Raw genomic sequence first — 56,640 nt, 5'->3', positions numbered from 1 at the left:
CGCCACGACGCTCCAGGGCCAGGGAGCGGGTGTAGCCGCCGATTTCCAGCGGCACCACGAGCCGGGCACCTTGGGCGAGTTGCTCCCGCCAGGCGGGGGCGATGTCGGAGGCGTTGTGGGTGATCATGATGCCGTCGAATCCGCGGGCGGGAACGTGGTCCGGGGCGCCGAGGCCGCCGTCACCCAGGATCGCCGTGACGCGGCCGCTGCCGGCCTCGGCCCCCAGGCGCCGGGTGCGGTGGACCACGTACGGGTCCACGTCCACCGTGACCACGCGCCCCCGGGGGCCCAAGACGTGGGCGATGAGTTCCGCGTTGTAGCCGCCCGACCCGACTTCCAGCACCGTCGTCCGGCTCCCGGCCGGGGCCGTTGGCGTCTGCTGGAGGCGGAGTCGTTCGATCATGTCGGCCTGCAGCCAGGCCGCAGAGACGGAGCTGACCGCGGTCCGGGACTCCTCGCGGACCGTGACCACGGCCAAGTCGGCGTGGTACGCGGTGGCCGGGGGCACCTCGGGCAGGAACCGGTGGCGCGGTACCTCCCGCAGCGCGGCCCGCACCTGCGGGGAGTGGGTCCAGCCCTGCGCGATCACGGTGTCGGCCATCCGCTCGCGCAGCCGCACCGCCTCGGCCGGCTCACCGGCAACCGGCCCGGCAAGGTCCGCACCCGGGTAGGAGTGGACCGGCGCGAGGTCCGGCAGGACCCCCGGCCATACCGCGACCAGGGCGGCAGCCGTCGGAGCGAAGACGGTCCCGAGGCTGGCCAGTTGGTGCAGGTCATGGAACTCCCAGCGGACGAAGCGGTCGGGTTCGGGGAGGCCGAGTTCACCGTCCCAGGAGGTGATGCGGACAACGGCGGTGACGCGGCGCACGTCCGCGCGGTCGTCGTGGAGGATGGTGAGGAGGTGGGCGTCCTCCACCCGTGCCGTGAGCCCGCTTTCCTCCTCGAGCTCGCGCACGGCCGCGGCGGGTGCGGATTCGCCGCTGTCGATCCGGCCTCCGGGTAGCTCCCACATACCGCGTGTGGAGCGGCCCAGCAGCACCCGGCCCGACGGGTCGGTGACCACCGCCGCCGCCCCGAACACGGCCTGCGGCTCCGGCCGACCCTTCTCCTCCGACCGGAACACCCCCGGCCCGCGCAGCACCACCACTGCGAGACCCTCCGTGTCGGAACGCGTCACCTCCTCGAACCCGGCGGTGAGCGCGTCGAGCTCGGCGTCGTCCAGGGCGACGTGGCGCCGCTCGACACCGGAGTGCTCGGCGTGCGGGGTGATCACGATGAGCCGCCCGCCCTCGCGCAGGCGCGCGCACAGCAGACGAAGGACCCGGGCCCGGTCCCGGATGAAGGCGATCGACAGACGCAGCACGACCAGGTCGTAGCCGTCCTCGGCCAGGTCGGCGAGGTCGTCGTGCTCGACGTCCAGGCACAGCCAGCGCACCTTCTTCGCATCGGGGTGCTCCGCACGGGCCCGCTCCAGCGCACCCTCGGCGTAGTCCACCGCGTCGACGGCGTATCCGAGGCCGGTGAGGTGGACGGCCATCTCGCCGGTGCCGCAGCCGACGTCGAGCGCGCGTCCGCCGTCGGGTGCCGGGGCGTGTTCGGCTAGCAGGACCTTCTCCTCCTCCCCGAGTCGCCGGAAGTTCTGTCCGCCGCCGTAGTGCTCGGACCAGTCGGTCCGGGTGAATCCCACAGATCGCTCCTCGTTCGTGAAAGGCCGGGTGGCCGGTGTTCAGGTCAGTTCGACGGGTCGGTACAGGTCGGCCGGCTGCCCGGTCTGCAGCGCCCAGGAGCGATCCCCGTGAGACCGGTGCCACCACTCGGTCCCGGAGTCGATCAAGCCCGCTGCGGACGGGGCGCCGCTGAAGGTGGCGCGGTTCGTGCGGGCTCGGTCGCCGAGGTCGGGTGCATCGGTGTAACGGGCGCCGCCGGATTCCTCGGGGCTGGCGTCGACACGGGTGCCCATGTCGAGCTCGTGGCCGAGGCGGTCGATCGGTGTCACGTCGACGGCCGCGCCGGCGGAGTGGCCTCGCCGCACTCGTGGACGGGGATCGCGGCGACCCTCCGGTCGGACGACAAGACGATGCTGCTGGCGGTCATGCGTCCCCCCAGGTGTCGACGTACGCGGCCACCCCGGTCCGGCGGGCCTCCGCCACGGCGCTCAGCCGTACGAAATCGCGGGCCGGCATCAGCGCCCGCCACTGCGCAAGCGGCAGGACGCGGGCCTCGTCGTGCTCGTGCGGGTTGAGGGTGAGGCCGCGGATCTGGGCGCCGGTGAGGCGCCCCCCGTCGAAGACGAGCTGCAGGGTGCTGTACGGACGCTGGGCCCGGGGCTGCCCGTACACCGTGGCCAGCAGCCGGGGCGGACCCGCGGCGGTCATCCCGGTCTCCTCCCGGCACTCGCGCAGCAGGCCGTCCCAGGGACGCTCGCCGAACTCCAGAGCGCCGCCGATCATGTGCCAGGGGTGGCTCGGGGAGTAAACGGAGTGCAGTTGCAGCGGCTGGTCGTCCTCGTCGGTGACGTAGAGGCACACGTAGGCGGTCGCCCGCGGCAGCGAGTCGGCGTACTGCCGCGGCGGCACCCACGTCGAATCGGGCTGCGCACCGGCCGCTGCGGTGGATCGGCCGTGGCGGGTCATCCGCATGAGCGCCGGACTGCCGGCGAAGCCGAACTCCCGGTACAGGGGTGCGGCCTGCGAGCTGGTGTGCAGCTCGAACAGGGTGACTTCCTCGGTGTCGGCGAGGTGGTCGAGCAGGGCGCCGACCACGGCCCGGGCGTAGCCACGGCGCCGGTGGTCCGGGTGGGTGGCGACCACGTGGACGCGGGCGGCCAGGCCGTGGGGGTACGACGGTGCCGGGAGCACGGGGGCGATCAGGCCGAGGGCGCAGGCGGCCATCGTGCCGTCCGGCGCATCGATGACGAACGCGCGTGCGTCTCCCGCAGGCGTCAGCCGGGGAACCAGCTCGTCCGTGGTCCGTCGGACCCACTCCTCGGTCAGTGGCCGCGACAGGACGTGCTCGGAGCGCATTCGGGTGATCGCTTCGGCGTCGGCGGGTGTGGCCGCGCGGACCGCCGGCCGTGCGGCGGTGTCGGGCGGTTCGGCGATTCGGGTCGGTGTGGTGTCGGGGTTCACCGGGCTTCTCCTGTCGATGAGGGGAGCGCGTCGTGCTCGGCGCGCAGCCGGGCCGGCGTCCGCAGGCCGTGTTCGACCAGTACCAACGTGTCTTTCCGATCGACAGGGCGTGCGGAATGCGGGGGCGGACGCTGCCGGGCCGGGTGTCAGCGGGTGCGGGTGTCGGTGCGGGTGCCGGTGTCGGGCACGCAGGGCAGCCAGGGCACCGCGCTCTCGCGGTAGCTCTGGTTGACAGGGATCAGGTCGGCCGGATTCCCCAGGGCCGACAGGGTGATCGCGATGCTGTCCGCCCCGTCGTCCAGCGCGCACAGCTGGCTCCCGCATTTCGGACAGAAGCCCCGGCGGGAGTCCGGCCACGTGTAGTGCCAGCGCGGCTCGCCTCCGGCGCCCGTCCACCTCAACGTGTCCAGGGGGAAGGAGACCCAGGACATCACCGGGCCGCCGGACAAAGCCTGGCAGTGCCCACAGCTGCACAGATGGGGGTAGTCGGCTTCGCCACTGACCTCGAACCGGGCCTCCCCGCACTGACAGCGTCCCGTACGTGACGTGGTGCTGGATGACGTGGCCATGGGGCAACTCCTCGTGTCGAGCGCTGGGCTGATCGGGCGGGGGCCGGCGTGGTCGGGTGGCCGGGCCGGCGAGAAGCAGGCGGAGGCGGGGCGGCGTCGCGCTGGAGCTGGTCCTCGTCCTTCACGGCCTTCGTCGAGGACCGTGAAGGGGAGGGGTTCGCCCGGGGCCGATTCGGCTCCCGCCTCCGCCGAGCGAACACGTGGCTGTGCAGGTTCGGGATCTTGTTGCCCAAAGTCAGGTAGTTGATCTTCACGGGCTGGTAATGGGCCTCACCAGCCGAACGGATGCGCCGGGTGTGGTGGCCGCCCTCACCAGCCCATCTCCGTATACGGACGCTCGGCCGCGATCCCCTCGATGGCTGCCCGGGCGTAGGCGGCGATCGGCTCAGGAAGCTCGTCCGGATGCCACCACTGCCAGGCCAGGCACTTCTCGGGCTCGCGGACCTCCGGGACGCCCGTCCACCGGCGAGCCCGGAACACGAGGCCGATGCGCGGCCCGGCACCGGGCGGATCGACCAGGTGGACCGTATGCGCGTACTCGACGTCCACGGGGTCGATGACCAGACCGGTCTCTTCGAGGGTCTCCCGGAGGAGGCACGCGATCGCCGGCTCCTGCGCACAATGGCTTGCGGGAAAGTGCCATGTGTCCCCGGCGAAGGCGGAGCCCGGATGGCGCAGCCCGAGCAGGACGCGGCCCTGATCGTCCTCCAGGTAGAGATGGACGCCCAGGACGATCGGAACAGCCCCGTGCGAAGCGGGCGCCGGGCACGGGCCGGCGGCTGCCTCGCGGGCCGCGTGGCGGAGGATGAGCGCGCTCGTGGACGGGCTCAGCCGCAGCCGGGGTAGTTCGTCCGGGCTGAACCAGCGGAGCAGGACGCCTTCCTGGAGATCGAGGACGTCAGGGTCGCCGCGCCACTGGCCGGCGAAGACCTGGACGGGGACGGCGAGTCCGTCGACTCCGGTCGCGACCTCCACCGCGTACGGCTCCAGCTCCCCGAACTTCAGGCCGGGTGCCTGTTCGGCGAGCTCGCGGCGGACGGTGTCCTCAAGTGACCGGTCACCGGGTTCGCGGCCCCCTCCCAAGAGCGCGAACGATCCCGGCTCCCAGGTATCCGGATCGTTGTCGCGCAAATGCAGCAGGTACCGACCCGCGCCGTCGTGCAGCAGTGCGGACGCGTTCACCGGCTCGGGCCGGCCGTCGAGAGCGGACGCCAGGAGCTTGGCGCGCAGAGTGGGCGAGGTGACCTGCTCGAAGGGGAGCCATTGCGCACCGGAGACCTCGTCGTCCTGCAAGACGATCGGGGCAACGCCGTGGGCAAGGTTGAAGACGAATTGGACATCGTAGTGCTGATGTTCCGTTTCGCCCTTGGCCGGCCGGGCAGCGATGTCGTGGATGCCGATGTCGATCGGGCCGTCGAGGAGCTGGTGGGTCAGACACAGGTTGCCGGGCGCGATTCCCACCTCCTCGTGGACTTCGCGCAGCGCTGCGGCGAGCAGCGTGCGATCGGCTGCGTCGACGTGGCCGCCAGGAGGGAGGGCCAGGCCGCTGGCCCTGTGGTGAACGTGGAGAACACGCCGGTGGCGGTCGATCACGACGGCGCTGCACGTGATGTGTCCGGGTACGGTCGTGCGGCTCGTCGGCTCGTCGGGTTCGTCAAGGGCCTTCGACAGGGGCTCCAGGTGACCGTGCTCAGTGGGATGCCGTTCCAGGTATGCGGCCAGGAGGTGGCGGATCTCGGAGCGGGCGGGCGGCATGTCTGTCATGTCTGTACCTCTCGACGTGGGAACGGGCGTTGGTGGGACCGGCCGCTTCGGCCGCAGGTGATCGGTGGCAGACCGCTGCTGCTTGTGGGGCGTTCTGCGAGGCCCGCTGAGGTGAACTCCCCTTCTCGCGAGTCGGGTTGCGCTCAGTCGGCGCTGTCGGGATCAACGAGACGGAGGCGTGGTCGAACACACGTGTTTGAGACGAAGCGGATTCCGTACAGGGGCACGGAAGGCTCCTCGTGCAGGGTGCATCCACCCTTCAGGGGCGCGGCTTCCTCTTCGGGGTGGGGTGGCCGAAACGCCGGTGTTGATACACGTGTGACGGACGAGGTTCCGATGATCTGTCAACATCCCGTTTGGTATTGGGTGGTTGACCCCGGGCGTACGGGAGGACGAGGATCGCGCCATGACGGCAGCGCGGGCACTGCGGGCAGTGCGGGACAACACGGTCGACGGACTGGTGCGCGACAGTGCGCGGCGGGTCCCCGACCGCCCGGCCGTGCGCTACGGCGAGCGGAGCTGGACGTACGCGGAACTCGACGCGGCCGTCACCACCGGCGCCGCCGTGCTGCGGGAGCGGTACGGGCTGGCCGCCGGGGACCGGGTCGCCACCTTCGCCCACAACTGCGACGCCTACCTCCTTGCCTACCTGGCCTGTGCCCGGGCCGGACTCACCCACGTCCCGGTCAACCAGAACCTCACCGGCGAGGACCTCGCGCACATCCTGGACGACTCCGCGAGCGCCCTGGTCCTCGCCGATCCCGACCTGTCCGGACGGATTCCCGACGGGTACCCGGTACGGGCGCTGCGCGATGCTCCCGACTCCTTCCTGGCGGAGCTGGCCGAGCCGCTGCCCTTTGAGGCCGACCGGGAGCCGGGCACGCTGGCGCAGCTCCTCTACACCTCGGGGACCACCGCGCTGCCCAAGGGCGCGATGATGACCCACCGGGCCCTCGCCCACGAGTACGAGAGCGCGATCGAGGCGCTGGACCTGGCCGAGGACGACCGGCCCGTGCACTCACTGCCCCTCTACCACTCGGCCCAGATGCACGTCTTCCTGCTGCCGTACCTGGCGGTGGGAGCACGGAACACGATCGTGGACGCGCCGGTCGCGGAGCAGATCTTCGACCTGGTCGAGGCCGGGCAGGCCGACAGCCTCTTCGCCCCGCCGACGGTGTGGATCGGCCTGGCGAACCACCCGGATTTCGTGGCGCGTGAACTGGGCGCGCTGCGCAAGGCGTACTACGGGGCCTCGATCATGCCGGTCCCGGTCCTGGAACGCCTGCGCGAGCGGCTGCCGGGGCTCGGCTTCTACAACTGCTTCGGACAGAGCGAGATCGGCCCGTTGGCCACCGTCCTCGGACCGCTGGAGCACGAGGGGCGGATGGACTCCTGCGGGCGGCCGGTGCGCCACGTGGAGGCGAAGGTCGTCGACGAGGACGGCAAGGACGTGCCGGACGGAACGGCGGGCGAGGTGGTCTACCGCTCGCCACAGCTCTGCCTGGGGTACTGGAACGACCCGGACGCCACGGAGAAGGCCTTCCGCGACGGCTGGTTCCGCTCGGGCGACCTCGCGGTGCGCGACGCACAGGGGTACTTCACGGTCGTGGACCGGGTGAAGGACGTCATCAACTCGGGCGGGGTGCTGGTCGCCTCGCGGCAGGTGGAGGACGTTCTCTACGCCCATCCGGGCGTGGCGGAGGCGGCGGTGGTGGGGCTGCCCGACGAGCGCTGGATCGAGGCGGTCACCGCAGTGGTGGTTCCGCGCGGGGAGGCGGGGGAGGTGACGGAGGCGGAGCTGATGGCCTACGCGAGGGAGAAGCTCGCCCATTTCAAGGCCCCGAAGCGGGTGCTCTTCGTGGACGCCCTCCCGCGCAACGCCAGCGGCAAGATCCTCAAGCGCGAACTGCGCGACCGCTTCGCGAACCCCGGCCACTGACGCCCTACCGGGGGAGCCCGGTCAGTCCGGGCGCGGCGGGGGCGCGGCGGGGTCCTCGGGAGCGTAGAGCCCACCGCGCCGCAGTCGCCGCCGGGTGAGGTGCTCGTGCACGAGCCGGCCGACGAGCGCGCCGCCGTAGACCACGAAGCCGACGCCGACCAGCCAGGACTGGACGACGAGCAGGGTGCCGAAGGGGCCGTAGATCACCGCGTTGGAGGCGATGAGCGGGGAGAACACCAGCTGCGAGAAAATCCGCAGCCCCAGCAGCCCCAGGCTGGTCGCGACCGCTCCCGGCACCAGGGCGCGCCAGCGGACCCGGCCGCCGAGCAGCAGGCGCTGGGAGACGATGAAGAACAGACAGGTGCCGACGAGGTCCCCCAGGGCGCCGAGCACCGTGCCGATGGCGTTGTTCGACGGAGACGGGATCCCCACGAGCAGGGCGAGGTAGCAGACCAGCAGGGCGAGCCAGACGACGTGCAGCCACATGGTGTGCCAGCGCGCGTTCGGCAGGTCCCAGACCTTTTCGTAGCCGGTCTGCACGGCCGACCCGAAGGTCAGGCCGAACACCGCGAGGGCGGCCAGACCGAACGCGGTGGTCCGCTCCAGCGCCAGGTCCGCGGCGCCGAACAGCATCTCGACCCGGACCCGCGAGGCCTCGGTCACTCCCAGGGCCTGCCCGAGCCACCGGCCGAAGCCCGAGCCGCTCCCGGGTGCGGCGGCCGCTACGACCACCAGCAGCGGCACCAGGGTGAGGAAGCCTAGGGCCGCGAAGCCCATCGCCCGGTGCATCAGCTCCATCTCCCGGCCGCGGCTCCAGGCCAGCCCGATCTGGGAGCCCTGGAGCCGGTCGTAGAGCTGCCGGAGGGTGGAGATCACACCTCATGCACTACCCCCGAGCGCCGCCCCGCTCCCGGGAGCCACCCCGAAGTGAGTCCGAAGGGGTGGTTTCAGCCGCCCGGGCGCGTGTCCCTGACCTCCTCGGCTCCGCGGAGGTCGACCAGTCTCTTGATCTTCCCCACCGAACGTTCCAGCGTCTCCGGGTCGACCACCTCGACCCGGACGGAGACCCCTACCCCCTCCTTGACGGCCCGGACCACGGCGGCGGCAGCGTCCTGCCGCCGCTCGGCGTCCGTCTCCCGACGTGCCTCCACCCGTACCGTCAGGGCGTCCATCCGGCCCTCCCGGGTCAGTCGCAGCTGGAAGTGGGGAGCCAGGCCCGGCGTCCGCAGCAGAACCTCTTCGATCTGGGTCGGGTACACGTTCACCCCGCGCAGGATGATCATGTCGTCACTACGCCCGGTGATCTTCTCCATCCGGCGGAAGGCCGGCCGGGCCGTTCCGGGCAGTAGCCGCGTCAAGTCCCGGGTGCGGTAGCGGATGACGGGCATGGCCTCCTTGGTGAGGGAGGTGAACACCAGCTCGCCCGGCTCACCCTCCGGCAGCACCGCGCCGGTCAGCGGATCGACCACCTCGGGGTAGAAGTGGTCCTCCCAGATGTGCAGGCCGTCCTTGGTCTCCGCGAACTCCTGCGCCACGCCCGGTCCGATGACCTCGGACAGGCCGTATATGTCCACCGCGTCGATGTCGAGCCGTTCCTCGATCTCCCGGCGCATCTCCTCGGTCCACGGCTCCGCGCCGAAGATCCCCGTCCGCAGCGAGGTGGCGCGCGGGTCGATCCCCTGGCGCTCCATCTCGTCCAGCAGGGTCAGCATGTAGGAAGGGGTCACCATGATGACCTCCGGCCGGAAGTCCTCGATGAGCCGGACCTGCCGGTCCGTCATCCCGCCCGACGCGGGCACGACCGTACAGCCGAGGCGCTCGGCCCCGTAGTGCGCGCCCAGGCCGCCGGTGAACAGCCCGTACCCGTAGGCGATGTGGATGATCTGGCCGGGCCGTCCGCCCGCCGCGCGTATGGACCGGGCGACGACGTCCGCCCAGGTGGCGAGGTCCCCGTCGGTGTATCCGACGACGGTCGGCCGCCCGGTGGTGCCGCTGGAGGCGTGGATGCGGCGCACCTGCGAGCGCGGCACGGCGAACATCCCGAAGGGGTACTGGTCCCGCAGATCGGCCTTGGTGGTCAAGGGGAACAGGGAGAGGTCGGCGAGTGACCTGCAGTCGTCGGGATGTACGCCGGCCTTGTCGAAGGCCTGCCGGTAGAAGGGAACCTTCTCGTAGGCGCGGTGCAGGGTCGCGCGCAGCCGGGTGAGCTGGAGGGCGGCCAGCTCGTCGCGGCCCAGCCGCTCGCCCGTGTCGTGGAGATCCGTGTACACCGCCATGCCGTCACCTCATCGTGAGAACCGACCGATCATTCGGTAGATTGCCAGGAATTCGCAGGCTAAATCAATGACTCGAACGAGTGATCGCCCGTTCTGGTGGCCCGCACACCCACCTCCACCCCATACGCCGAGCGCCGTCCCATCCTGTGCGATCCGCGCGGCACGGGCGACTCCGGGAGACCGGCGGACGAGTCGACACCGCCCACGGGGAGGAGGACCGGGACCCGGCCGCGGAACCGGACGGCACCTCCCGCCCCGCCCCGGCGGCCCGGTACGCCCTGCGCCTGCACGGACCGGCGATGTCAGTGCGGGCGCCCACGGCGGGTGCGTGACCACGCGATGCGGCGGGGCCGGGACCCGGCGGGCGGTGGACCTTCAAGATCGGCGGGGTGGCAGACTGGCGGGCCCCACCGCGAACCGAGAGGACCGGGATCATCGTGCGACAGGCACGGGCGCGCACAGCCCTGGCGGCCATGGCGTTGGCGGCACTGACGGCGGCGGCGGCGACCGGCTGCGCGTTCCCACTGCGGGACCTCGGCCCGCTGCCCCGCGGTTCTCGGGTCCGCCGCTGCCTGCCGACGCGGTGGTGTCGGAGATGACCTCCATCCTGGCGGCGGAAGGCATAACGGTGGAGAGGGAACCCTCGGGGGTTCGGCGCACGTGCCACGAACGGCTCTCAGGACGGCATGCGCCGGAGAAGGTGGAGGCCGCCCTGAAAGCGGCCGTCGTGCGGGCCCGCTCCGAGTACGGCTGGCAGCCGGGCCCCGACCTGGGCGGGGAGTTCGTGACCCTGACGAAGAGCAACTGGACGGTCACGACCAGCTTCGCGGGTGACCCGGTACCCGGTCTGCAGGCACCGGTCGCCATGTCGCTGACCTGCGTGGAAGGTGACGACACCTCCACCGCCCCCACGACACCGTCCGCCCCGGCCCTCACACCTGCACCCGCGTCGTCCTGAGCGAGCGCCCGTGCGTCCGCCCGCTCCGCCGCTCGGCTCCTCCAAGTCGGCGGCTGGCCGGACGGCCATCGGTCGCCTCTGCCCGAAGCCCGCGCTTCAGCTGCGCGAGCGGCGCCCCCTCGATCGTCGAGCAGTCGAAGCGGCACTGCTGCTCCACGGCTCACCAGGTCGTCATCCCTTGAGGCGGGTCCCGGCGGCGGGGCGGCGGGGCGGAGGGGCGGCGGGGCGGCGGGGCGGAGGGGCTGAGGGGCGGAGGGGCGCGGACGGTCACTCCGTGTCCGCCTCCGTCGCCACCGCCTTCGCCCAGCGGTAGTCCGCCTTGCCGCTCGGGGACCGCTGGATGGCGGGCGCGATGACCAGTTGCCGCGGGATCTTGTAGCCCGCCAGCCTGGTGCGGCAGTGGCTCTGGATCTGCTCCAGGGAGGGCGCCTCGGCGCCCTCCCGCACCTGGACCACCGCGGCCACGTGGCTGCCCCAGGTCGGGTCCGGGACGCCCGCCACCAGGGCGTCGTACACGTCGGGGTGGGACTTCAGGGCCTGCTCGACCTCCTCGGGATACACCTTCTCGCCGCCCGTGTTGATGCACTGTGAGCCACGGCCGAGCACCGTGACGATGCCCTGCTCGTCGACGGTCGCCATGTCACCGAGCAGCACCCAGCGCTCCGCGCCCTTCTGGAAGAAGGTCTCGGCGGTCTTCCCCGGGTCGTTGTAGTAGCCGAGCGGGACGTGCCCGCGCTGGGCGAGGCGACCCGGCTCGCCCACCGCCACCGGCTCGTGCGTCACCGGGTCCACCACCTGCGTACGGTCGTTGACCTCCAGGCGGAAACCCCTCTCCGGGCCGGAGTCGTCCGTCGCCCGGCCGTTGGACCCCGACTCGGACGACCCGAAGTTGTTCAGCAGCAGCACGTTGGGCACCAGCCGCTGGAACTCGGCGCGCACCGTCTCCGACATGATCGCCCCGGACGAGGAGACGCTGAACAACGAAGACAGGTCCGTGCCCTTGAGCGGGCCGTTCAGGGCGTCGATCAGCGGCCGCAGCATCGCGTCGCCGACCAGCGACACACTGGAGACCTTTTCCTTCTCGATCGTACGGAGCACTTCCTCGGGCGCGTACTTCCGGTGGATGACCACCCGCTGGCCGTAGTTGAAGGCGATGAACGAGGTCAGCGTCGACGTGCCGTGCATCAGCGGGGGCGCCGGGAAGAAGGTGAGCCCGGCGCCGCGCGCCGCGACCCGTTCGGCCAGTTCCTCGGGCCTCTTCACCGGTTCGCCCGAGGGCTCGCCGCCGAAGAGCCCTGCGAAGAAGAGGTCCTCGGCCCGCCACATCACGCCCTTGGGCATGCCCGTCGTGCCGCCGGTGTAGATGATGAACAGGTCGTCGGGGCTGCGCGGCGGGAACCCGCGCCCGGGCGAGCCGGCCGCCTCGGCGTCCGCGTACGGGACCGGCGCGATCGAGGGCTCCGGGGCGCCCTCGGGAGCCTCGCCGACCCGGATCAGGTGCCGGAGCTTCGTCGTCTGCGGCAGTGCGGCCGCGACCCGCTCGGTGAACTCGCCCTCGAAGACGAGGGCCGCGAGGTCGGCGTCGTCGTAGAGGTAGACCAGCTCTTCCTCCACGTACCGGTAGTTGACGTTCACCGGGACCAGCCGGGCCTTCAGGCAGGCCAGCACCGTCTGTAGGTACTCGATCCCGTTGTAGAGGTGAAGTCCCAGGTGCTCGCCGGCCGTCAGCCCGCTGTTGAGCAGGTGGTGCGCGATCCGGTTCGCCGCCGCGTCGAGCTCCGCGTACGTCAGGCGGCGCTCGGCGCCGGTCCCGGGGTGGTCCACGTACACGAGGGCCTCGCGGTCCGGGACCACGTCCACGACCGACTCGAACAGGTCGGCAAGGTTGTACTCCACCGTTCCTCCTGACCCCCGTGACTGGTCTGCTCCGGCGGTCATTAGAGCGTCGGAGACGGCAACTGGGAAGGGCACCATCCAAGAAATCTGACTGGATGTCAGAAAACTATTGAACTGCACCCTCCCCTACTGCAACCTGTTCTAGGTCTTGAGACGGGAGGACGGCAATGGGTGGGACTGAACACCTGACCGTGGATCGCCGCGGCGCCACGCTGGTGCTCACCATGAACAGGCCCGAGGCGAAGAACGCGCTCTCGCTGCCGCTGCTGGTGGGCCTGTACGACGGCTGGCTGGAGGCGGACGCCGACGACGGGATCCGCTCGGTGGTCCTCACCGGCGCCGGCGGGGACTTCTGCGCCGGAATGGACCTCAAGGCCCTGGCCGGGAAGGGAATGGCGGGAGACCAGTACCGGGACCGCCTCAAGGCCGATCCCGACCTGCACTGGAAGGCGATGCTGCGCCACCACCGGCCGCGCAAGCCGGTGATCGCGGCGGTAGAGGGTTACTGCGTGGCCGGCGGCACCGAGATCTTGCAGGGCACGGACATCCGGGTGGCGGCCGAGGGCGCGACCTTCGGGCTGTTCGAGGTCAAACGCGGGCTGTTCCCGATCGGCGGCTCCACGGTGCGGTTGCCGCGCCAGATCCCGCGTACGCACGCCCTGGAGATGCTGCTGACCGGCCGCCCGTACTCCGCCACCGAGGCCGAGCGGATCGGGCTGGTCGGGCGGGTGGTGCCGGATGGTACGGCGCTGGCGGCGGCCCTGGAGATCGCGGAGCGGATCAATGCGTGCGGGCCGCTGGCGGTGGAGGCGGTCAAGGCGTCGGTCTACGAGACCGCCGAGCTGACGGAGCGGGAGGGACTGGCCTCGGAACTCCTGCGCGGGTGGCCGATCTTCGACACCGCCGATGCGAAGGAGGGGGCGCGGGCCTTTGCGGAGAAGCGGCCCGCGGTGTATCGGCGCGAGTAGTCGGGGCCGGCCGGGCCGCCCGTGGCTGCCGCCTGTGCCCGTGCCCCGGGTGCGGCGCCGTTGCGGGGGCGCTGCCCCCGGACCCCCGCGCCTCAAACGCCGGCGAGGCTGAAAGAGGGGGCGCTGCCCCCGGCGCCTCGAACTCCCCCAGCTACCGCAGGCGGGTCGAAACGGCTCGTGCCCACCGTCCGTACTGGAAACGATCGCATCGGAGAACCGTCATGACAGCTGCCTCCCCACCGGAGGTGCTCCGCGCGCCCCTCATCGTCGAGTTCCCCTTCACCCGGTCCCTCGGGCCCGTCCAGAGCGCCTTCCTCACCGGGCTGCGGGAGGGCGTCGTCCTCGGTGTGAAGACCTCGGGCGGCAAGGTGATGGTCCCGCCCGTCGAGTACGACCCCGTCACCGCGGAGGAGATCCGCGAGCTCGTCGAGGTCGCCGCCACCGGCACCGTCACCACCTGGGCGTGGAACGACCGCCCCCGCCCCCAACAGCCCCTGGCCACCCCCTTCGCCTGGGTGCTGGTCAAGCTCGACGGCGCCGACACCGCACTCCTGCACGCCCTCGATGCGCCCGGCCCAGACAGCGTCCGCACCGGCATGCGCGTACGGGTCCGGTGGGCCGCCCATCGCACCGGAGCGATCACCGACATTGCCTGCTTCGAACCGTACGACGGCCCCGCCGGCAAGGAGGCCGTCCCGCACGACGGGGGCTTCGCCGGCGCCGGCGCCGTCACTGGCATCGTCGCCGAGGCCCGCCTCGACTACGTCTACAGCCCGGGCCGGGCCCAGACCGCGTACATCGAGGCCCTCTCCGACTGGCGGACCGTCGGCGAGCGCTGCCCCTCCTGCCACAAGGTGTACGTCCCCCCGCGCGGCGCCTGCCCCACCTGCGGGGTCGCCACCACCGACCGCGTCGAGGTCGGCCCGGCCGGCACGGTCACCACGTACTGCATCGTCAACATCAAAGCCAAGAACCTGGACATCGAAGTCCCGTACGTCTACGCCCACATCGCCCTCGACGGCGCCGACCTCGCCCTTCACGGCCGGATCGGCGGCATCCCCTACGACCAGGTCCGCATGGGCCTGCGCGTCGAGCCCGTGTGGACCGAGGGCGGTCGCTACCCCGACCACTACCGCCCCACCGGCGAACCGGACGCCGAGTACGACGCGTACAAGGAGCTCATCTGATGGCCCGATACGCCCGCGAGGTCGCGGTGGTCGCCTTCGCGCAGAGCGACCACCTGCGCCGCACCGACGAGCTCAGCGAAGTCGAGATGGTCATGCCGGTCCTGCACCAGGTGCTGGCCGCCACCGGCCTCAAGGCCGGCGAGATCGGCTTCACCTGCTCCGGCTCCAGCGACTACCTGGCCGGCCGCGCCTTCTCCTTCACCATGACCCTCGACGGGGTCGGCGCCTGGCCGCCGATCTCCGAGTCGCACGTCGAGATGGACGGGGCCTGGGCCCTCTACGAGGCCTGGGTCAAGATCCAGACCGGCGAGGCCGACACCGCGCTCGTGTACTCGTACGGGAAGTCCTCACCGGGGTCGGTGCGCGACGTGCTGACCCGCCAGCTGGACCCGTACTACGTCGCCCCGCTCTGGCCCGACGCGGTGGCCCTGGCCGCCCTCCAGGCCCAGGCCTTGATCGACGCGGGCGAGACCGACGAGAGCGCCCTGGCCGCCGTCGGCGCCCGCAGCCGGGCCGATGCGGAGGGCAACCCGCACGCCCAGCTCCGCGGGCCCGTCCCGCAGGGGGATTACCAGGTCAGGCCGCTGCGCACCGGAGACTGCCCGCCCGTGGGCGACGGCGTGGCCGCCGTCGTCCTGGCCGCCGGCGACCTCGCGCGGCAGCTGTGCGAACGCCCCGCCTGGATCACCGGCATCGACCACCGCATCGAGGCCCATAGCCTGGGCCTGCGCGACCTCACCGACTCCCCGTCCACCCGGCTCGCCGCCGAACACGCCGGCGTCTTCGAAGCCCCGGTGGACACGGCCGAACTGCACGCGCCGTTCTCCTCCCAGGAGGTCGTCCTCCGCAAGGCCCTCGGACTCGCCGACGACGTGACCGTCAACCCCTCCGGGGGAGCGCTCGCCGCCCATCCGATGATGGCCGCCGGCCTGATCCGCATCGGCGAGGCGGCCGCCCGGATCCACCGGGGCGCATCGCGGCGGGCCGTCGCCCACGCCACCTCCGGCCCCTGCCTCCAGCAGAACCTGGTCGCCGTCCTGGAAGGGGACGCAAGGTGAGCAAAGAGCCCGTGGCCATCGTCGGGATCGGCCAGACCAAGCACGTGGCGGCCCGCCACGACGTGTCCATCGCCGGACTGGTCCGCGAGGCGGCGGCGCGCGCCCTCGCGGACGCCGAACTGACCTGGGCGGACATCGACGCGGTCGTCATCGGCAAGGCCCCCGACTTCTTCGAGGGGGTGATGATGCCCGAGCTGTACCTGGCGGACGCCCTCGGCGCCGTCGGCAAGCCGATGCTGCGCGTGCACACGGCCGGTTCGGTCGGCGGGTCCACCGCCCTGGTCGCCTCCAACCTGGTGGCGGCCCGCGTCCACCGCACCGTCCTCACCCTCGCCTTCGAGAAACAGTCCGAATCCAACGCCATGTGGGGCCTGTCGCTCCCCGTCCCCTTCCAGCAGCCGCTGCTCGCCGGCGCGGGCGGCTTCTTCGCCCCGCACGTACGCGCGTACATGCGGCGCACCGGCGCGCCGGACACGGTGGGCTCGCTGGTGGCGTACAAGGACCGGCGCAACGCGCTGAAGAACCCGTACGCGCACCTGCACGAGCACGACATCACCCTGGAGAAGGTCCAGGCGTCACCAATGCTGTGGGACCCGATCCGCTACTCGGAGACCTGCCCCTCCTCCGACGGGGCGTGCGCGATGGTCCTCACCGACCGGGCGGGCGCGGCCCGTTCGCCGAAGCCGGCGGCCTGGGTGCACGGCGGGGCGATGCGCAGCGAACCCACCCTCTTCGCGGGCAAGGACTTCGTATCGCCGCAGGCCGGCAAGGACTGCGCGGCCGACGTCTACCACCAGGCCGGCATCACCGACCCGCGCCGGGAGATCGATGCGGTCGAGATGTACGTGCCGTTCTCCTGGTACGAGCCGATGTGGCTGGAGAACCTCGGCTTCGCGGCGGAGGGCGAGGGCTGGAAGCTCACGGAGGCCGGTGTCACCGAACTCGATGGGGACCTTCCGGTCAATCCGTCGGGCGGTGTGCTGTCCACCAACCCGATCGGCGCCTCCGGCATGATCCGCTTCGCGGAGGCGGCCCTCCAGGTCCGCGGCCAGGCCGGGGAACACCAGGTTCCGGGAGCCCGTCGGGCGCTCGGCCACGCGTACGGCGGCGGCGCGCAGTTCTTCGCGATGTGGCTGGTGGGGGCAGAAGAGCCGACCTCCTGAACACGGGCCCGGCCGACGACGGAGGGGCCGGCCGGGGAGTCGGACCGGCCACGGGTGACTCACCGTGGCCTGTCCGGCACCCGCCGCGGTGGTTAACCTTGCCCCCGGACGACGTACCGGGAGGAGCACGCACGTGGCCGAGAGCATGACTTCACAGCCCCTCGCTGGTTGGGGGAAGCCGGACCTCGATCTCACCGGGGCGGACTGGCAGTCGAGCAGCCGGGGAGTGGGCGACGTCCAGATCGCCTTCGTCGAGGGCTTCATCGCGATGCGCAACAGCGAGCGCCCCGAGAGCCCTTCGCTGATCTTCTCGCCGGACGAGTGGCACAAGTTCGTGCTGAACGCCCGGGGCGGTGAGTTCGACCTGACCTGACCAGGCACCGTACGTACGCGGCGCACCACCGGGCGCGGAGCCGCCGGCCCGGTGGCCGCCGAAATCCCCTGGATGTCGGCCCGGGGCGCCGGGCAGGATGGGGCGCATGACCTTCACCCGCCGAAGGGCCGATGCCGCGTAGCCGGCCGGGGGCGTTGCGCGCCGCACGAGGAACCCACGCCGGCCGCCGGGCACCCGCCTGGGCGCGTGAACTGCCCCTCGTGGACCGACTGTCACCCGCCGCGAGCGCGGAGGTCCACCGGACGGCCGGCGCCCGCCTCCATCCTCTCGGCGACCTCCTGCGCCGCTACCGCGTCTTCCTGCGCAGCCCCGGCCCGCGCCTGCGGCTGACCTACGCCGTCTGCCCGGCCCCGTCCTGCGCCATCGACGACGTCGCAACGGTCCGCGACGAACTGGCCGACGCCTACCGGACCCTGCCGCCCGTGGCCCGACGCGCGCTCGGCGACGTACTGCGTCCCTTGGACGCGGAGTTCCGCAGGCGGACCGTCTTCGACCGGGACGCGGCCACCACGGACCGGTCGGGCAGTCCGCGCCCGTGGTGGCACCGGCGGCTGTACGAGGACTGACGAGAGGCGAGCGAGGGGGCAGGACACCCGCCGCGTCGCCCGCCTCCCGATGAACCGACCACCCGCCGGGGCGATCGGTAGGGTGGCCACATGAGCGGAGAGCACGACCTGCGGAAACTCCTGAGCGGCATGCGGCCCGAGTTGAACGAGGGGCGGTACGTCTTCTGCACCGTCGACGGCGCCACCGTTCCCGCCGGAACCACCCCCGTCGCCACCGTCCTCGAACCCGAGGGCCTCACCCTGGTGCTGCGCCAGGAGGACGCCGACGCGGCCGGCCTCGCCTACGACTACACCGCAGGCTGGATCACCCTGCGGATCCACTCCGCCCTCGACGCCGTCGGCCTCACCGCCGCCTTCGCCACCGAACTCGGCGCACACGGTCTGAGCTGCAACGTCATCGCCGGCTACCACCACGACCACCTCTTCGTCGCCGCCGACCGGGCCGCCGAAGCCGTGGCCGTCCTGGAGGACCTCGCGACCCGTTCCCTACACGACTGACGCTCCCCTGAAAAGAAGATCGGATTCTTTTCCGCACTGGGATCCCTCGCGCTGCGCGCGGGCGTACGCTGAACCCCCGAACAGGCCTGGGGGGTACCAGCCATGACGGACCGCCGGACCCGCACACGGCGCACGATGGTCGAACGCGATGCCGAACTCGCGATCGTCGACGAAGCCCTGGACCAGCTCACCGGTCCCGGGCCGGACGCGGGCGGCGCGCTGCTCGCCTTCTCCGGCCCCGCCGGCCTCGGCAAGACCACCCTGCTCGCCGAACTGCGCCGCCGCGCCCTCGCCCGCACCTGCACCGTCCTCGCCGCCCGGGGTGGCGAACAGGAGCAGAGCCAGCCCTTCCACGTCGCCCGCCAGCTCATCCAGCCCCAGCTCGCCGGTACCTCCGAGCAGGAGCTGCGCGCCGCCCTCGGGGGCTGGTACTCCATCGTCGGCCCGGCCCTCGGACTCTGCGCCCCCGAACAGGGCGTCCCGCCCGACCCCCAAGGCCTGCGCGACGGGCTCGACTGGGTGCTCACCCACCTCGTCGTCAAGCGCGCCCCCGTCGTCCTCGTCCTCGACGACGCCCACTGGGCCGACCCCGAGTCCCTCGGCTGGCTCGCCGCCTTCGCCCCGCGCGCCGAACACCTCCCGCTGCTCCTCGTCGTCGCCTACCGCCCCGACGAACTGCCCGAGCACGCCGACGCCTTCCGTACGCTCCCCGGCCGGGCGGGACAGCGCCCGCTGCCCCTGGCCCCGCTCACCCCGGCCGCCGTCGCCACCCTGGTCCGCGAGGCCGTCGGCCCGCACGCCGACGACGCCTTCTGCCAGGAGGCCTGGGCCGTCACCACCGGCAACCCCTTCGAAGCCGTCGAACTCACCGCCAAGGTCCGCGGCAAGGGCCTGACCCCGGTCGAGGCGAACGCCCCACAGCTGCGCGACCTCGCCGCCGCCCAGCGCGGCAGCGGCCTCGTCGCCCGCCTCGAACGCCTCGGCCCCTCCACCGTCCGCTTCGCCTGGGCCTGCGCCGTCCTCGGCACCGCCATCCCGCAGGACATCGCCGCCCGGGTCGCCGCACTCGGCGCCGAAGAGGCCGTGGACGCCACCCGGCGGCTGCGCGACGCCCGCATCCTCTCGGCGGCCGCCGCCGAGGAACCCGATGCCGAAGTCGGGCTGGAGTTCGTCCACCCCCTCATCGCCACCGCCATCTACCGCGCCATCCCCGACGCGCTCCGCGTCGCCCTCCACGGCAAGGCCGCGGCGGCCGTCGTCGACGCCGGACTCGGCTCCTCCGCGGCCGCCCGCCACCTGCTGGAGACCCACCCCGAGAACGACCCCTGGGTGGTGCGCACCCTGCGCGAGGCCGCCGGCGAGAACCTCCGGGCCGGCGCCCCCGAGGCCGCCCGCCGCCAGCTCGCCCGCGCGCTGCTCGAACCCCCGAACTTCGACGAACGCGCCGCCGTCCTCTACGAACTGGGCTGCGCCTCCCTGCTCACCGAGCCCGCCAACACGGTCAACCACCTGCGGGCCGCCCTCGCGGAGCCCTCCGACGACCCGGCCCTGCGCCAGGGCATCGTCATCCGGCTCGCCCAGGTCCTCGCGCACAGCGACCGGCTCGCCGAGGCCTCGGAATCGCTCGCGCGGGAGATCCCGTACACCCAGGACGTACGCGCCCGGCTGCGCCTGCAGTCCGAGCAGTTCATGTGGGACGCCTTCAACGCCGCCGAGACCGACTCCCCGGCCCGCTCCCGGCGGCTCACCCGCCTCGCCGACCGGCTGACCGGTCGCGACCTCACCGAGCGGTACATCATCGGACTCCGCGCCTGGGACGCCTGCCTACGGGGCGAGCCGGTCGACGTCGTGCTGCACCACGCCGGACGGGTGCTGGAGCAGCCCTTCAGCTGGGCCCACGAGGACCGCGGCTTCGAGGTCCCGGTCCTGGTCGCGATGGTCCACATGTACACCGACCGGCCCGGACGCGCCGAGGAACTCTTCGAAGCGGGCACCGCCGAGTTCGAGCGGCACGGCTGGCGCGGGGCGCACCTCTCCTTCGCGTACAGCCTGCGGGCCTACGTCCGCTACCGGCGCGGGCGGCTCGTCGAGGCCGAGAAACTGGCCCGGGCCGGCCTGCACCTCGCCGAACGCGTCGGCCGACGCACCCCCGTGCACTGGTACGCCATAGCCATCCTCCTCACCACCCTCCTCGCTCGGGGCCGGCCCGAGGAGGCCTGGGAGCTGGCCCGGGAGCACGAGTACGGCAGCCCCTTCCCGGCGGCCGTGGTCTTTCCCGACTCACAGACCGTGTACGCCGAACTGCTGCTGTCCCGGGGCGAGGTGCAGGCCGCGATCGTCGAACTGGAGGCGGTCGACCGGCGGCTGACCCCGCGCGGCATCCAGAATCCGGCCTGGTGTCCGTGGCAGCTGCACCTCGCCCGGGCGGTAGCCGCGGACGATCCGGAGCGGGCCCGCGCCCTGGCCGACGACGCCGTCCGGCGGGCCCGCGCCTTCGGCGCCGCCTCGGGCATCGGCCAGGCGCTGCGGGTGGCGGCGCAGGTCGCCGCCCCCGAGGAACGGGCCGGGCTCCTCCAGGAGGCGGTCACCCTGCTCTCGGCCTCACCGGCGGGGTACGAACTGGCCTGCGCCCTGGCCGCGCTCGGCAGCGAGCTGCGGGACGCGGACGTGCTGATGCAGGCCGTGGTGACGGCGCGGGAATGCGGTGCGGACGGTCTGGCCGCGGAGACCACCGGCACCCTGCTGGGACTGGGCGGCGCCCTGCCGTGCGGGCTGGCCTGGGAGGACGGGCTCACGGAGGAGGAGCGGCAGGCGGCGGACCTCGCGGTGCGCACCGAGGAGGAGACCGTGCCGGAAGCCGTGGTGCTGCCCGCGCCGGACTGGGCCCTGTCGGCGGCCTGCCGCAAGCTGGGCACCGACCGGACCGGGCTGAGGGACGCACTGGAGTCGTTCGCCCGTAGCTCAACGTGATCGGAGCCGCCGCCCGGCGGGCAAGCATGCTCGTATGGATCATGACGAAAGACTCGCCCCCTTCCGGACCGAAGCGGCGGCGTTCGAGAAGGCGGTGCGTCGGGCGTTCGACCTCGGCGAGCCGGTGCCCGCAGTCCCCTCGTGCCCGGGCTGGACGGTCACCGACCTCGTCCAGCACCTGGGCGGAGTGCACCGCTACCTCGCGCACGTCCTGCGCGAGCGGCTCACGGCCCCGCCCGACCCCGCCGGCCTCGGCCTCCCCGACGCCCCCGGCGACCCGGAGGGGCTGACCGACTGGTTCGCGCAGGGCGCCCGGGAGCTTGCGGAGCTCTTCCACGAGCTCGGGCCGGACACCGCCGTCTGGACCTGGTCCGTCGAGCAGACCTCGGGGTTCTGGCTCCGGATGCAGCTGATCGAACTGGCCGTGCACCGCTGGGACGCCGAATCCGCGACCGGCACCGCGGGCCGCCTCGCCCCGGACGTGGCCGCGGACGCCGTGACCCAGACGATCGAGGTGATGGCCCCGGCCCGCCGCGGCTGGCAGCAGGCGCCGCCGGGCACGGGGGAGAGGTACCGCTTCCGGCGTACCGACGGTCCGGAATCCTGGACGGTCCTCTTCTCGGGGGACCAGGTCCTGCTGGAGCCCGGTTCCACCGCCCCGGCGGACGTCGAGGCCTCCGGCACCGCCTCCGACCTCGCCCTGTTCCTGTGGCGCCGGATGCCGCCCACCGCCCTGCAGGTCACCGGCGACGCCGCCCTGCTCCCGCACTGGTTCACGCTCGTCCCGCCGATCTGACGGGCCGATCTGACGGCCGGGCCGGCGGGCCCGGCCCGGACGGGTCACCGGATGCGGGCCCCCGGGCCGGAAAACCCGCGCGGCCACGTACCATGGCGGCATGTCCTTCCTCCGCCGCCACCGCGCCGCCACTCCCGCCGGCCCGGACTTCGACGTCCTGGCCATGGACCCGGGGGACTGGCCGGGCAATCTCGGGGCCGGGCTGCTGCCCGCGCCCGACGGCAGCTGCCAGGGTGTCTTCCTCCGCTACGACCTCTTCGGCGGACGCGGCCCCGCAATGATCATCGGGAACCTCCCGGAGGGATCCCCGGCCCGCGACCTCACCGACGACCAGATCCCCTTCGAGGTGGCCCAGCTCCTCGACGCACTGGAGAACGACGAGGACGTCGAGGTCACCGGCGTCGAGGACTGCCCCGTCATGCAGGGCGACAACCTCCTCATCGTCCGGAAGGTCAAGCTGTCGGAGTCCCGCATCTCCTGCGTCCAGTTCGACCGCAGCGACAACGTGCTGGTCACCATCGCCAGCTGGGACCGCCCGATCACCGATGACCTCTACGCCCTCCTGAAGCCGCTCCCCGCCGAGCTCTTCCAGCAGGGCTGACCGTCCGCATCCCCCATCGCGGGCGTCACGCGTCCGCGATGGCGTTCGCCGCCACGTAACCGAAGGTCATCGCGGGGCCGATCGTCGACCCGGCCCCCGCGTAGCTGTGGCCCATCACCGCCGCGCTCGCGTTGCCGGCCGCGTACAGGCCTGGGATCACCGAGCCGTCCGGGCGCAGGGCCCGCGCCCGGGCGTCCGTCACGATGCCGCCCTTCGTACCGAGGTCCCCGGGCACGATCTTGAACGCGTAGAACGGCGGAACCCAGACGGGTGCCAGGCACGAGTTCGGGTGCACGCCCGGATCCGTGTAGTAGTGGTCGTACGCCGTGTCGCCCCGGTGGAAGTCGGCGTCGTCGCCGCTCCAGGCCTGCGCGTTGAACCGGCCCAGCGTCGCCCGCAGCGCCGCCGCCGGAACCCCGATCTGACCCGCCAGCGCGTCCCAGGTCCACGCCTTTTTCGCCGCGCCCGCCCGGTACCACGAGTCCGGGAAGGGGAGCGTCGGCAGGACGTCCTTGAACAGGTACCTGTTGCGGTAGTTCTGATCCACGATCAGCCATGCCGGGATGTGCGAGCCGACCGCGCCGCGGTCCCTCTCGTACATCACGTGCACCACATCGCTGTACGGCGCCGCCTCGTTGACGAACCGCGCGCCGTTCGCGTTCACCATCAGCCCGCCCGGCAGGGTCCGTTCGGCGAGGCAGAAGTACGGCCCCCCGGGCAGCGGGATCGAAGGCCCCCACCACGCGTCGTCCATCAGCGCGAGCGAGGCACCGGCCCGCTGCCCCGCCCGGATCCCGTCCCCGGTGTTCTCCTTCGCGCCCACCGACCACTGGGTGCCGATCGGCTGCTGCTGGTACTGCGCCCGCATCTGCGCGTTGTGCTCGAAACCGCCCGAGCCGATGACCACTCCGCGCCGGGCCCGTACGGTGCCCCGTACGCCCTCCTTCTCCACCACCACGCCGGTGACCGCGCCGCCCTCCTGGACCAGGTCCACCAGCGGGCTGTTCAGCCACACCGGCACCCCGGCCCGTTGGAGCCCCGCGCGCAGCCCCGCCGCCAGGGCCTGGCCCATCGTCAGCGGCTTCTCGCCGCGCAGCGCCGCCTTCGTGCCGCGCGCCAGGCACTCGGTGGACACGGCGAGCCCCTTGGCGCTCACCGCGGCCAGGTTCAGCCACTTGTAGTCCTGGCTGAAGACCACCATCCCGGCCGGGACCGGCATGTACGCCGGATTCAGGCGGGCCAGTTCGGCGCCCAGGACGTTCCCGTCGATCTGGTCCGGCTCGATGGAGCGGCCGTTCGGCAGTCCGCCCGGCAGGTCGGGGTAGTAGTCGCTGTACCCCTCCATGAAGCGGAACCTCAGCGGGCTGTTGGCCATCACGAAGTCCAGCATCCGCGGCCCGTTGGCGAGGAACGCGGCCTGCCGGTCGGCCGGTACCTTGGGCCCGACGACGGCGGCCAGGTACGTCGCCGCCTTCTGCGGGGTGTCCGGTACCCCCGCCCCCAGGATCACCGAATTGTTGGGCAGCCAGATACCGGCTCCGGAGCGGGCGGCCGATCCGCCGAAGGTCGGGGCCTTCTCCACCACCAGCACGCTCAGCCCCCGCCTGGCGGCGGTGAGCGCGGCGGTCATCCCGGCGGCCCCGGAGCCGACCACGACGACGTCGTACTCCCCGAGCGGCGGGCCGTCCTGGGCGCCGTCGGCCCGGGCGGTGGCGGACGGCAGCACGGTGGCGGCGAGCACCCCGGCCCCCGTACCGGCGAGGACCGCACGTCTGGACGGGAGGGTGGCGGGGGCGGTGGTGCGTGAAGCGCTTGCGGACATGGGCAGGCTCCAGCGGTGTGGGGAGGAGGGGAAGTGCCTCCAGCATTTCTGATGCTAAGTCAGAAAAGGTGTTCGGGGGATCATGTGATGTCAAGACATCCGGCGCCCCGGGACAACGCCGGGCGGTCAGCCCTCCGCCCGCATCCGGGCGCCCAGTTCCTTCACGTGCCGCTTGAGGGCCACGGTCCGGTAGCTCTCCTCCACCCACTCGCACAGCACCTGCACGGAGGGCGCCCCCTGCCCGGCCAGCGGCAGGGACACCCAGCCGGAGCGGCCCAGGCCGTAGCCGGTGGGCTCCGCTCCCGGCGCGGTCATCGCGTGCCCGTGCAGCGCCTCGTCCTTGAGCTTGACGGACAGGCCGGGCGGCTGCGGCCCGTCGATGTTCCCCAGGAAGACGAAGATCTTCTTGTTCACCTTCACCACGCAGTCCTCGGGACCCCAGGGATGGTCCTCCACGGCCTCCGGAAGGCCGAGGGCGAACTCCCGGACCGCCTCCCACTTGCGCACTCCGGACTTCATCAGAGCCTCCCGTCGATCGTCTCCCCACGCTAACGGAGCCCGCCCGGGCATTCCCGTACCCGCGCACCCGTGAACCGGCGAAGCCCCGTGGCGGTGGGGGGCCACGGGGCTTCGCGTTCGGGGGGCGGTCAGCGCGTGCCCACCGCCGCGCGGACGGCACGGCGCGCCATCCCCGCATCGTCGTGCAGGCGGCGGAGCAGCAGCCGCTGCTCCTCACCGGAGGACAGGGAGCCCACCGGAAGCGCCTGGGTCGGGGCGGTCGCCAGCATCGAGCGCTGCACCGCCGTCTCGGACATCCGGATCTCCCGGGTCAGCACCAGCATCAGATTGACCAGGAAGGCGTCCCGCGCGGCCGGACCGGCCGACTGGGCGAGCCGGCTGATCTGGGCGCGGGCGGCCGGGGCGTCGCCCAGTACCGTCCACAGCGTGGCCAGGTCGTACCCCGGTAGGTACCAACCCGAGTGCTCCCAGTCGAGCAGGACCGGACCCGCCGGCGACAGCAGCAGGTTCGACAGCAGGGCGTCACCGTGGTTGAACTGCAGCGCCGTGCCCGACAGCTTCACGCCGTGCAGCAGCTTCTGCAGGTCACCGAGGTCCCGGTCGGTCAGCAGGCCCAACTCGTAGTCGCGGGCGATCCGCCGGGCGTAGTTCATCGGGGTGCCGAACAACTCCGCCGGCGGCCGCCACTGGTTGACCCGGGACACCGCGCCCAGGGCCGCCCGGAGGTCCACGCGCGGCGGCGGCTCCACCGGGTGCCGCTGCAGCGCCGCGACCCGGCCGGCCATCCGCTCCACCACGAGCGTGCAGTTATCGGGGTCGGCGGCGATCAGCCGGGGCACCCGGACCGGCGGGCGGTGCCGGACGAAGGTCCGGTATGCAGCTATTTCGTGCCGGTAGCGCTCACGCCACTCGGGCGAGTGGTTCAGTAAAACCTTCGCCACGGCGGTCATCCGTCCGGTGGTACCGACCAGGAGGACCGAGCGGCCGCTGCGCCGCAGTACCTGCACCGGGGCGAACTCCGGACAGATCCGCTGCACCGAGGCGAGCGCGGTGCGCAGTTGCGCCCCCTGCGGCCCCGAGAGGTCGATTCTTCCGCTGACGGGCAGTGATCCGGTACTCGGCATTCGCCGCGCCCGGACGGCGCCCTGTGTCGGAGCCGCCGGGCGGCCGGGTTCGAGGTAGGGGCCGCCGCCAGCCGGGAGCGTGCGGTGCGACCGGACCGGTGCGGACACGGAGGACGTTGCTGCGTACATGGTGATACGGATCCCTTCGTGCGCCGACGAGTTGCGTACGCCGCCCCGCCGGATCCCGTACTTCACCCTGGGGAGTTCCGCCGGTGAACCGGGTCGGGGAGGCGCATTCCTACCTGACACCCGGGGCAAGGTGGCGAACCATCGGGCGTGCCCTGGCGAAGCCTGGCGAATAGTCGCTGGGCACCTACCAGCGGGCTACTGTCAACTCAGCCGAGAACCTGGGGGCTTGACGTGAGCAAAGGTCCAAACACCCGCTTGAACGACCTGTTCGGCCTGGCCGGCTGGTCGAAGGGCGAACTGGCGAGGATGGTGAACAGGCAGGCGGCGGCCATGGGCCACCCGCAACTGGCCACCGACACCTCGCGGGTGCGGCGCTGGATCGACATGGGGGAGGCCCCCCGCGAACCGGTGCCCACGGTACTGGCAGCACTGTTCACCGAGCGGCTCGGTCGTGTCGTGACCATCGAGGACCTCGGGTTCGTACGGCAGCGGCGCACCTCCAGACGGCAGCCGGACGGGGCTCGTGAGAACCCCGACGGCATGCCATGGGCGCCCGAACGCACAGCCGCGGTCCTCACCGAATTCACGGGAATGGACCTCATGCTCAACCGTCGCGGTCTGATGGGCGCGGGAGCGGTGCTCACCGCCGGCTCCGCCCTCAGCAACGCCATGTACGACTGGCTGCACACCGACCCCGCCCTGGCCAAGGAAGCCCGGAACTTCGGGGAAACCTTCCAGGCCGACCCAGCGGGCTACGACCGCTACGAGGCCGCTCCGATCGGCTCCCAGGAGATCGAGGCCCTGGAGCGCTCCGTCGAGGTGTTCCGGGCCTGGGACGCGTCCAGAGGCGGCGGACTCCAGCGCAAGGCCGTCGTCGGCCAGCTCAACGAGGTGGGCGGCATGCTCGCCTACCACCACCCCGACCACCTCCAGCGCAGGCTCTGGGGGGTGGCGGCCAACCTGGCGGTCCTCGCCGGCTGGATGTCCCACGACGTGGGTCTCGAACCCACGGCGCAGAAGTACTTCGTCATCGCCGCGCACGCGGCCCGCGAGGGCGGCGACCGGCCGCGCGCGGGCGAGGCGCTCTCCCGTGCGGCCCGGCAGATGGTCCACCTGGGCAAGCCGAACGAAGCCCTGGACCTGATGAAGCTCGCCCAGTCCGGCTCGGGCGAACAGACCCTCCCGCGCACGCGCGCCATGCTGCACACCATCGAGGCCTGGGCGCAGGCCGCCATGGGCAAGGGTCAGGCCATGCGCCGCACCCTGGGCGAGGCGGAGGAACTCTTCGTCTCCGACAAGGGCGACGTGCCGCCCCCGAGTTGGATGCAGCACTTCGACGAGGCCGACCTGCACGGCATGCAGGCCCTCGCCTACCGGACCCTCGCGGACCACGACGCCGCCGCGGCGCCGATCGCCGCGCGCCACGCCAAGGAGGCCCTGCGGCTGCGCGGCGAGGGCTACCAGCGCTCGCAGATCTTCGACTACATCTCCATGGCCTCGGCCTGCTTCATCGCCGACGAGCCGGAGCAGGCCGACCGGTACGCGCGCCTCGCCCTGGTCTCGATGAACGAGACCTCCTCGCACCGGACCTGGGACCGGCTGCGGGAGATGTACCGGCTCACCGCTCAGTACGCCGGGTACGCGCGCATCGAGGACCTGCGCCAGGAGATCAAACTGGCCCTGCCCGACACCCCGGCGCCGCGCGGCCCGCGCGGTACGGGGGTGTAGTCCCACGCCCGCCCCCGCACGGTCCGGCCCACACCCTGCACAAAGCCACCCTGCACGAAGCCCCGTACGGAGACGAGAACGGCCGCGCCTCGTGGCGCGGCCCTGAAGCCCCACGGCTGGAGCCTGACGGTCCTGCAGTTCGAAAGCTCGAAGGCGGTTACCCGCCGACCCGGGCGACCAGCACGCAGGCGTCGTCCTCGCGCTCGCTCTCGCCGAACTCCTCGATCACCATGCGCACGCACTCCTGCGCCGACCGTGCCGCCGAGAACCGCGGCGCGAGCGCCAGCAGCCGCTCGGTCCCGTCCGCCCGGCTGAACTGGATGCTGCGCGACGTGAGTCCGTCCGTGTGTAGGACCAACAGGTCGCCCACCTCGAGGTGTTCCTCGGCCTGGTCGTACGAGGCTCCGGAGGTCGCGCCGAGCAGGACGCCCTCCGGCGGCAGCAGGGAGCGTCCCGACCCGTGGCGGAACAACAGGGGTGCGGGGTGACCCGCCTGCGCCCAGGACAGGACCCGGCGCGCGGGATCGTAGCGGCAGCACACGGCCGAGCCGAGCGCCGGCTGTACGGAGGTCTCCAGGAGCTGGTTGAGCCAGCCCATCAGCGGGCCGGGCTCGATGCCCGCCATAGCCATGCCGCGCAGCGCGCCGAGCATCATCGCCATCCCGGAGGTGGCGGTCACCCCGTGGCCGGTCAGGTCGCCGACCGTCAGCATGGAGCAACCGTCGGGGAGTTCGAGCGCGTCGTACCAGTCCCCGCCGATCAGCGCGCTGGTCGCGGAGGGCAGGTAGTGCGCGGCCACGTCCAGCGTGCTCGCGCTGCCGTACGGGAACCGCAGGGAGCCGCGCCACGGGGGGAGCACGGCTTCCTGCAGCTCGACCGCCAGCCGGCGCTCGGTCTGCGCGATCTCCCGCTGGCGCTGTAGCGAGTCACGCGACTCGCGCACCGCGCGCTGGCTCCGGCGCAGTTCGCTCACGTCCCGCAGGACGGCCCACATCGAGGCCGTACAACCGTCGGGGTCGAGTACCGGCTCGGCCCTCATGTGTAAGGTCCGGACCCGGCCGTCGGCCCGGACGATGCGGAACTCGCCGTCGATCGGCCTGCCGTCCACGAGGCAGGCGGTGACCCACGCGGTGAGCAGCGGCTGGTCCTCGGAGAAGAGGGTCGAGCCCAGTTCGTCGAGGGGGGGCGCGCCGGACTCGGGCGAACGGCCGAAGATCTGGAACAGTTCGTCGGACCAACTGACTTCGTCGGTGAGCAGGTTCCACTCGGCGCTGCCGACGCGGATCAGGGCCTCGGGGCCGGCCTCGGACGCCGCCTGCGGCTGCTCTACCTCGACGATGTCGGGGGCCGCCGGCAGGCCCTCCTTGAGCTGGCCGAGGTGCTCGCGGAGGTCGTCGAGGTGGTGGACGGCGAGATCGCACAGTGCGCGCTGCCAGCGGCCCTGGGCGTCGTCGTCGTCGACGACGGTGTCGCGGCGGACCGCGTCCACTTCCCCGCGCAGCCGTCGGGTCTGCGAGATCAGCGCGTCCACCGACCCCGGCTCGGGCGGCTGCGCGGGACGGTCCGCGAACAGGTGGGACGGCATGAGAACTCCGATACAGGCGCGGCACGGCCAAGTCTGAAGGAAGGACCGGTAACGACTGTTGCACAGGGCGCGACGGTGTGTAAGACGTTTGGCAACATCCGCTATGTTCTTGCTTCTGGTATATGCCGCAGGACTGCCGTCCCGCTCGTGGCGTGCGAACGAATCCGGTCAGGCAAATTCCGGGGCATCGCGGCGAGACCAGCCGGTGGGGCTCGTGACGTCGTGCGAACAGCGGCCGGAATCAGGCCATCCGGTGACCGTCGCTCGATCGTACGGCCGAGATGTACGAGCCCGGCCCGACGGGGGAATCGCGTAAGGAACGGATCAAGGCGGGCCGCCGAGATACCCCCGAAGGGGTGATGTCACCGTAGATGACGCGGCGTGATCGAGACTTCCCATCGCGCTGCCGGGTCGCTACCCTACGTGCCGGTAATAAGCCGGGGAGGTCTGCGCGGGCGGGCCCGCGCAGCGTGGGGGCACACAACGACATGACCGGGCAGAACCACGCCACGGGGCAGAGCCGCCGTTCCTTCCTCACCCACCTCGTGGCCGCGCCGACCCTGGCCCTGGTCACCCGGGCGGGCGCCGACGCGCTGAACCCGCAGCCCGCCCACGCCGTGGTGCCCTCCCTGCCCGCCATCGCCGACCTGGTCGACCTGGGCGACCTGTTCATCCTGGCCGGGGCACCCACCTCGGCCCTGCTGGCGCTCGCCGTCGAGGCGGACGGCACCATCCGCTTCCGGCTGCCGCGCGAGGAGGTCGGCCAGGGCCTCACCACCGCCGTGGCCATGCTGGTCGCGGAGGAGCTCGACGCGCCCCTGGCCCACGTACGGGTGGAACTGGACGACGCCCGGCCCGAGCTGCTCTTCAACCAGCTCACCGGATCCTCCAACTCCGTCCGCTCGCTCTACGGGCCGGTCCGCCAGTGCGCCGCCACCGCCCGGGCCCGTCTCGTCGCGGCCGCCGCCCACCGCTGGAACCTGAGCCCCGCCGCGCTGACCACCTCCGGCGGCACCGTCCGCGCCCCCGACGGCCGCACCGCCGACTACGGCGATCTCGCCGCGGCCGCCGCCGACCCGGCCCTGGTCGTCCTCGGCGCCACCCCCAAGAAGCGGGCCGGGCACACCCTCGTGGGCAAGCCGACCGGCCGCGTCGACGCCCGCGCCATGGTCACCGGCGCCCTGCAGTACACCCTCGACCTCGACGTGCCCGGCGCCAAGCCCTGCGTCGTGCGCCGGCCGCCCACCCTCGGCGGCACGGTCCGCACCGTCACCAACCTCGCCGCCGTCCGGGCCATGCCCGGCGTCCTGCACGTGGTGACCGTCCCGACCGGGGTCGCCGTCGTCGCCGAGACCTTCGGGCAGGCCATCGACGCCAAGACGGCCCTCCAGGTCACCTGGGGACCCGGACCCGCCGACCAGCTGTCCGACGACCAGGTCCGCGCCAAACTGCGCGCTGCCACGCCGCCGTTGCTGGTCCCGCCCCTGCTGACCCCGTACGTCGACGCCGAGTTCGACTTCGCCTTCGTCAGCCACGCCCCGATGGAGACCAACTCCGCCATCGCCGACGTGCGCGAGGACCGGGCAGAGATCTGGTCCGGCCTCAAGTCCCCGATCGTGGCCCGCGAGACCATCGCCGCCGAACTCGGCCTGCCGCTGTCCAAGGTCACCGTGCACGTGGTCCAGGCCGGTGGCTCCTTCGGCCGGCGGCTCTTCTTCGACGCGGCCCTGGAAGCCGCTCGGATCTCCAAGGCCTGCCGTCGTCCGGTCCGGCTCATGTGGACCCGTGTGGACGACACCCGGCACGGCCGGATGCGCCCCGCGACCCACCACAAGATCCGTGCCACCCACCTGCTGGGCGAGGTGCTCAGCTTCGAGCACCGCGTCGCCGCCGCCGAGACCGACTTCCGGCACGGCCTGGGCGAGATCATCACCGCCACCGCGGCCAGTCTGCCGCTCGGCATCGGCAACGCCACCCTCGCCCAGACCCTCTTCCTGACCACGGTGAAGTCCCCGTACCACTTCGGACGCACCACCCAGGCCCTCACCGAAGTGCCCACCGGGATCCCCACCGCCTCCTGGCGCTCGGTTTACTCCGCCAACACGCGCGGGGCCGAGGAGATCGTGGTCGACGAACTCGCCGCCCGGACGGGCCGGGACCCGTACCGGTTCCGGCGGACCTTCCTGAAGACCGACGCCCAGCGCGCCGTGCTCGACAAGGTGGCCGCGGAGGGGAACTGGGGACGGCCGATGGAGGCCGGCTGCGCGCAGGGCATCGCCTTCCACGAGGAGTACAAGTCCCGCACCGCGTGCCTCGTCGAGATCGACACCCGGAACCCCGACCACCTCCGCGTCACCAAGGCCGTGATCGCCGTGGACGTGGGCCTGCCGGTCAACCCGCGCGGACTGGAGGCCCAGATGATCGGCGGCCTCACCGACGCGATCTCCACCACCCTGCGCGCCGGGCTGCACCTCGACAAGGGGCTTCCGCTGGAGGGCAGCTACAGCCAGTTCCACTGGGCCAAGCAGCGCGACACACCGCACGACGTACGGGTCTTCGTGCTGCCGGCCACCGGCGAGGAGCCGGGCGGCGCGGGCGAGCTCGGCGTGCCCGCCGCCGTCGGTGCGATCGCCAACGCCTGGGCCAGGGCCACCGGTTCCAAGCCGCGCAGCTTCCCCCTCGACTTCGACGTCGACTTCACCCCCTACCCCCGCTAGTGCTGTGACCGGAAAGCTTCACCGGCTCACGACGCCCGGTACGGCACCTCGCCGCGTTGTCGGACCGCGCAAGTACGTCCAGTACGAGCCGCGGTCCTCCGCCCGGGGGCCCCTCCCAGCGGTAGCTGGGGGAGATGCACCGCACCGAACGCCGCGAACCGGCAAACCTTTCCGGCCACAGCACTAGCCCGAGCCAGGAGTACCCCGTGCCCTCGCACACCTTCACCGTCAACGGGCGCAGCGTCACCGTGGACGCGCCCGACGACCTGCCCCTGCTGTGGGTGCTCCGCGACATGCTGGGCGTCCGCGGCCCCAAGTACGGTTGCGGGGTGGACGTCTGCAAGGCCTGCACCAGCCACCTGGACGGCGCCGACATCCGTCCCTGCGTGGTGCCCGTCTCCGCGTGCGCCGGCAAGGCGGTGACCACCATCGAGGGCCTGGCGAACGGCGACGACCTGCACCCCGTGCAGGAGGCCTGGCTCGAACAGGACGTCGCCCAGTGCGGCTTTTGCCAGCCCGGCCAGATCATGGCCGCCGTCGCCCTGCTGAAGCGCACGGGCGAGCCCACGGACGAGGACATCGACGCCATCGCCAACATCTGTCGCTGCGGCACCTACTTCCGCATCCGGGAGGCCATCCGCAGCGCGGCGCGCAAGATGTGAGCGGCGCGGGTCACGCGACGAGCAGACGCAGGCCGAGGTCGGCCGTGTCGAGGTCGGCGAGCTCGCCGTTGCGCTCGGCCCACCGGCCGGATGCGAGGTCCTCGCGCAGCCTTCGTACCGCCCGCTGCTCGGCCTCCGGTCCGACCCTGGTCCACACCGACACCGCCCGCCGCACGCGATCCTCCAGATACGCCTCCGGCCGGCGCCAGTACGCCTCGAACAGGCCATCGGAGCAGTCCCACGGGACGGGCACCGGCTCGGCTCGGGCGCCGATCGCGTCGGCCATCCCGGCGAGCGAGGGGAAACCGGCGAGAGCGCCGGTGAACTCGGGCAGGTAGTCGCGGGTGAGCCAGAACCGGTCCTGCCATCCGGGCTCGTCGGTGTCGAAGGTGAGCACCACCACGCGGTGGGCCACGCGCCGCATCTCGCGCAGCCCCGCCATCGGGTCCCCCCAGTGGTGAACGGTGGAGACGGCCATCGCGACGTCGAAGGACCGGTCTTCGAACGGCAGGCTCTCCGCGGCGGCGGCCACGCACGGCGCCGAGCCGGCGGGCCGCTGCCTGCGCATCACCGCCGATGGCTCCACCGCGGTCACGTGGCGATCGGCCGGCTCGTAGGAGCCGGTGCCGGCCCCGACGTTCAGTACCGTCCGGGCGTCCCCGAGCGCCTCCCGGATCTGGGCGGCGAACCGCGGCTCGGTACGCCGTGTCGCGGTGTAGGCGCCGCCGATCTCCTCGTACAGCCGTGCACCCAGCATTTCCAGTTGCCTCTCCGGTGTCACCTTCAGTCCCTTCGCCCGTGCCTCGAGTTCCTTGTCGATGGCCACCACCATGGCCTCGGCGCGATCGCGCCGCTCCAGCAGCAGGCCGCGCAGTCGGCGCAGGTGCGCGACCGCGTCGGTGGACGGGTCGTCGACCAGTTCGGCGACCTCCCGCAGCCCGAAGCCCAGCCGCCGATAGGCCAGCACCTCGCGGAGCCGCTCCATGTCGTCCGCCGCGTAGGCCCGGTACCCGGACGGGGTCCGCGCCGAGGGCCGAACGAGCCCGATCTCGTCGTAGTGGTGCAGCGTGCGGACGCTCACGCCGGCCAACTCGGCCACGCGTCCCACGGTCCAGTGATCTTCCATGGCGCCAACTGTGCGGCCTGACGCCGCGTGAGGGTCAAGGCGGGGACCGAAGGCCCTGCCGGATGACACAAGCACCAAAAGTGATGATGAATGAACCAAATGCACGATCATGCCCGAATGAGGCGTATCAATGTGAAACGCATGCTGGTCGGCGAACCCCTCGACACCGCCCGCCTGGGCGAGACCCTGCTGCCCAAGAGACTCGCCCTGCCGATCTTCTGCAGCGACCCGCTCTCCTCCGTGGCCTACGCCACCGAAGAGATCCTGCTGATCCTCGCCCTCGGCGGCGTCGCACTGCTGCACCTCACCTGGTACGCGGCCGCCGCCATCGTCTTCCTGCTCATCGTCGTCGTCGCCTCGTACCGGCAGACCTGCCACGCCTACCCGGGCGGGGGCGGCGCTTACGTCGTCAGCTCGGAGAACCTCGGGCAGACCGCCGCGCTCACCGCCGCCAGCGCCCTGCTCGTCGACTACGTGATGACCGTCGCGGTCTCCGTCGTCTCCGGCGTCAACGCCATCACCTCGGCCATCCCCTCGCTCAGCGACCACGAAGTGGTCCTGTCCGTTGCCTTCGTGGTGCTGCTGACCCTCATGAACCTGCGCGGCGTACGGGAGTCGGGCCGCATCTTCGCCATCCCCACCTACGGCTTCGTCCTCGTCATCTACCTCATGTTCGCCGTCGCCGCCGTACGGCTCGGGACCGGCGACACCATCCGCGCCGAGTCCGCCGGCCTCCCCATCACCCCGGTCGACACCTACACCGGACTCGCCCTGGTCTTCCTCACGATGCGGGCCTTCGCCTCCGGATGCACCGCCCTCACCGGCGTCGAGGCCATCAGCAACGGTGTTCCCGCCTTCCGCAAGCCCAAGGCGGACAACGCCGCGACCACGCTCGCCGCGATGGGCGTGCTCTCCGTGACGATGTTCGGCGGCATCACCGCCCTGGCCATGTCGTACCAGGTGCACGTCGCCGCCGACCCCACCGAACTGGGCCTGCCCCCGGGCACCGCGACCTCCACGGCCCTCGCCCAGATCGGGCGCGCCACCTTCGGCAGCTGGGACTTCCTCTTCTACCTGCTCCAGGCCGTCACCGCGGGCGTCCTGATCCTCGCCGCGAACACCGCCTTCAACGGCTTCCCGATGCTCGCCTCGATCCTGGCCAAGGACCGGTACGCGCCCCGCCAGCTCTTCAACCGCGGCGACCGGCTCGTCTACTCCAACGGCGTCGTGCTCCTCGCCCTCACCGCCATCGCCCTCATCGTGGCCTTCGACGCCGAACTGACCCGCCTCATCCAGCTCTACATCATCGGCGTCTTCGTCTCCTTCACCCTCTCCCAGTCGGGCATGGTCCGGCACTGGCGCAAGGCGCTCGCCTCGCCCGCCACCCCGCGCGAGGAGCGGATCCACATCCACCGCAGGCTCGCCATCAACGCCGTCGGCGCCACCTTGACCGCACTGGTCCTGGTCATCGTCCTGCTCACCAAGTTCACCCACGGCGCCTGGCTGGTCGTCATCGCGATGCCGCTGCTCTTCCTCGGCATGAAGGGCGTCCGCCGCCACTACGACCAGGTCGCCCGACAGGTCGCCATCGCCCCCGACGCCAGCCCGCGCAGGCCCGCACGCCACCACGTACTGGTCCTGGTCGCCGCCGTACAGGCCCCGACGCTCAAGGCCATCGGCTACGCGCAGGGCCTGCGCCCGGACACCCTGACGGCGGTCACCGTCGCGGCGGACGAACAGGAGGCGATCCGGCTGCGCGAGGCGTGGGCCGAGCACGACACCGGCCTGCCGCTGAAGATCCTGCACTCGCCGTACCGGGAGGTGGTGGGCCCGATCCTGGCCCACGTCGAGGAACTGGCCGCCGGCTCCCGGGCGGACATGCTGTCGGTGGTCATCCCCGAGTACGTGGTCGGCCGCTGGTGGGAGCAGCCCCTGCACAACCAGAACGCCCTGCGGCTGAAGGCGCGACTGCTCTTCACGCCGGGCGTCGCGGTGATCGACGTGCCGTACCTCCTGGAGTCCGCGAGGCCCGCCGATCCGGCACGGCGGGACGGTTAGCGGGTTCCGTTTCGACGCGCTGCAACACGGCCGAGTGCGCCAGCGCCAGTTCCACCACCTGCCGGGGGTCGGCCAGGGAGCGGCCGGTGAGCTGCTCCAGGCGCCGCAGCCGGTTGGAGACCGTGTTGCGGTGGCAGTACAGCCGCTGCGCGGCGTCCGTGGTCGAACCCTGGCAGGCCAGCCAGGTGCCCAAGGTGGTCAGGAGCGTCCGCCGGTCCTGCGCGGGCAGCGCGAGCACCGGGCCGAGCACCACCTGGCGCAGCCGCCCGGCGAGTTCGGCCTGCGCCGCGACCAGCGCCGCCGGCAGCCGTTCGTCCAGCAGTGCGGTGCGCGGGCCCTCGGACTCGGGGGCGGTGCGCAGCGCGAGGGCGGCCAGCCGGTGCGCCCGGGCCACCTCCGCCGGCGCCGCGACGACCGGGCCGACCCCGGCGCGCACCCCGAGGGGTGCGAGCAGTTCCCGTACGGACTCCAGCGGATGGTGGCCCAGCTCCACCAGGCCGATCTCCCCGTCGGCGCGGATGCGCCACAGGACGCGCGGAGCGGAGGCGGCTCCGGGCCCTCCGGCCGGGGCGACCTGGGCGACCGGAGCGACCGGGGCGCCGGACGGATCGGCGGCCAGCACGACCACCGTGAAACGGCCCCGCTCCGGCAGCCCCAGCCGTGCGGCGGCCGCTTCCACGGCCGAGACCTCCGGGGCTGAGACTTCCGCTGCCGGGGCCGACGGCCCGTCCCCGCCGTCGAGCAGCACGTCCAGCAGGGCTGCTCGGTGTTCCCGGTCCCGGTCGCCGTGCGCGGCCTCCGCCCGGCGGTACGACTCCGTCATGGCGTCCGTCATCTGCTCCAGTACGTCCCACAATTCGGTCGCGCCGGGGAGCAGCCGGGGCAGCGCCGCCCGGTCGTGCGCGGTCACGGCCTCCGTGAGGCTCTGCCAGAGCAGCCGGCCGCCGCGGCGGTGGGTGCGCAGTAGGGAGGCGAGCGGCAGCCCCTGTTCGGCGCGGAGCGCGCCGACGGCCCGGGCGTCGGCGAGCTCCACCGGCAGGCCCCGGGAACTGCGGAGCAGCCCCTCGACGGCCTGGCCGAGGGTGCGGTGGATCCGCTCGCGCAGCTCGGCCCGGCCCAGCAGGGCGGCGTAGGCGGGGTCCTCGGCCAGCGTCCGGTCCGTGAGCCGGTCCGCCACCACGGCGATCCGGCGGGACAGGTCCTCGCGTATCTCCTCGATGATCCGCTCCATGACGCGCAGCCTGACACGGAGGAGGGGGCCGTGGGGAGAGGCCGGACCGGGCACGTCCGCTACCGTGTGCGAATCACTGCACCTGCAGTGATCACCCGATGCGCCCCTTCCACCCCCAGGGACCCGCCCTTGCGCCAGAACCCGCAGCGCCGCGCCGCACTGCTCGACGCCGCCATCGAAGTCCTGGCGCGCGAGGGTTCGCGCGGCCTGACCCTGCGCGCGGTTGACGCGGAGGCGGGCGTGCCCACGGGCACCGCCTCGAACTACTTCGCCAACCGCTCGCAGCTGCTCGTGCAGATCCTGCACCGCACCCGGGAGCGGCTGGTCCCGGACCCGGCGGACCTCGCCGGCCCGCTGGACACCGAGGTCCTGCTCACGCGGCTCCTCGACCGGATGCGGCGCGAGCGCAGTGTGCACATCGCCATGCTGGAGCTGCGACTGGAGGGCACCCGGCGTCCCGAACTCCAGACGGAGCTCGCGGCCTTCCAGGGCCTGGAACTGGAGGCCAACGTCAGGTGGCACCTGGACGCGGGCCTGCCCGGGGACCGACAGGGCGTGGTCCTGATGTACCTGGCGATGCTCGGTCTGATCGTGGACGACCTGACCGCGCCCGCCATGCTGGAGGCGCACCCGGCGCACGGGCTCATTCGGACGATGGTCGAGCGCCTCCTCCCGGAAGAGCCCGCGGTCTGACTATCGTGCCGGTGAACAAGCACCGGCGGGGTGGGCAAACCGTGGGGAGTGCGGACATGGCGGACACAGTAGAAGGCGTGACGGACGGGATCCGGTGGCTGGCCGACTGGGACCAGTGGTTCGCCGGTCTGACCTTCGCGCGGGGGATAGCCCCCGACGAACTCGCCGCACGCCTCGGCGCGCTGCCGGGCCTGCACCCCGGGCCGCTGGGCGCGCTCGACGCCTGGAGCATGGTCACCGAGACCGTGGACGGCGACGGCGTGGCCCGGGTCGGCAGGTGGGGCGGCTGGTCCTTCGCCGTCGAACACGGTCAGCCGGCCGGAGCGGAACGGCTCGCCGAGGTCTCCCGGGGCGGCGTGGAGGCCGTCCACCTCGACCCGCAGCCCGATCACCCGCCCAAGCAGTTCGCGTACGCCCGGGACGGCGAGCTGGTGTGCTGCTTCGCCCTCGGCGAGGAGTGCTGGCGCGGCGGCCACCGGCCGGACTTCCTGCTCCCGGAGCTGATCGCGGCCGGGATCCTCACCCCGGAGGGCGCGTGCGCCCGCCCGGCCGACGAGGCGGACGCGGACCGCGACCGCCACACCCTCGACGTCGTGGAACGCCGCTTCGGGCTGTCCCTGCCGCGTCACCTGATCGCGGACGCCCCGCTCCCGGCGTACGTGACCTGCACGCGCTAGCGTCCGCGCCGGGGCCGGGATGCGGTGATCTTATGCTCAGGTTTACGCGAGTCCGCTGGTTTTGCGCCGGGTGAGCCACTTTGATGGGTTTGCCAGGCCTCGTACCGGAGCAGGGGGACTAGTCATGGGCACCGACCACAGCCAGAAGGACAGCACACCCACCCTGATCGGCTCGGTGCAGCGCGCACTGCGCCTCCTGGAAGCGATGTCCGCGGAAGGCGGGGTGACGGCCAAGCGGCTCGCCCGGCTCACCGGCATCCCCCTGCCCACCGTCTACCACCTGCTGCGCACCCTCACCCATGAGGGTTACGTGCAGCGCGAGGGAGGGTCGTTCCGCCTCGCGGACGATCTTCCGCTCGCTTCGTGATCAAATATCGACGCGTTCTGGCCAAGCTCTCGCACCCTTCCTGGCATGTTCCAGCGGAAAATGCCAGAACGCCCTTTCGTACAGTGGAACTTGAGTAAGTTCCCTCCTGTCGCGCCGTACGACCGTGCACTCAGCACGTCCGGCCGGGAGGGGAGCCCGCGTGCCCGGGATCGACGAATGCCTGCTCGAAGCCATGGCCCTGCCTGGTGCGCGGGGGGCCGCGCTGGTCGACTGGAGCAGCGGACTGGCCCTCGGCACCGCGGGGGAGTCGCCCGTGGGCGACCACGAGACCACCGCCGCCGAGACCGCCGAACTGGCTCGGGCGGCAGCCGAGTACGAGTCCTTCGCCCCGGCGGAAGTCGACCCGGCACACGGTGGCGGAGCCGTTCCCTCCGCCGGTTCGTCCGCCGGCCTACCGGCCGGCCCGCCTGTCGAGGATCTGATCGTCACCACCCGCACTGGATACCACGTACTGCGCTTCGTCGAGACGAGCTTCGACAGCAGCGTATTCCTGCACCTGTGGCTCGACCGCGTCGACGGCAATCTCGCCCTCGCGCGCCACAGGCTCCGTGCCCTGGCGGAGGGGCTGGTACTCAGATGACCACCCCGGCCACCGCCACGGCCGCGAACGCCTTCGCCGCTGTCTCCCCCCTTCTCACCCGACTCGCAGCGGAGCGCGCCACCGGCGCCCTGCTCCGCGACCGCGGCACCCTCTTCTTAGAGGACGGCCGCATCGTGCACGCCGAAAGCCCGGCCACCCCCGGTCTCGACGTACTGCTCACCACCGGCGGCGGCCTCGCCCCCGAGCGCTGGCGCGAGGCCGTGGACCGGGCCGGTGCCCGCCGCCAGGTCGCCCGCTTCCTCGTGGACAGCGGCGGGCTCGCAGACGGAGAGCTGGAGATATGCCACCTCGCCGCCATATTCGACGCCGCCTTCTTCGCACTCTCCCCGGGCAGCGGGCCCTCCCGCTTCCGCCGCGGGGCCACCCACTGGATCGGCTCCGTCCGTTCCGTTCCCGCCGCCGCCGTCGAACGCGAGACCCGGCGCCGCCGGGACCTGCTCGACGCGGTCTGGCCGTACCCCCTGCTGGACACCTCCCCGGTCGTCCCCCGGGCGGCCGCGCCGGGCCAGACGATCACCTCCCGGCAGCGGACCCTGCTGGGCCGGGCCGACGGCTTGCGCACCCCGGCCGACCTCGCGTGGGTCCTGGGCAGGCCCGCCTTCCACACCCTGCTCGACGTACGGCGCCTCGCGGCGGCCGGACTGGTCGAGACCCCGCACACCCCGGCCCCGCCACCGGCCGTGGCGCCCTTGCCCGACTGGATGACCGAGGCCCAATCCCCGGACGTGGCGCTGCTCCGCCGGTTACGCGACGCACTGGAGGCAAGTCTGTGAGGCTCCCGCTGCGACCGGCCCTGCGCGCCGACCGCTCCGAGCGTAGGCAGCCCGAAAGGAGTAAGGCCGACATGAGTACGGTGCCCCCCGAGACGGAGGCCGAGATACTCGCCGAGCTCCGCAGGCTGCGGGCCCGGGTACCCCAGCTCACCGGTGCCCTCGCCGCGAGCGCCGACGGTTTCGTACTCGCCCAGGACAGCGCCGCCGCCGAGGCCGAGTCCGTCGCGGCGCTGACCGCCGCCGCCCTCGGCGTGGCCCAGCGCCTCAGCGACTGCACCGGCCAGGGAGCCTTCCGCGAACTGCTCGTGCGCGGTGAGGACGGCTACGTCGCCACCTACGCGGCGGGCCTGGCGGCGGTCCTCACCCTGACCGCCGAGCCGAAGGTCAACGTCGGACGCCTCCACCTGGAAGCCCGGCGCTCAAGCCTTCGGATAGCCGAACTGATCGACCACACCCTCGGGCGACGGGGTCCCGGATTCCCACCCGGGTGATGCGCCTTCCGGTCGGCGGCCGGGCCTGACACGTCCAGCGCGTGCCGCCACAGCCGCATCCAGCTACAGCCAGTCATCCCTCCCTCACGTCCCAGTTACAGAGAAACGAGAAAGAGGACCCTCTCATGGTCAATGTGGAGACCGCACTCAAGGAAGCGACCACCACGATCGAAGGCGCGATCGGTGCCGCGCTCGTCGACTACGGCAGCGGCATGGCCCTCGGCACGATCGGGGGCGGCAAGGACCTCGACCTCGCGGTCGCGGCGGCGGGCAACACGGACGTGGTGCGCGCCAAGGTCCGCACGATGGAGATGCTCGGCCTCAAGGACGAGATCGAGGACATCCTCATCACCCTCGGCAGCCAGTACCACCTGATCCGGCTGATGAAGGCCCGCGGCTCCACGGGCTTCTTCCTCTACCTGGCCCTCGATAAGGGGCGGGCCAACCTCGCGATGGCCCGGCATCAACTGAAGAAGATCGAAGCAGACCTGGAGGTCTGACCGGCCCCACCGGGCAGGGTCAGGCCGCCTCCAACCGCATCGCCGAAGTGGCGGACGGCTGAATTCTTTGCCGTCCGCTCCGACGGTTGGCTTCGTATGCCCCATATGGGTGGAGTTTATGACTCTGTTACAGAGTAGGATGCTGTGAGCAGCTGATCATCGACAAAGCATAAAACGCTGGAGAAACCGCCACCCATGCCGCCGCGCCTGAGCATCGTCGTCCCCGTCTACAACGTCGAGCTCTACCTCGACGAGTGCCTGGAATCCATCGCATCCCAGACCTTCGAAGACTTCGAAGTCATTCTCGTGGACGACGGGTCCACGGACACGAGCGCCGTCATAGCCAAGGCGTTCGCCGCCAAGGACAAGCGCTTCCGCGTCGTGATGCAGGACAATGCAGGCCTCGGTGCGGCCCGCAACGTGGGCGCCCGTCACGCCGACAAGGACAGTGAGTACCTGGCCTTCGTCGACAGTGACGACACGATGCCCGACTACGCGTACCAGCGTCTCATCGAGGCGCTCGACGAGACGGGTTCGGACTTCGCGGGCGGCAACGTGAAGCGTTTCCGCTCCGTCGGCATGCAGCAGTCCTGGGGACACCGGGCCGCCTTCGCCCGCACCCAGCTGAAGACCCACATCTCGAAGTTCCCCGCGCTGGTCACCGACCGCACCGCGTGGAACAAGGTCTACCGGCGCAGCTTCTGGGACCGACACGGCTTCCAGTACCCGGAGGGCATCCTCTACGAGGACGCCCCGGTCAGCATCCCCGCGCACTACTTCGCCTCCAGCGTCGACATCATCAGCGACTGCGTCTACCACTGGCGCGTCCGCGAGACCGGTGAGCGCTCCATCACCCAGCGCTCCACCGACCCGATCTCCCTCATCGACCGCGTGAAGTCCGTACGCCTGGTCCGCGAGTCCCTCAAGGCCAAGCAGGGCGCCAAGTACGACCGTTACCTGCGCGACTACGACCACAACGTGCTGAGCGAGGAACTCCCGCTCATCTACAAGTACGTCGGCGAGGGCGGCCCCGACTTCCGCGCCGCGTTCGTCAAGGAGGTCGGCGGTCTCGTCCGCGAGATCGGCACCGGTCCCTGGTCCGACCTGACCGTCGCCGACCGGCTCAAGGCGTACCTGGCCGGCGAAGGCCGCGTCGAGGACTTCATCGCGCTCCAGCACCACCAGCGCGACTACAGCTACAGCGTGCCGGTCAAGGGCCTCGCCCGCCCGCAGGCGGACTACCCCTTCCTGCACGGCCGTCCGCCGGTTCCGGCCAAGATCCTCACCCTCGGTCCGCGCGAGCGCCGCGTCGTCAGCCGCCTGGAGCAGGCCGCCTGGGCCGACGGCAAGCTGCTGCTGCGCGGCTACGCCCTGCCCGGCCACCTCGGTGCGGAGAGCCGCCTCGGTTCCCGCAAGATGCTGGTCTTCCGCGAGGGGAACAAGCGTCGCCGCTCCGTCGTGAGCACCCGTACCGTCGCCTCCCCGATGGCCACGGTGAAGTCCCCGCACCTCGCTCTGCGGCACGCCGACTGGGCCGGCTTCACGGCCGTCGTCGACCCCTCGATCTTCCAGTCGGGCGGCAAGTGGAACCAGGGCACGTGGACCACGTCCATCGCCGTCACCGGCGCGGGCGGGCTGCACCGCGCCCGCCTGCGCGGCGGGGAGAACGACACCGGCCAGAACCCGCCCCCGCACTGGGTGGCTCCCGACGTCCGGATCGTCCCGACGGTTTCCGGTGCCCTCACCATCCAGGTGGAGATCGCCCGGGCCCGCGCCCTGGACGTCCACGCCGCGGGTGACGACGCCGTCGAGATCACCGGCGAACTCTCCGCCGAGGCGGTCGGATCCACCACGCTGCAGGCCGTCCACGTCACCACGGGTACGGTCCTCTCCTTCCCGCTGGAGAGCGCGGCGTCCGGCGCCGACCGGGCCTCGTTCACCGTCCGCGTACCGCTGGCCGACCTGGCCGCCGTGCCGGACGCCGAGTGCGAGCCCGGCGAGTGGGCCCCCGAGCCCTGGAGCCTCTCCGTCATCGGCCCCGACGGCACCGAGCACCGCGTGGTGCACGACGAGCGCGGTGGATTCGACGGCCTGGTCCTGCCCCTGCCCGGTGAGGACGGGGGACGCTCCCTCTTCGCCAAGCGCGGAAACACCGGGCACCTGACCCTCTCCGTGCAGCCCTCCCCGCCGCTGGTCGACGGGGTCACCGCCGAAGACGGCACCCTCACCCTGCGCGGCCGCTTCGTCGCGCCGACCGACGAGCCGTACGAGTTGGTCCTGCACAACGCCAACGGCGTGGAGTTCAGCTACCCCGTCACCCGTGACGGCGACGCCTTCGAGGCCGTCTTCCGGCCCGTGCTCCCCGAGGCGTACGCCGGCCGCACCACGCTCCCCGAAGGCCGCTGGTGGCCGACGATGCGCCCGGTCGCCCAGGGCGGAACCACCGCCGGACTCCTCGGCGTCGACCGCGGCGCCCCCGTACAGATGGGTCCGGGCCTGCTCTTCGCCGGGCCGCACCCGCTCACCGTGCAGGGCCGCCGGATGCGGGTCGAGACCCGCTTCCACGACCGCATGGTGCTGGTCGCGGACCCGCTCATCAGCCCGCACGACCGCTCCCACTACGCACAGCGCGTGGCCCGGTTCGAGACCTACCCGGCGCAGCGCGCCCTGCCGGTCAAGGACATCGTCGTCTACGACACCCACCACGGGCAGGGCTCCGGCGACTCGCCGCGCGCCATCCACGAGGAACTGGTGCGCCGCGGCGAGAAGCTGGAACACGTCTGGCTGGTCCGCGACGGCCAGACCGAGGTCCCGGAGACCGCCCGCGCCGTCCAGTACCAGAGCGTGGAGTCGTGGGAGGTGCTGGCCCGCGCCCGTTACTTCGTGACCAACGACACCGTGCCGGGGCGCTTCCAGCGCCGCGCCGGCCAGGTCGTCGTACAGACGTGGCACGGTACGCCGATCAAGGAGATCGGTCACGACTTCGTGCACGACTACTACACGAGCCCGGAGATCCTGGAAGGGCTGGAGCACGACAGCGCCCAGTGGACCCTGCTGGCCTCCCCGAGCTCCTTCGCCACGCCCATCCTCAAGCGCGCCCTCGGCTACGACGGCGAGGTCATCGAGGCGGGCAGCCCGCGTGCGGACGCCCTGGTACGGCCCGACGCGCAGCGGATCGCCGAGGTCCGCCGCCGGCTCGGCCTGCCCGAGGGCAAGAAGGTCGTCCTCTACATGCCCACGTGGCGCGAGAACAACGAGGGCTTCTCGGGCGGCTACAAGCTCGACCTGCGGATCGACCTGGACCAGGCCCGCCGTGAGCTGGGCGAGGACCACGTCCTGCTGATCCGTAGCCACCACCACGTGACGGAGCAGGTCCGTGACGGTGTCCGCGACGGGTTCGTCATCGACGTGTCCCGCTGGCCCGACGCGGCCGACCTGCTGCTGGTCGCCGACGTGCTGATCTCGGACTACTCCTCCGCGATGTTCGACTTCGCGCTCACCGACCGGCCGATCCTGCTCTTCACGTACGACCTGGAGCACTACCGCGGCACGCTGCGCGGCTTCAACTTCGACCTGGAGGAGAAGGCCCCCGGACCGCTGCTGGCGGACTCGGCGAGCCTGATCGAGGCCGTGCGCAACGCGGACGCGGTCGGGGCGCAGTACGCCGAGGCACGAGCGGCGTTCCGCGCCGAGTTCTGCGACCTGAACGACGGCAACGCCACCGAGCGCGTCGTCGAGCGCATGCTCGCGATGGGCGCGGAGCCCGCCAAGTAAGCCGAACGGGCGAATTACCGGCCGAATGCGGACCGGCCCCGGACCCACCGATGAATTTCGGGTCCGGGGCCGGTCTGTATGTGAGGGACGGCATCCATCGTCCAGCGACCGGCCCGGAGGCAGAGATGAGCGGCAAGGGATTCACCACGTGTCTGTGGTTCGACGGCAATGCGGAAGCGGCCGCCGACTACTACCTGTCCGTCTTCAAGGACGGCAAGCTCGGCCGGATCGGTCGGTACACGGAGGCGGGCCCCGGCCGGGCCGACTCCGTCATGGTCGTGGAGTTCGAGATCAACGGCCAGCAGTTCATCGGCCTCAACGGCGGTCCGCAGTTCCCCTTCACCGAGGCGATCTCCTTCCAGATCCGCTGCGCCGACGAGTCGGAGGCGGACTACTACTGGGACGCGCTGACCGGCGACGGCGGCGAGGAGGGCGTCTGCGGCTGGGTCAAGGACAGGTTCGGCGTGTCCTGGCAGGTCATCCCGCCGGGCGCCATCGACCTGATCGCCGACCCGGACCCCGGGCGGGCCGCCCGGGCCACCGCCGCCATGATGCAGATGAAGAAGCTGGACGTGACGGAAATGCGCCGGGCGGCGGACGCGGGCCAGAGCTAGGCCGGGGCGTGGGCGACGGGGACTAGGAGACGGCGAACCTGGCCAGCAGGGCCGGCAGGGCGGTGCCGATCGGCTCGCGGACGATCTCGTCGGCCAGCGGGTCGTACGGGGTCTCCTCCGCGTTCACGATGATCAGTCGGGCCCCGGCCTCCGCGGCCATGCCGGCGAGCGACGCGGCGGGTTGTACTTGCAGGGTCGACCCGACGGCGATGAAGACCTGGCACCCCTTGGCCACGGCCATCGCCTGCCCCAGCACCTCGGGGTCGAGCCGCTGGCCGAACATCACGGTCGCCGATTTGAGGATCCCGCCGCACACCAGGCAGGCGGGATCCGGTTCCCCGGCGGCCACCCGGGCCAGCGCCCCGTCCATGTCCGACCGGGCGTGACAGGCCGTGCACACCACCGATCGTGCGCTGCCGTGCAACTCGAAGACCTTGCGGTCGGGCATTCCGGCGAGTTGGTGCAGTCCGTCCACGTTCTGGGTGATCACCCGCACCGGGGTGCCGCCGCGCTCCAACTCCGCCACGGCCAGGTGCGCGGCGTTCGGCCGTGCTCCGAGCGCGCCGATCTCGGCGCGCATCAGCCAGGAGCGGCGCCGGATCTCCGGATCGGCCATGTAGTACGCGTAGGTCACGAGCTTTTCGGCATCGGGATCCTGCCGCCACAGGCCCCGGGGCCCTCGGTAGTCCGGAATTCCGGAGTCGGTGGACATTCCGGCCCCGCTGAACACTGCGACAAGTGGCTTCCCCATGCACCGACCCTATGCACGGGTACGGGCGGCCCGCGAGCCCATTTCCGCGTACCCGCCGGCGGGTCGTTTCTGCGGTGAATCCCGACCCCCACAGGAGTGAGATCCGGGCCCCGCCCTCCCGATCCGCCGGCCCGGCGGGTACAAGACCGGACATGATGCTCACGCCGTACCGCCTCGGTGCCCTGCTGCTGACCCTGCTCGCGCTCCCGGTCGTGCCGTCCGTCCCCGCCCTCGCCGCGCCCGCCGCCGTCGTGGGGAGGGGACACACCGCGGCCCAGATCAGCGAGTTCCTCATCGGCTTCTACGGTGACCACGGCCCCTCCGAGCAGGACCGGGAGAACCAGGTCTCGCAGATCCTCAAGGAGAGACAGCAGGTCAACGAAGAGGTCGACGTCCTGCTCTGCTCCCAAGAGGAGCCGCAGGACATCAGCGTCGGCCCGGTCACCGTCGCGAAGACCGCCTCGGTGGGATGGGCCACCGTGACCACCCATTGGGCCTCCGGCAACACCGACACCTTCACCGCTTACGTACGTCTGGACTCCAACCCCATCCGGCTCGACGACGTGATCTGCGCGGGCTGAAATCCGTACGGTGATCGACGGGGCCGTCCATAGGGTGGGTGCATGGCTACGACAACCACGACCGCCACCGTCCTCTACTGCCGCGACCCCCTGAACGAGCGCCGGGTCGACGCCCACTTCGCGGCGGAGGCCCGACAGTTGCGCGACACCGGGGGCACCGCCCTGCTCATCGACCACGACGCGCTGCTGGCCGGGGACGCCGAACGGGCCGTCGCGCGCGTGCCGGACGGGCCCGGAGCCGTCTGGTACCGCGGCTGGATGATCCCCTCGGGCCACTACGCCGCACTGGACGCGGTCCTGCGCCGACGCGGTGGTGAGCTGGTCGTCACCCCGGAGGCGTACCGCAGGGCGCACGAACTCCCCGGCTGGTACGAGACCTTCGCGGGTCTGACCCCGGTCAGCAGTTGGTTGCCGGCGGGGCCTGGGACGGTCCCGGATCCGGAGGGCCTCGCGGCCCTCACGGTGGGCCTGCCGCCGGGACCCGCCGTCATCAAGGACTACGTGAAGTCCCGCAAGCACGAGTGGGACGAGGCCTGTTACGTGCCCGACCTCGCCGACCGGGCCGCGCTGCACCGCGTCGTCGCCCGCTTCGTCGAACTGCAGGGCGAGTTCTTGGCGGGCGGGGTGGTGGTGCGGGCCTTCGAGCACTTCGTCACGCCGGAGGGGGCGGCCGCGGAGGTGCGGGTGTGGTGGCGGGACGGGGCGCCGCGACTGGTCACCGCCCACCCCGACAGCCCGGTCGGCGAGGTCCCGGGACCGGCCCTCGCGTCGGCCCTCGAACCGGTCCGGGCGGCAGTCGAGGCGCTGGGCTGCCCCTTCGTGACCACCGACCTCGCACTGCGCGCGGACGGGGTGTGGCGCGTCGTCGAAGTAGGGGACGGTCAGGTCAGTGACCTCCACCGGGAGGCCGATCAGGCCGCGTTCGTAAGTCTTTTGACGACGCATCAGGCACTCCTGCGCACACCGGCCCCATCTGGTACAACACCCGCATGACGGGATTCGAGATCGGCGGCGCGAGCGCCGCCGACATGAGGCTGATGCGCGACTGGGCCGACGAGGAGGGCTGGAATCCGGGGGACTCGGACCGGTTCGCCTTCGCGGTCGCCGACCCGGAGGGGTTCCTCATGGGGCGGCTGGACGGCGAGCCGGTGGCCTGCATCTCCGCCGTGCGGTACGGCGGGGGCTTCGGTTTCATCGGCTTCTACATCGCCCGGCCGGCCGTCCGCGGCCAGGGGTACGGCATGCGGCTGTGGCGCGCCGGGATGGAACGGCTCGACGGGCGCCTCGTGGGTCTGGACGGGGTCGTCGACCAGCAGGCCAACTACCGCAAGTCGGGCTTCCGCCCGGCCTGGAACAACTTCCGCTACGAAGGCGCCCCACAGGGGGGCGACGACGGCGGGGTCGAGGTCGTGGACGCGGGCACCCTGCCCTTCGGTCGGCTCGCCGCCTATGACCGGCGGTTCTTCCCCGCGGCGCGGGGCGCCTTCCTGTCCGCATGGACCGGACTGCCCGGCCGCACCGCCCTGGCCGCCGTCCGGGACGGCCGGATCGAGGGTCTCGGCGTGATCCGCCCCTCCAGCGCCGCCCATCGGATCGGCCCGCTCTATGCGGCCACCCCGGCGGTGGCGGCGGCCCTGCTGCGGGAGTTGTCCCGGCAGGCTCCCGACGGCCTGGTGTCCGTGGACGTACCGGACGCCAACCCGGCGGCCGCCGCGCTCTTCGAACGCCTCGGTCTGGCCCCGGCCTTCGAGACCGCCCGGATGTACACCGGCCCGGCGCCGGACCTCGCCCTGTCGGAACTCTTCGGGGTGACCAGTCTCGAACTGGGATGAGGAGCCGGAGCTGTTGACGGCATCGGCGGCTGCGCCCCGGTGAGCCGGGCCGGACGGCGGTCGCACGGCGCCGCCCGGCCCACCGCCTCACGCGGGGTCAGAAGCCGAACAGTACGCCGGAGGTGTTCCGCAGGCCGCACGGATTGGCGAAGGTGTACGTGTAGCTGAGCCGACGGCCCTGCCACACGCCGACGGCCGTCACCGTCATCGGGTTCCACTCCCTGGTACAGACGGCGCCGGCGGCCGGTGCGGCCAGCGGGTCGAGCCGTGAGCCGTTGGCACGTAACTCGGCGCACGCCGCAGCCGGGTTCGGGTGCGTCCCGCCGGGCGTCGGCGAGCAGACGAGGGTCACCGCGCGCAGGACCGTGCCCGTTTTGGCATCGGGCCCGGCCGTCACGCTGAGCACCAGCGCGGACGGCGCGTACAGGCTCTGGGTACCGGTCGGTGCGGCTCCGGCCGTACCCGGCCAGACCAGCGCGGTGAGCGCGGTGAGCGCCATGGCGGCGGAACCGAGCCCGAGACCCCTTGCGATGGACCGCATTTCGAACACTCCCTTGGGTTGGTGTTTCGGATAGCGGACGCAGTCTTGCCGACCCGAGCCATGAACGCCCGTTCGGACCTCCTTTTTCCGTCACCGATCGTGTACGAATGACTGCAGACAGCAGCCGTGCGATCGGGCTGACCTGTGCGGGAGCGGGCCGCCGAATCGGCCGAACACCGACCGGGACACCTCCCCGAAACCTGCCGCACCACGCCTGTGATCTGCCCGGACGGGGTCTGGGGCCCCTCCGGGGGTAGGGCCGGCCCCACCCCGGAGACACGGCCTGGGCCCGCTGTGCGGCGCCGCCCGCGACGGTTGGCTTCAGGCATGGAAAACGATGCGATCCAACTCGACGACGTCACCCGGGTCTTCGGCGCTGGCGACCGGGCGGTCACCGCCCTCGACCGGGTCTCCCTCGACGTTCCCCGGGGCACCTTCACCGCCGTCATGGGCCCCTCCGGCTCCGGAAAGTCCACCCTGCTGCAATGCGCGGCGGGACTCGACCGGCCCACCTCCGGTCGGGTGAGCGTGGGCGGCACCGAACTCGGCCGGCTCGGCGAGACCCGGCTGACCCTGCTGCGTCGCGACCGCATCGGCTTCGTCTTCCAGGCCTTCAACCTGCTGCCCGCCCTGACCGCCGAACAGAACGTCGCCCTGCCCCTGCGCCTGGCCGGCCGCCGCCCCGCCAGGGCCGAGGTCCGCGAGGCGCTGGCTCGGGTGGGCCTCGGCGACCGGGCCCGGCACCGGCCCGCGCAGCTGTCCGGCGGGCAGCAGCAGCGCGTGGCCCTGGCCCGCGCCCTGATCACCCGCCCCGAGGTGCTCTTCGGCGACGAACCCACCGGCGCCCTGGACTCGCAGACCGGCCGCGGGGTGCTCACCCTGCTCCGGACCATGGTCGACACCGAACGCCAGACCGTCGTCATGGTCACCCACGACCCCGTGGCCGCCTCCTACGCGGACCGCGTGGTCTTCCTCGCCGACGGCCGGGTGAACGGCGATGTCCTGGGCGCACGCGCCCAGGACATCGCCGCCCGCATGACCGCGCTGGAGGGAGCGCCGTGCTGACCATCGCCCTGCGCACCGCGCGCCACCGCTGGGTCACCCTCCTCGGGAGCTTCGTGGCCCTGGCCCTCGGCGTCGGCCTCATCGCCACCATGGGCCTCGGGCTCGCCGCCACCCTGGACGCCCCGCAGCGCCTCCCGGAGCGGTTCGCCCAGGCCCCCGTCGTCGTCAGGGGCGACGACGTGCTGCGCGTCCCCGTCCCGGGCGGGGAACGCACCGCCAAGCTCGCCCACCCCCGGCCCGTCCCCTCCGAACTCGCCCGGCGGCTGGCCGCCCTCGGCCCGACCACCGAGGACCGGTCCTTCCCCGTCCGAGCCGAGGGCGGGCCGGAGCACCTGGTCGGCCATCCCTGGTCCGTTGCCGCCTTCGCCCCGTACGCCCTCGACGCGGGCCGGTCCCCGCGCTCCGACGACGAGGTCGTCACCACCGGCTGGTCCCGGCCCGGGGCCCGGATCGGCACCGACCACGGCCCCGTGACCGTGGTCGGCACCGTCGCCGACCGCGGCTTCGAGGACGCCGTCTTCTGGACCGATGCCCGCGCCGCCCGGCTCTCGCCCGCCGTCGACCAACTCGTCGTCGCCGCCGACCCGACCGCCGTACGGGACGCCGTACGCGATGCCGTCCGGGCGTTCCCGGGCCGGGACACCGACGTACGGGTCCTGACCGGCCCGGACCGCCGCCACGCCGACCCCGACCCCGAACGCGAGCGCGAGGCCCTGGTCGCCGTGAACGCCGTACTCGGCACCGCGGGCGGCATCACCTGCTTCGTCGCGGTGTTCGTCGTCGCCTCCACCTTCGCCTTCGCCGTCGCCCAACGCCGCAAGGAGTTCGCGCTGCTGCGCACGGCCGGCGCCACCCCGGGCCAAATCCGGCGCACGGTGGTCGCCGAGGCGTTGATGCTCGGCGTGGTCGCCTCCGCAGCGGGCTGTCTGCTCGGGGCGTACGGAGCGCCCGTGTTCGTCTCGCACCTGGTGGACGAGGGCCTCGCACCCCGCTGGTTCGCCGTCGGCGACGCCACCTGGCCCTTCCACGCGGCCTTCTGGGCCGGCCTGCCCGTCGCGCTCGCGGGAGTCGTCGCCGCCTCCTGGCGGGCGGGCCGGGTCGCCCCCTCCGAGGCACTGCGCGAAGCCGCGTACGAGACGCGGACCATGACCCCGGGCCGCTGGATCTTCGGCGCCGGACTGCTGCTGACGGGCCTCGGCACCCTCGCCCACGCCCTGCTCACCGACCCCGCGGACCTGCTCCACCGCAAGACGTACACCAGCCGTCCGATGCTGTTCATCGTCGCCTTCGCGCTGCTGTCGCCGGTGCTGGTGCGCCCGTTGGTCCGGCTGCTCGCCTGGCTCCCCGCCCGGCTGCCGGGCGCCGGCGGGATGCTGATCCGGGAGAACGCGGCGGCCGGCACCCGGCGTACGGCGGCCGTCGCCGCCCCCGTCCTGGTCACCGTGGCCCTCGCCGGATCCCTGCTGGGCACCACCGCCACTCTGAACGAGGCCAAGGCCGCCGAGATCCGGCAGCGGACCACCGCCGACCACGTCGTCACGGCCGGCCCGGGCGGGTTCGATCCGGCCGCGGTCGAGCGGATCCGGGCCGTACCTGGAACGGAGATCTCCGCCACCGCCGCGACCGCCGTCCACGTGCTGGAGGAGGGCAGGGCGCTGATCCGCTCCGACGCCCGCGCCGCGGATCCCGCGGCCCTCGCCCGGACCGCCCGACTGCCCCTGACGGCAGGATCGGTCACCGACCTCGACGACGACTCCGTCATCGTCACCGCGGAATGGGAACGGCACACCGTCGGATCCACCGTCGAGGTGTGGCTCGGTGACGGCACCCGCAAGGCCCTGCGGATCGCGGCCGTGATGAGCACCGGCACCGGGGGCAACGGCGCCTACGTCACCCCCGCCAACGCCCCCGGCGCGACGGTGGACCGGATCGACGTACGCCTCGCCCCGGGCGCGGACGGCGCGGCGGTCGGCGCCGCGCTGGCCGAGGCCGCACGGCAGGCCGGGGGCCGCGCCCTCACCAAGGACCGGTGGTTGTCCGAAAACCGGCCCGGGACCCGACGCACCACCCGGACGGGCTTCCTGCTGGTCCTCGGCATCGCCCTGCTCTACACGGGGATCGCGCTCGCGGGCACCCTGGTCACGGCCACCTCCGACCGGGCCCGCGAGCTCGCGGTGCTGCGCCTGGCCGGAGCCACCCGGTGGCAGGTCCTGCGGCTAGTGGCGGGGGAGTCCCTGCTGGTCGTGCTCGTCGGCACGGTCACCGGCACCCTGGTCGCCGCCCTGAACCTGGCCGGTGTCGGGGCGGCACTGGGCCTCTTGGACGTCAGGGGCGCCCTGGTGATCCCGTGGGCCGCCCTCGGGGCGACGTCCGGCGCCTGCGCGGCCGTGGCGGTGGTCTCCGCGGTCGTCCCGGCCGGGCTGTGCCTACGGCGCAGGGCGGTCGAGACGGCGGGCCAGCACTAGCTCATCATGCGGTGCTGCTGAGGCGGGGGGCGTACAGCTCCAGCAGGCGGGTGCGGGTCTGCTGGAGGCGCATCGCGAGGACGCGCCCGACCCAGTGTCCGATCGCGGAGCCGAAGGTGGGATCGGCGTCCATCAACATCCGCACGGTCGCGGCGTCGAACTCGTACGCCCGTACCGGTGTCATCGCCTCCGCGCCGAGCTGCCACACGTACGGCGGGAACAGCCAGGACCACCCCACCAGCTCACCGGGGCCGAGGCTCTCCACGGGCGCGGGCCGGCGGCCGGCGACGGGGATTTCCAAGGTCACGGTGCCGGAACGCACGATCCAGAAGGAATCCGCCCGGGTGCCCTCGTCGAAGATGCGCGCGCTCTCCGGGAAATTGACCTCACGGGCCTGGGACATCAGCCGTCCACGGTGCTCGGTGGACAGGACGGCGGCGATCCGGATGGGGGAAGGTGTGCTCACGACGGCCTCCGATCACGACCCCCCACGACGCTCCTGCTCTCCCAGTGTCGCCGAAGCCCGCCATATCGCGGCCGGACGGGACGCGGTTTCTTCCGGGGCCGGTCCGGGAACGGGCCCCGGCGGCCTTCCACGCCAGTCAGGGGGTCGGGCGGAGGGTCCGTCGTACGGCGTTGCGCAGCCACTGGTGGGCCCCGTCGGCGCTGTGCCGCGGGTGCCAGGCCATGCCGATCGTCAGAGGTGGCAGCAGCAGCGGGATGTCCAGCAGGCGCAGCCCCATCGCGCGTGCCGCGTCGCCGAGTGGCGAAGGCGGCTCGCCCGGCAGCGCGGTCGGTACCAGGCAGACCACGTCGCCGACCGCGGCCAGTGCCATCGCCGCCAGATGCCCGGGCAGGACGGCGCTCACCTGCCGGCTGAGGCCCTGCTCGGCCAGGGCCGCGTCCAGCGGACCGGTGAAGCGGCCCCGGCGGCTGACCGCCACGTGCTCGGCCGCGGCCAGCCGAGCAGGGGTCAGGGTCCCTTCGGTGAGCGGGTGCCCGGCTCTGACACCGGCCGCCATCCGCAGCGTGACCAGCTCTTCGACCCGGGTCTCCGGGTCGACGTGGTCGATGGCCCCGATCTCCAGGTCGACCCGACCTTCGCGCAGCGCGGGGCCCGCCTCCCACTCCTCGGCCAGCACCCGTAGCGAGACCCCCGGCGCCCGGCGCCGGGCCAGCGCGAGCAGCCCCGGCGCCAGCGCGGCGCCGACCAGGTCCGAGGCCTGGACGGTGAACGTGCGCCGCAGTGCGGCGGGGTCGATCCCGCCGCTCGGGGTGAGCAGTGCCTCCAGCCGGCGCACCACCGCGGCGGCCTCGTCCCGCAGCGCCTCGGCGCGGGGCGTAGGCACCATCGCCTGGCCCGCCCGTACGAGCAGCGGATCCTGGAGCACCCGGCGCAGCCGGGCCAACGTGCGGCTCATCGCCGCGGGCGAGGTGCGCAGCCGTGCGGCGGCGCGGGTGACGCTCTGCTCGGTCAGGAGGGCGTCGAGGGCGACGGCGAGATTGGCGTCGAGGTGGGGAACGATGCTGGTCAACGGCGTTATTCCAATTCTGGCAAGGATTGGATGCTGAAGTTCCCATTGTGGCAATGCGGTGGGCGTTTGCACGATGAGGAGGCCTTACCGCTTCGACACGACTCCGAGGTTTTCATGATCGTCATTACTGCCCCCACCGGAAACATCGGCCGGCGGCTGCTGTCGCTGCTGGTCGAAGCCGCGCCCGCGCACGGAGAGGAGTTGCGCGTCGTCGTCCGCGATCCCGCCCGGCTCCCCGAAGCCGTACGCGGACGGGTCCAGGTGGTCACCGGCTCGCACGGCGACGCCGCGACCGTCGAGCGCGCCTTCACCGGGGCCGATGCCGTCTTCTGGCTGGTGCCACCGGACGCCTCGCTCACGCCCGAGGAGGCGTACAGCGGCTTCACCCGCCCGGCCGCGCGGGCGTTCGCCGCCCACGGGGTCGGCCGTGTCGTCGGCGTCTCGGCGCTCGGCCGCGGCACCCCCCTGGCCGGCCGGGCCGGGCTGGTCACCACCTCCCTGGCCATGGACGACCTGATCGCCGCTTCCGGTGTCGCCTACCGCGCACTGGCCAATCCGTCCTTCTTCGAGAACCTGTTGGAGGAGGTCGACTCGATCCGCGAGAACGGTGTCTTCACCGACACCGTCGCGGCCGACCGTCCGGCCCCGCTGGTGGCCGTCGCCGACATCGCAGCGACGGCGGCCGGACTGCTGCTGGACCGTTCCTGGACCGGCGTCGACAGTGTGCCGGTGCTCGGCCCGCAGGACCTGTCGCCCAACGACCTGGCCCGCATCATGACCGCGGAACTGGGCCGTCCGGTCCGCTACCGGCGCGAGTCGCTCGACGAGATGCGGTCCGCCATGCTCGCCCACGGCCTCCATGCGGCGTTCGTCGAGGGCATGGTCGACATGAAGCGCGCCAAGGACCAGGGCCTGGACTCGGGCGTCGCCCGCGGGCCACAGACGGGCCCTGGCCCGGCCACCGGCTTCGCCCAGTGGTGCGCGCAGACCCTGGGGCCCGCCGTCCTCGCCACCTCGGAGGCAGTCGATGCCCACTGACCGAACCGAGCCGCCGGTCACCGCGTTCATGCTGGTCAAGACCACGCCCGAGTGGCTGGCGATGACCTTGGCCGAACGCGTCCACGCCTTCACCACCGGTGTCGTCCCGGTGATCGAGGCCCGCACCCGCGGCGTCCGCTCCCGCTTCTACGACACGGAGTTCTACTCGGCGCGGGTCACCGACATCTGGGTCTGGGAGGCGGACGACCACGACGCCTACCGGCTGCTGATCGACGCGTTGCGCGAAACCCCCTTCTGGGACCGGTACTTCGAGGTGGTGGACCTGCTCGTGGGCACCGAGAACGGTTACGCCCGCACCTACGGCCTGGAGCCGGTGGCCACCCTCGCCACCTGACGCGGGCCCCGCCCGCCCGGTGCCGCCGCCCTGCGGGGGCACCGGGCCCTCGCCGGCCGCGCAGCGGGCTCCCGGGCACCGCACCTCACCGCGCCGCGGGAGCGACGTCGAAGCCTTCGTCCGGCACCCCGCCGGGCGCTAGGGGGTGTCCTCGGCGTTCGCCTCCAAGCAGGCCAGCTCCATCGCGTCGAGGACGGCCTCGTGGCTGCGCCCGCTCAGCTCGGCGACGTTCTCGATCTGGGCCGTCGCCCAGGCCGCCAGGGTCATCACCAGCACCCGGAGCCCGTCGGTGCCGTGCTCGGCCAGGACCGCGTCGGCGACCACCATGGCCTCCTCGGGGACCTGCTCGGGCGGCTCGAGGCCCGCCAGGCCACGCAGCAGGGTGAGGGTGCGGCGGGAGATCTCCGGCGTCATTCCCGCCAGCCGCATGTCTTCGTCGTCGTCCATCCGCCCCGTCCTCCGGTGCCGTGCCACATCACCTCAGGGCACGGTAGAGGGGCGCGGCCCCGCGCGGGGCCGTTTCGGCAGGGTGAC

51 protein-coding genes (1 of these 51 only partly in view) are annotated in these 56,640 nt (G+C 72.3%); 32 read left to right on the top strand and 19 right to left on the bottom strand.

Going from position 1 to position 56,640, the window contains the following annotated elements:
* The 5 genes from fxlM to ACIQK6_RS03120 all read right to left on the bottom strand — a co-directional run.
* Positions 1-1,687, bottom strand: the 5' portion of a protein-coding gene (gene fxlM / locus ACIQK6_RS03140) for a methyltransferase, FxLD system (protein WP_329105513.1). It extends 650 nt beyond the left edge of the window; the window shows 1,687 of its 2,337 coding nt (coding positions 1-1,687); the start codon lies at positions 1,685-1,687; the stop codon falls past the left edge of the window.
* Positions 1,688-1,726: 39 nt separating this feature from the next.
* Complete coding sequence (locus ACIQK6_RS03135) at positions 1,727-2,032, bottom strand: M15 family metallopeptidase (RefSeq protein ID WP_402694180.1); 306 nt, start codon at positions 2,030-2,032, stop codon at positions 1,727-1,729.
* 58 nt (positions 2,033-2,090) lie between these two features.
* Complete coding sequence (locus ACIQK6_RS03130; RefSeq protein ID WP_402694179.1) at positions 2,091-3,128, bottom strand: GNAT family N-acetyltransferase; 1,038 nt, start codon at positions 3,126-3,128, stop codon at positions 2,091-2,093.
* A gap of 146 nt (positions 3,129-3,274) precedes the next feature.
* Complete coding sequence (locus tag ACIQK6_RS03125; protein ID WP_329105519.1) at positions 3,275-3,697, bottom strand: GFA family protein; 423 nt, start codon at positions 3,695-3,697, stop codon at positions 3,275-3,277.
* Between the two features lie 309 nt (positions 3,698-4,006).
* A complete protein-coding gene (locus ACIQK6_RS03120; RefSeq protein ID WP_402694178.1) occupies positions 4,007-5,461 on the bottom strand; it encodes an NUDIX domain-containing protein in 1,455 nt (484 codons plus the stop codon).
* Positions 5,462-5,867: 406 nt separating this feature from the next.
* On the opposite strand from ACIQK6_RS03120, the gene ACIQK6_RS03115 reads away from it, so the two are divergent.
* Entirely contained in the window at positions 5,868-7,400 is a 1,533-nt protein-coding gene (locus ACIQK6_RS03115; protein ID WP_402694177.1) for a fatty acyl-CoA synthetase, read from the top strand.
* A gap of 21 nt (positions 7,401-7,421) precedes the next feature.
* On the opposite strand, the gene ACIQK6_RS03110 is transcribed toward ACIQK6_RS03115, so the two are convergent.
* Positions 7,422-8,276 (bottom strand): YhjD/YihY/BrkB family envelope integrity protein, encoded by an 855-nt coding sequence (locus ACIQK6_RS03110; protein WP_329105523.1) that lies wholly within the window; start codon positions 8,274-8,276, stop codon positions 7,422-7,424.
* Positions 8,277-8,347: 71 nt separating this feature from the next.
* Positions 8,348-9,676: a phenylacetate--CoA ligase PaaK gene (gene paaK, locus ACIQK6_RS03105; RefSeq protein WP_329105525.1), complete on the bottom strand. Its 1,329-nt coding sequence runs from the start codon at positions 9,674-9,676 to the stop codon at positions 8,348-8,350.
* Positions 9,677-10,271: 595 nt separating this feature from the next.
* Between paaK and ACIQK6_RS03100 the strand changes: the two genes are divergently transcribed.
* A complete protein-coding gene (locus ACIQK6_RS03100) occupies positions 10,272-10,634 on the top strand; it encodes a hypothetical protein (RefSeq protein WP_402694176.1) in 363 nt (120 codons plus the stop codon).
* Between the two features lie 267 nt (positions 10,635-10,901).
* Here ACIQK6_RS03100 and ACIQK6_RS03095 read toward each other — a convergent pair whose 3' ends face one another.
* Complete coding sequence (locus ACIQK6_RS03095; RefSeq protein WP_329105529.1) at positions 10,902-12,530, bottom strand: acyl-CoA synthetase; 1,629 nt, start codon at positions 12,528-12,530, stop codon at positions 10,902-10,904.
* Positions 12,531-12,697: 167 nt separating this feature from the next.
* On the opposite strand from ACIQK6_RS03095, the gene ACIQK6_RS03090 reads away from it, so the two are divergent.
* From ACIQK6_RS03090 to ACIQK6_RS03045, 10 genes are all read left to right on the top strand, one after another.
* Entirely contained in the window at positions 12,698-13,498 is an 801-nt protein-coding gene (locus ACIQK6_RS03090) for a crotonase/enoyl-CoA hydratase family protein (protein WP_329105531.1), read from the top strand.
* Positions 13,499-13,719: 221 nt separating this feature from the next.
* Positions 13,720-14,685, top strand: a complete 966-nt coding sequence (locus ACIQK6_RS03085) for a Zn-ribbon domain-containing OB-fold protein (protein ID WP_402694175.1) — start codon at positions 13,720-13,722, stop codon at positions 14,683-14,685.
* Positions 14,685-15,743 carry a thiolase domain-containing protein gene (locus ACIQK6_RS03080; protein WP_329105534.1) on the top strand — a complete coding sequence of 353 codons (1,059 nt, stop codon included), beginning with the start codon at positions 14,685-14,687 and terminating at the stop codon, positions 15,741-15,743. Before ACIQK6_RS03085 ends, ACIQK6_RS03080 begins: the two co-directional genes overlap by 1 nt.
* Positions 15,740-16,906 carry a thiolase domain-containing protein gene (locus ACIQK6_RS03075; RefSeq protein WP_329105535.1) on the top strand — a complete coding sequence of 389 codons (1,167 nt, stop codon included), beginning with the start codon at positions 15,740-15,742 and terminating at the stop codon, positions 16,904-16,906. The genes ACIQK6_RS03080 and ACIQK6_RS03075 overlap by 4 nt, the downstream gene beginning before the upstream one ends.
* 145 nt (positions 16,907-17,051) lie before the next feature.
* A complete protein-coding gene (locus ACIQK6_RS03070) occupies positions 17,052-17,279 on the top strand; it encodes a DUF397 domain-containing protein (protein WP_376112602.1) in 228 nt (75 codons plus the stop codon).
* A gap of 221 nt (positions 17,280-17,500) precedes the next feature.
* The gene (locus ACIQK6_RS03065; protein WP_329105537.1) at positions 17,501-17,866 is read left to right on the top strand and encodes a hypothetical protein; all 366 of its coding nucleotides are present in this window, start codon (positions 17,501-17,503) and stop codon (positions 17,864-17,866) included.
* 90 nt (positions 17,867-17,956) lie between these two features.
* A complete protein-coding gene (locus ACIQK6_RS03060; protein WP_329105538.1) occupies positions 17,957-18,364 on the top strand; it encodes an ACT domain-containing protein in 408 nt (135 codons plus the stop codon).
* A 102-nt stretch (positions 18,365-18,466) separates the two neighbouring features.
* Positions 18,467-21,334: an AAA family ATPase gene (locus ACIQK6_RS03055; protein ID WP_329105539.1), complete on the top strand. Its 2,868-nt coding sequence runs from the start codon at positions 18,467-18,469 to the stop codon at positions 21,332-21,334.
* A gap of 34 nt (positions 21,335-21,368) precedes the next feature.
* Positions 21,369-22,130 (top strand): maleylpyruvate isomerase family mycothiol-dependent enzyme, encoded by a 762-nt coding sequence (locus tag ACIQK6_RS03050; RefSeq protein WP_329105541.1) that lies wholly within the window; start codon positions 21,369-21,371, stop codon positions 22,128-22,130.
* A gap of 100 nt (positions 22,131-22,230) precedes the next feature.
* On the top strand, positions 22,231-22,731 hold the full coding sequence (locus tag ACIQK6_RS03045) for a hypothetical protein (protein WP_329105543.1): 501 nt from the start codon (positions 22,231-22,233) through the stop codon (positions 22,729-22,731).
* 25 nt (positions 22,732-22,756) lie between these two features.
* Here the strand turns inward: ACIQK6_RS03045 and kstD are convergent, their stop codons facing one another.
* The 3 genes from kstD to ACIQK6_RS03030 all read right to left on the bottom strand — a co-directional run bounded on the left by kstD (position 22,757) and on the right by ACIQK6_RS03030 (position 26,325).
* Entirely contained in the window at positions 22,757-24,553 is a 1,797-nt protein-coding gene (kstD, locus tag ACIQK6_RS03040; protein WP_402694174.1) for a 3-oxosteroid 1-dehydrogenase, read from the bottom strand.
* Positions 24,554-24,679: 126 nt separating this feature from the next.
* A complete protein-coding gene (locus tag ACIQK6_RS03035; protein ID WP_329105548.1) occupies positions 24,680-25,072 on the bottom strand; it encodes an MmcQ/YjbR family DNA-binding protein in 393 nt (130 codons plus the stop codon).
* A 128-nt stretch (positions 25,073-25,200) separates the two neighbouring features.
* Positions 25,201-26,325, bottom strand: coding sequence for an aminoglycoside phosphotransferase family protein (locus ACIQK6_RS03030; RefSeq protein WP_402694173.1), 1,125 nt, complete (start codon positions 26,323-26,325; stop codon positions 25,201-25,203).
* Positions 26,326-26,556: 231 nt separating this feature from the next.
* On the opposite strand from ACIQK6_RS03030, the gene ACIQK6_RS03025 reads away from it, so the two are divergent.
* Complete coding sequence (locus ACIQK6_RS03025; RefSeq protein ID WP_329105553.1) at positions 26,557-28,053, top strand: hypothetical protein; 1,497 nt, start codon at positions 26,557-26,559, stop codon at positions 28,051-28,053.
* A gap of 157 nt (positions 28,054-28,210) precedes the next feature.
* Here the strand turns inward: ACIQK6_RS03025 and ACIQK6_RS03020 are convergent, their stop codons facing one another.
* Positions 28,211-29,638 (bottom strand): PP2C family protein-serine/threonine phosphatase, encoded by a 1,428-nt coding sequence (locus ACIQK6_RS03020; protein ID WP_402694172.1) that lies wholly within the window; start codon positions 29,636-29,638, stop codon positions 28,211-28,213.
* Positions 29,639-30,126: 488 nt separating this feature from the next.
* Between ACIQK6_RS03020 and ACIQK6_RS03015 the strand changes: the two genes are divergently transcribed.
* Both ACIQK6_RS03015 and ACIQK6_RS03010 read left to right on the top strand, forming a co-directional pair.
* On the top strand, positions 30,127-32,355 hold the full coding sequence (locus ACIQK6_RS03015; RefSeq protein ID WP_329105557.1) for a molybdopterin cofactor-binding domain-containing protein: 2,229 nt from the start codon (positions 30,127-30,129) through the stop codon (positions 32,353-32,355).
* A 206-nt stretch (positions 32,356-32,561) separates the two neighbouring features.
* Positions 32,562-33,017: a (2Fe-2S)-binding protein gene (locus ACIQK6_RS03010; protein WP_402694171.1), complete on the top strand. Its 456-nt coding sequence runs from the start codon at positions 32,562-32,564 to the stop codon at positions 33,015-33,017.
* A gap of 10 nt (positions 33,018-33,027) precedes the next feature.
* Here ACIQK6_RS03010 and ACIQK6_RS03005 read toward each other — a convergent pair whose 3' ends face one another.
* Positions 33,028-34,143, bottom strand: a complete 1,116-nt coding sequence (locus ACIQK6_RS03005) for a MerR family transcriptional regulator (protein WP_329105561.1) — start codon at positions 34,141-34,143, stop codon at positions 33,028-33,030.
* A gap of 117 nt (positions 34,144-34,260) precedes the next feature.
* Here ACIQK6_RS03005 and ACIQK6_RS03000 point away from each other — a divergent pair, with 117 nt between their 5' ends.
* Positions 34,261-36,201 (top strand): APC family permease, encoded by a 1,941-nt coding sequence (locus tag ACIQK6_RS03000; protein WP_329105563.1) that lies wholly within the window; start codon positions 34,261-34,263, stop codon positions 36,199-36,201.
* On the opposite strand, the gene ACIQK6_RS02995 is transcribed toward ACIQK6_RS03000, so the two are convergent.
* Entirely contained in the window at positions 36,119-37,432 is a 1,314-nt protein-coding gene (locus tag ACIQK6_RS02995; protein WP_402694170.1) for a helix-turn-helix domain-containing protein, read from the bottom strand. The two genes, ACIQK6_RS03000 and ACIQK6_RS02995, sit on opposite strands and share 83 nt — an antisense overlap.
* 129 nt (positions 37,433-37,561) lie before the next feature.
* On the opposite strand from ACIQK6_RS02995, the gene ACIQK6_RS02990 reads away from it, so the two are divergent.
* The 9 genes from ACIQK6_RS02990 to ACIQK6_RS02950 all read left to right on the top strand — a co-directional run bounded on the left by ACIQK6_RS02990 (position 37,562) and on the right by ACIQK6_RS02950 (position 45,943).
* Positions 37,562-38,125, top strand: a complete 564-nt coding sequence (locus tag ACIQK6_RS02990; RefSeq protein WP_329105567.1) for a TetR family transcriptional regulator — start codon at positions 37,562-37,564, stop codon at positions 38,123-38,125.
* Positions 38,126-38,181: 56 nt separating this feature from the next.
* Entirely contained in the window at positions 38,182-38,802 is a 621-nt protein-coding gene (locus ACIQK6_RS02985) for a DUF6461 domain-containing protein (RefSeq protein ID WP_329105569.1), read from the top strand.
* A gap of 124 nt (positions 38,803-38,926) precedes the next feature.
* Positions 38,927-39,169: a helix-turn-helix domain-containing protein gene (locus tag ACIQK6_RS02980; RefSeq protein WP_189742670.1), complete on the top strand. Its 243-nt coding sequence runs from the start codon at positions 38,927-38,929 to the stop codon at positions 39,167-39,169.
* A gap of 160 nt (positions 39,170-39,329) precedes the next feature.
* A complete protein-coding gene (locus ACIQK6_RS02975; protein WP_329105571.1) occupies positions 39,330-39,770 on the top strand; it encodes a hypothetical protein in 441 nt (146 codons plus the stop codon).
* Complete coding sequence (locus tag ACIQK6_RS02970) at positions 39,767-40,564, top strand: transcriptional regulator (protein WP_329105573.1); 798 nt, start codon at positions 39,767-39,769, stop codon at positions 40,562-40,564. Before ACIQK6_RS02975 ends, ACIQK6_RS02970 begins: the two co-directional genes overlap by 4 nt.
* 71 nt (positions 40,565-40,635) lie before the next feature.
* Complete coding sequence (locus tag ACIQK6_RS02965; RefSeq protein ID WP_329105576.1) at positions 40,636-41,055, top strand: roadblock/LC7 domain-containing protein; 420 nt, start codon at positions 40,636-40,638, stop codon at positions 41,053-41,055.
* Positions 41,056-41,180: 125 nt separating this feature from the next.
* Entirely contained in the window at positions 41,181-41,555 is a 375-nt protein-coding gene (locus tag ACIQK6_RS02960; RefSeq protein ID WP_150255694.1) for a hypothetical protein, read from the top strand.
* A gap of 195 nt (positions 41,556-41,750) precedes the next feature.
* Positions 41,751-45,329, top strand: coding sequence for a CDP-glycerol glycerophosphotransferase family protein (locus tag ACIQK6_RS02955; RefSeq protein ID WP_402694169.1), 3,579 nt, complete (start codon positions 41,751-41,753; stop codon positions 45,327-45,329).
* Positions 45,330-45,454: 125 nt separating this feature from the next.
* On the top strand, positions 45,455-45,943 hold the full coding sequence (locus ACIQK6_RS02950) for a VOC family protein (protein ID WP_329105580.1): 489 nt from the start codon (positions 45,455-45,457) through the stop codon (positions 45,941-45,943).
* A 22-nt stretch (positions 45,944-45,965) separates the two neighbouring features.
* On the opposite strand, the gene ACIQK6_RS02945 is transcribed toward ACIQK6_RS02950, so the two are convergent.
* Entirely contained in the window at positions 45,966-46,694 is a 729-nt protein-coding gene (locus ACIQK6_RS02945; RefSeq protein WP_329105582.1) for a Sir2 family NAD-dependent protein deacetylase, read from the bottom strand.
* Between the two features lie 152 nt (positions 46,695-46,846).
* Between ACIQK6_RS02945 and ACIQK6_RS02940 the strand changes: the two genes are divergently transcribed.
* Genes ACIQK6_RS02940 through ACIQK6_RS02930 form a run of 3 tightly spaced genes read left to right on the top strand, consistent with a single transcriptional unit; the run spans position 46,847 to position 49,107 of the window.
* On the top strand, positions 46,847-47,275 hold the full coding sequence (locus ACIQK6_RS02940; RefSeq protein ID WP_329105584.1) for a hypothetical protein: 429 nt from the start codon (positions 46,847-46,849) through the stop codon (positions 47,273-47,275).
* Positions 47,276-47,317: 42 nt separating this feature from the next.
* Positions 47,318-48,268 carry an ATP-grasp domain-containing protein gene (locus ACIQK6_RS02935; protein ID WP_329105586.1) on the top strand — a complete coding sequence of 317 codons (951 nt, stop codon included), beginning with the start codon at positions 47,318-47,320 and terminating at the stop codon, positions 48,266-48,268.
* Positions 48,265-49,107, top strand: a complete 843-nt coding sequence (locus ACIQK6_RS02930) for a GNAT family N-acetyltransferase (protein WP_329105588.1) — start codon at positions 48,265-48,267, stop codon at positions 49,105-49,107. Before ACIQK6_RS02935 ends, ACIQK6_RS02930 begins: the two co-directional genes overlap by 4 nt.
* A 97-nt stretch (positions 49,108-49,204) precedes the next feature.
* On the opposite strand, the gene ACIQK6_RS02925 is transcribed toward ACIQK6_RS02930, so the two are convergent.
* A complete protein-coding gene (locus tag ACIQK6_RS02925; RefSeq protein ID WP_329105590.1) occupies positions 49,205-49,648 on the bottom strand; it encodes a subtilase-type protease inhibitor in 444 nt (147 codons plus the stop codon).
* 327 nt (positions 49,649-49,975) lie between these two features.
* Here ACIQK6_RS02925 and ACIQK6_RS02920 point away from each other — a divergent pair, with 327 nt between their 5' ends.
* Complete coding sequence (locus tag ACIQK6_RS02920) at positions 49,976-50,713, top strand: ABC transporter ATP-binding protein (RefSeq protein WP_329105593.1); 738 nt, start codon at positions 49,976-49,978, stop codon at positions 50,711-50,713.
* On the top strand, positions 50,707-53,178 hold the full coding sequence (locus tag ACIQK6_RS02915; RefSeq protein ID WP_329105595.1) for an ABC transporter permease: 2,472 nt from the start codon (positions 50,707-50,709) through the stop codon (positions 53,176-53,178). The genes ACIQK6_RS02920 and ACIQK6_RS02915 overlap by 7 nt, the downstream gene beginning before the upstream one ends.
* A 4-nt stretch (positions 53,179-53,182) precedes the next feature.
* Here ACIQK6_RS02915 and ACIQK6_RS02910 read toward each other — a convergent pair whose 3' ends face one another.
* Positions 53,183-53,644: a Crp/Fnr family transcriptional regulator gene (locus ACIQK6_RS02910; protein WP_189742646.1), complete on the bottom strand. Its 462-nt coding sequence runs from the start codon at positions 53,642-53,644 to the stop codon at positions 53,183-53,185.
* Positions 53,645-53,780: 136 nt separating this feature from the next.
* Positions 53,781-54,713: a LysR family transcriptional regulator gene (locus ACIQK6_RS02905; protein WP_329105597.1), complete on the bottom strand. Its 933-nt coding sequence runs from the start codon at positions 54,711-54,713 to the stop codon at positions 53,781-53,783.
* A 114-nt stretch (positions 54,714-54,827) separates the two neighbouring features.
* Here ACIQK6_RS02905 and ACIQK6_RS02900 point away from each other — a divergent pair, with 114 nt between their 5' ends.
* Both ACIQK6_RS02900 and ACIQK6_RS02895 read left to right on the top strand, forming a co-directional pair.
* The gene (locus tag ACIQK6_RS02900; protein WP_402694168.1) at positions 54,828-55,751 is read left to right on the top strand and encodes an NAD(P)H-binding protein; all 924 of its coding nucleotides are present in this window, start codon (positions 54,828-54,830) and stop codon (positions 55,749-55,751) included.
* A complete protein-coding gene (locus ACIQK6_RS02895) occupies positions 55,741-56,106 on the top strand; it encodes a darcynin family protein (protein WP_329105601.1) in 366 nt (121 codons plus the stop codon). The genes ACIQK6_RS02900 and ACIQK6_RS02895 overlap by 11 nt, the downstream gene beginning before the upstream one ends.
* A gap of 138 nt (positions 56,107-56,244) precedes the next feature.
* Here the strand turns inward: ACIQK6_RS02895 and ACIQK6_RS02890 are convergent, their stop codons facing one another.
* Positions 56,245-56,553: a hypothetical protein gene (locus tag ACIQK6_RS02890; RefSeq protein ID WP_189742644.1), complete on the bottom strand. Its 309-nt coding sequence runs from the start codon at positions 56,551-56,553 to the stop codon at positions 56,245-56,247.
* Positions 56,554-56,640: the final 87 nt, after the last annotated feature.

The sequence above is a fragment of the Streptomyces sp. NPDC091682 genome (assembly GCF_044756625.1).
Taxonomy (GTDB): domain Bacteria; phylum Actinomycetota; class Actinomycetes; order Streptomycetales; family Streptomycetaceae; genus Streptomyces.
This window is presented reverse-complemented; position numbering and strand designations above follow the sequence as displayed.

Excerpts from the sequence above, each read along its gene's own strand:
- ACIQK6_RS03005 (WP_329105561.1), bottom strand. The coding sequence starts at position 34,143 with ATGGAAGATCACTGGACCGTGGGACGCGTGGCCGAGTTGGCCGGCGTG.
- ACIQK6_RS03080 (WP_329105534.1), top strand. The coding sequence starts at position 14,685 with ATGGCCCGATACGCCCGCGAGGTCGCGGTGGTCGCCTTCGCGCAGAGC.
- ACIQK6_RS02935 (WP_329105586.1), top strand. The coding sequence starts at position 47,318 with ATGGCTACGACAACCACGACCGCCACCGTCCTCTACTGCCGCGACCCC.
- ACIQK6_RS02995 (WP_402694170.1), bottom strand. The coding sequence starts at position 37,432 with ATGGAGCGGATCATCGAGGAGATACGCGAGGACCTGTCCCGCCGGATC.
- ACIQK6_RS03035 (WP_329105548.1), bottom strand. The coding sequence starts at position 25,072 with ATGAAGTCCGGAGTGCGCAAGTGGGAGGCGGTCCGGGAGTTCGCCCTC.
- ACIQK6_RS03015 (WP_329105557.1), top strand. The coding sequence starts at position 30,127 with ATGACCGGGCAGAACCACGCCACGGGGCAGAGCCGCCGTTCCTTCCTC.
- kstD (WP_402694174.1), bottom strand. The coding sequence starts at position 24,553 with ATGTCCGCAAGCGCTTCACGCACCACCGCCCCCGCCACCCTCCCGTCC.
- ACIQK6_RS03100 (WP_402694176.1), top strand. The coding sequence starts at position 10,272 with ATGACCTCCATCCTGGCGGCGGAAGGCATAACGGTGGAGAGGGAACCC.
- ACIQK6_RS02980 (WP_189742670.1), top strand. The coding sequence starts at position 38,927 with ATGGGCACCGACCACAGCCAGAAGGACAGCACACCCACCCTGATCGGC.
- ACIQK6_RS02970 (WP_329105573.1), top strand. The coding sequence starts at position 39,767 with ATGACCACCCCGGCCACCGCCACGGCCGCGAACGCCTTCGCCGCTGTC.
- ACIQK6_RS03020 (WP_402694172.1), bottom strand. The coding sequence starts at position 29,638 with ATGCCGTCCCACCTGTTCGCGGACCGTCCCGCGCAGCCGCCCGAGCCG.
- ACIQK6_RS03060 (WP_329105538.1), top strand. The coding sequence starts at position 17,957 with ATGAGCGGAGAGCACGACCTGCGGAAACTCCTGAGCGGCATGCGGCCC.
- ACIQK6_RS02965 (WP_329105576.1), top strand. The coding sequence starts at position 40,636 with ATGAGTACGGTGCCCCCCGAGACGGAGGCCGAGATACTCGCCGAGCTC.
- ACIQK6_RS03115 (WP_402694177.1), top strand. The coding sequence starts at position 5,868 with ATGACGGCAGCGCGGGCACTGCGGGCAGTGCGGGACAACACGGTCGAC.
- paaK (WP_329105525.1), bottom strand. The coding sequence starts at position 9,676 with ATGGCGGTGTACACGGATCTCCACGACACGGGCGAGCGGCTGGGCCGC.
- ACIQK6_RS03045 (WP_329105543.1), top strand. The coding sequence starts at position 22,231 with ATGTCCTTCCTCCGCCGCCACCGCGCCGCCACTCCCGCCGGCCCGGAC.
- ACIQK6_RS03090 (WP_329105531.1), top strand. The coding sequence starts at position 12,698 with ATGGGTGGGACTGAACACCTGACCGTGGATCGCCGCGGCGCCACGCTG.
- ACIQK6_RS02945 (WP_329105582.1), bottom strand. The coding sequence starts at position 46,694 with ATGGGGAAGCCACTTGTCGCAGTGTTCAGCGGGGCCGGAATGTCCACC.
- ACIQK6_RS02950 (WP_329105580.1), top strand. The coding sequence starts at position 45,455 with ATGAGCGGCAAGGGATTCACCACGTGTCTGTGGTTCGACGGCAATGCG.
- ACIQK6_RS02895 (WP_329105601.1), top strand. The coding sequence starts at position 55,741 with ATGCCCACTGACCGAACCGAGCCGCCGGTCACCGCGTTCATGCTGGTC.
- ACIQK6_RS02955 (WP_402694169.1), top strand. The coding sequence starts at position 41,751 with ATGCCGCCGCGCCTGAGCATCGTCGTCCCCGTCTACAACGTCGAGCTC.
- ACIQK6_RS03070 (WP_376112602.1), top strand. The coding sequence starts at position 17,052 with ATGACTTCACAGCCCCTCGCTGGTTGGGGGAAGCCGGACCTCGATCTC.
- ACIQK6_RS03050 (WP_329105541.1), top strand. The coding sequence starts at position 21,369 with ATGGATCATGACGAAAGACTCGCCCCCTTCCGGACCGAAGCGGCGGCG.
- ACIQK6_RS03000 (WP_329105563.1), top strand. The coding sequence starts at position 34,261 with ATGAGGCGTATCAATGTGAAACGCATGCTGGTCGGCGAACCCCTCGAC.
- ACIQK6_RS03120 (WP_402694178.1), bottom strand. The coding sequence starts at position 5,461 with ATGACAGACATGCCGCCCGCCCGCTCCGAGATCCGCCACCTCCTGGCC.
- ACIQK6_RS02940 (WP_329105584.1), top strand. The coding sequence starts at position 46,847 with ATGATGCTCACGCCGTACCGCCTCGGTGCCCTGCTGCTGACCCTGCTC.
- ACIQK6_RS02960 (WP_150255694.1), top strand. The coding sequence starts at position 41,181 with ATGGTCAATGTGGAGACCGCACTCAAGGAAGCGACCACCACGATCGAA.
- ACIQK6_RS02920 (WP_329105593.1), top strand. The coding sequence starts at position 49,976 with ATGGAAAACGATGCGATCCAACTCGACGACGTCACCCGGGTCTTCGGC.
- ACIQK6_RS02925 (WP_329105590.1), bottom strand. The coding sequence starts at position 49,648 with ATGCGGTCCATCGCAAGGGGTCTCGGGCTCGGTTCCGCCGCCATGGCG.
- ACIQK6_RS02890 (WP_189742644.1), bottom strand. The coding sequence starts at position 56,553 with ATGGACGACGACGAAGACATGCGGCTGGCGGGAATGACGCCGGAGATC.
- ACIQK6_RS03125 (WP_329105519.1), bottom strand. The coding sequence starts at position 3,697 with ATGGCCACGTCATCCAGCACCACGTCACGTACGGGACGCTGTCAGTGC.
- ACIQK6_RS03085 (WP_402694175.1), top strand. The coding sequence starts at position 13,720 with ATGACAGCTGCCTCCCCACCGGAGGTGCTCCGCGCGCCCCTCATCGTC.
- ACIQK6_RS02900 (WP_402694168.1), top strand. The coding sequence starts at position 54,828 with ATGATCGTCATTACTGCCCCCACCGGAAACATCGGCCGGCGGCTGCTG.
- ACIQK6_RS03030 (WP_402694173.1), bottom strand. The coding sequence starts at position 26,325 with ATGTACGCAGCAACGTCCTCCGTGTCCGCACCGGTCCGGTCGCACCGC.
- ACIQK6_RS03055 (WP_329105539.1), top strand. The coding sequence starts at position 18,467 with ATGACGGACCGCCGGACCCGCACACGGCGCACGATGGTCGAACGCGAT.
- ACIQK6_RS02985 (WP_329105569.1), top strand. The coding sequence starts at position 38,182 with ATGGCGGACACAGTAGAAGGCGTGACGGACGGGATCCGGTGGCTGGCC.
- ACIQK6_RS02930 (WP_329105588.1), top strand. The coding sequence starts at position 48,265 with ATGACGGGATTCGAGATCGGCGGCGCGAGCGCCGCCGACATGAGGCTG.